The sequence below is a fragment of the Stenotrophomonas sp. ASS1 genome (assembly GCF_004346925.1).
In the GTDB taxonomy this organism is placed as follows: Bacteria; Pseudomonadota; Gammaproteobacteria; order Xanthomonadales; family Xanthomonadaceae; genus Stenotrophomonas; species Stenotrophomonas maltophilia_A.
Window position 1 is genome coordinate 2,593,484 of record NZ_CP031167.1, and the last position, 57,205, is coordinate 2,650,688.

A 57,205-nucleotide genomic window follows, 5' to 3' on the forward strand; every position below is an offset into this window, starting at 1 on the left:
GCTGGATGCCGCAGGCCGTCGTCGCCGGCAGGCTCTGCGCAGCCTCGGTGGTGCACTTGGCATCGGCGCGGTTTCACTGCTGGGCCTGCATGGCCTGCAGGCGCAACGCGGCCTGCAGACGCAGCGCACCGTTGCCGGGCGCACCGGGCACTGGAGGCTGATTGATGGCAGCCAGTTGTGGCTCAACGCCGACAGCGAAGTCACCATCGACATCGACATCGGCAGCGGCCGCCGCGCCCTGCATCTGCTGCGTGGCGAGCTGCTGCTGCAAACCGGCCACCACCCTGCATTCACCGGCCTGCCGCTGACCGTGCATGTGCCGGGAGCACGCCTGCAGCCGATCGGCACCCGCTTCGCGGTCGGTCGTGAGGCGCAGGGCAGCCGCCTGGATGTGTTCGAGGGCGTGGTGCGCTGCCTGCCGATGTTCGGTGTGGCGCTGGATGTGGCTGCCGGAGGCGCGGTGCGGATCGGCCCGATGGGCGGGCTCACAACGGTCGCTGCCGATCCTCTGCGCGGTGACTGGCAGGACGGACGCCTGCAGGTACAGGACACGCCTTTGATCCGCGTCATCGATGAGCTGGCCCGCCACCATCAGGGCTATCTCGGTTGTGATCCGGCGCTCGCCGCATTGAAAGTCACGGCGGTACTGCCACGCCTGGACAGCACCCAGGCGCTGCATCTGCTGGCCCGTGCCCTGCCGATCCGTGTCGAGCAGCGCTGGCCGTGGTGGACCGTCGTGCGTCCGCTTTGAAATCGCGGTTCCCTTTCTGCGCGCTCACCGGGCACTACAAGGGAACCCATTGCGGATGTTGCCGCCCCCATGAAACTGCCCTGCCCCTCCCCTCGCCCCCTGGCCATCGCGCTGTGCCTGGCCATGGCCTCCCCGTGCCTGCTGCCGGCCGCCGCCCATGCACAGGACACTGCGGCCGCCATTCGCTGGCAGATCCCGGCTGGCCCGCTCGACCAGGCCCTGACCGCGTTCGGCCAGCAGTCGGGCCTGTCCATCGCTGCCGATGCGCGTCTGACCCGCGGCCGCCACAGCAGCGGTGTGCAGGCCATGCTCGGTACTGACGCCGCATTGGCGCAGCTGCTGGCCGGCACCGGCCTGGCCTTCCAGCGTGATGCCAGCGGCGTGGTGCTGCAGGCGGCACCTACCGCTGAAGCCGGGGTACGCCAGATCGGCACCCTGCGCGTGGCTGGCCAGGCCGGCGAAGGCGCTTCACCGTGGGGGCTTGCCGATGCCGATGCGGTCTACCGTGACAGCGGCTCCCGCGTGCACCTGGACCATCAGCAACTGGAACGCTTCCGCGGCCAGTCGATCGGCGACGTGCTGGCCGGTGCGGTGGGCGTGCACACCGCTGACGTTCGCAACGGCGGTGCGCTGGACGTCAACATCCGCGGCCTGCAGGGCCAGAACCGGGTGCCGGTGATCATCGACGGCGGCCAGCAGGCCATCGACGTGTACCGCGGCTATGCCGGCGTGCAGCAGCGCAGTTATCTCGACCCGGACCTGATCAGCGCGATCAGCATCGAGAAGGGGCCGAGCCTGGCCGCCAATGCCGCCAGCGCGATCGGCGGCGTGGTCTACATGGAAACGTTGAACGTCGATGACATCCTCGACGATGGCCAGACCTGGGGCCTGCGCGTGCGCGGCGGCGTGGCCGACAACAGCATCGACCGCACCCGCACCTTCAAGCAGATCGCGCGCGGCAGCGACAACCGCAACAGCCTGCGCGACCCGCGCGACTGGAATGGCAGCGTGGCCTTCGCCCAGCGTGGCGAAGACTGGCAGCTGGTCGCGGCCTATGCGCGGCGCCGCCAGGGCAACTTCTTCGCCGGCAGCAACGGTGCGCATCGCTACGACAACCAGCACCTGTCCAGCGGCGGTACCGGCATGTCCAGCCAGGCCGTATCCAAGCTCTTCCATCCGGGCGATGAAGTGCTCAACACGCATACCGACAACGAATCGGCATTGCTGAAATTCACCTGGACGCCCAACCCGGACCAGCGGTTGGAGCTGAGCCACCGCTACTTCAACTCCAGCTTCGGCGAGATCATGCCGTCGGCGATCGGACGCGTGGGCGAGTCCAACGAATGGGTGACCTACGTGGACAAGGCCAACACCATGTTCCAGTTCGAGCCGGGAAAAATGCGGGTCAACGCCACCTCGCTGCGCCACCGCTACCGGCCCGAGGCACATCCGTGGCTGGACCTGAGCAGCACGCTGTGGTTCACCACCGCCACCAGCCGCATGTTCAACAGCAACATCGCCAACACGCCGCTGTTCAAGGACGTGCCCAACGACCAGATGCCCGACACGCTGGGCGAGACCTACGGCCCCGGACTGCAGTCGGACGTGAAGACCCAGCGCTGGGGCGTGGACAGCAGCAACACCACGCGCTTCAGCAATGATCTGGGCGACTGGACGCTGCGCTATGGCGCCTCCTTCCAGCACGAGGACACCGCGCCCAACTCACCGGTGCTGCCGGTGGATTTCAACAACAACCGCTACCTGCGCTCGGGCACGCGCCGCGAGGCCAGCGTCGTCGCCTCGCTGCAATGGCAGCCGTGGGACTGGCTGTCGCTGACTGCCGGCGGCCGCTTCACCGACTACCGCACCCGCGACCGCAACCGCGTGGCCTTCGTCAGTGAATCGCGCGACCTGCGCTACACCTTCGCGCGCCTGAGCAAGGGCGGCCAGCTGCTGCCGGGCTGGTACAAGGAGTGGTACCCGGATGCACAGGGCAACTACACCTACGACTCGCTGCGCGCCACGCCCTATGGCGACAGCACGCTGGGCCAGGCCTACGATTTCGACGGCTTCACTCCTGATCCGCGCGGCGCCAACGGTTTCTATACCAAGCAGATTCCCACCGCCTGGGGCTACAAGCCGGCGATCCGGCGTTCCGGCCACGGCTTCGCTCCGTATGCAGAGGCGCGCTTCAACCTCGACCAGGACATGTTCTTCTACGTGAAGTACGCGCAGGGCTGGAAGATGCCCAGCCTGTTCGAGTCGACGCTGGGCAACAGCACCTCGGCGCCGGTGGCTGACCTGAAGCCGGAGAAGAACCGCTCGTGGGACATCGGCTTCAGCCTGCTCAAGCAGGACCTGTGGCGCGACGGTGACCGCCTGGCGTTCAAGGTGGCCTGGTTCAAGAACGATATCGACAACGCGATCACCCGTCGCTTCGATTCCAGCAACTGGGCGTTCTACGTCGACAACGTCGACAACTACACGGTGTCTGGCTATGAGCTGCAATCCGGTTATGACGCCGGCATCGCCTACCTGGACCTGTCGGCCAGCTACTACCAGCGCGCGCGTACCTGCGATGCGGCCACCGCCAAGCGCCTGCGCGAAGACCCCTATGCGAAGTGGAGCAAGCTGGACACCACTCCGGACTGCGTGGACGGCGGCTTCGGCACCTCGTTCGTCAACGCGCAGAACCCACCGAAGTACTCGATTCACAGCACGCTGGGCTTCCGCCTGTTCGACAAGCGGCTGGATACCGGCATCCGCCGCACCTACAACAGCGGCCCCACCCACGAACTGGACAAGCCCTGGAACACCACCGGCTCGACCGGCCTGCAGAACATCTACCTGCCGACCGCGATCTATGACTTCTACGCACGCTGGCAGTTCACACCGCGCAGCGAAGTGGAGCTGGTGGTCAGCAACCTGCGCAACACCTACTACATGGACACGCTGGCGATGAGCCTGATGCCGGGCCCGGGGCGCACCACGCGGCTGAACTTCACCGCACGCTTCTGAGTGCTTCAGAAACAGCAACGCCCCGGGGAGATCATCCCCGGGGCGCTTGCTTGCGGCCGCTCACGCTCTGGAAGAGGCCAACCGTGGTTCTGGTAGGCGCCAACCTTGGTTGGCGCAACGATGCATCACTTCGCGGTACTCAGCAGCAGCACTGCAATAGTGACCAGCGCAATGCCGACCCAGCCGATCGGACGCAGGCGGTTGCCGAACAACAGGCGGCCGCAGGTAGCGGTACCGATCACGCCGATCGCACCCCACATCGCATAGGCGGTGGCCAGGTCCATGTAACGCACGGCCTGGCCCAGCAGGGCAAAGGCGATCCAGACCATGACGATCGCAGCTACGCCCCAGCGCCAGCGGCGGAAGCCTTCCGACTTGGCCACCATCATGTTGGCGGCGACGTCGATCAAGGCCGAACAGATCACGAAAAACAGGGCCAGGGTATTCATCAGTGCGCCTCCCCGAGGGTGACGCAGACGATGCCGACCACTGCCAGCACCAGGCCGGCCAGCTGCTGCAGCGACAGGCTTTCACCGAAGACGGTGAGGCCGACCACAGTGAGCAGGGTCAGGCCGAGGCCTTCCCATACCGCATAGGCCACGCCCACGGCGATGCGGCGCACCGACTGCGCGAGGAAGAAGTAGGACAGCGCCAGCGCGCCGGCCATGATCAGATAGCCGGTCCAGCCGCCATCGCGAGCGGCATGGGCCATGAACGAGGTGCCGACCACTTCGGCGACGATCGCCACGGTCAGGCAGGCCCAGGCGACCAGCGCGCCACGGGCGGGAACAGTACGGGACATGTGAAGCTCCTTGCAGGGCGGGGACCACGCCGCCTCATCAATGGATCCACGCCGAGCGTGGAGGGTCCGGAACGCCCCGCACACGGGGGCGACGGAAGCCAGTATCATCGCCTTTTACGGTGGTATCAAAATGGATTCCATCGACAGGAGCGATGGATCAATGCCCTACTCCCCTGAATCCCTGCAGGCCTTCGTGGAAGCCGCGGCGCTGGGCTCGTTCTCGGCGGCGGCGCGGCGCCTGCGCAAGACCCAGTCGACGGTCAGCACCGCCATTGCCCACCTGGAAGCCGACCTTGGCGTGAGCCTGTTCGACCGCAGCGGGCGCTACCCGCAGCTGACCGAGGCCGGGCGCCAGGTACTTGGGCACGCGCAGGAAATCCTGGCTGCCGATGCCCGCCTGCAGCAGTTGAGCGTGCGCCTGGCCGCACCGGTCGAACCGCGCCTGACCGTGGCGTTCTCCGACGTCTACCAACTGGACCCGGAACAACGGGTGCTGCAACGCTTCGCCGAGGCGTTCCCGGAGATCGAGCTGGAATGGCTGGATGCCGAGGGCGAGGACGTGCTGGAACTGGTGAGCAACGGACGCGCCACGCTGGGTCTGCTGCCACGGCAGGAGCACTATCCGGACGGACTGGTGGCACGTCCGCTGGCGCACCACAGCGAACTGTCGGTGTATGTGGCGCGCGAGCATCCGCTGGCCAGCGCTGGCCGTCGCGCCGCCGCACAGCTGGCGCGGCATAGACAGGTGCGCTTGAGCGCGGAAGTCGATCAATCCCGCGTGGTCACTGGCCTGGCCTGGACCGCCACCGATTACCTGATGGTGATGGAAATGGCCGAGGACGGCCTCGGCTGGGCCGAACTACCGCGCGCACTGGTACAGCGCTACGACCGCGGGCGGCTGGTGGAACTGCTGCTGCCCGGCTGGCCACGGCGCATCCACAGCGACCTGCTGTGGCGCCGCGACACGCCGCCAGGCCCAGCCGCACTATGGTGGGCCGACGCGTTGGGGTGAACCGAAAAAGGGGACGGAGGGGATTAAGTCGTTTGTGCCACAAACGACTTAATCCCCTCCGTCCCCTTTTTCAGTTGCCGGCCAGCGGCCGGCACTACCGATCAGCGATGGGCCAGCGCGTAATCCAGCGCCGAGCACACTGCGGCCACCTGTGCGTCGTTGCACTGCTGCGGGGTCGCACGCGGGCTGTCCGGGTAGACCTCGGTGGTGGTGGTGTACTTCGCACCCGTAATGCCGGCGCACAGGCCCAGCTTCACCAGCGGGTACTCGATCACGCCATGGGCCACCACCGGCGAACCGATGATCTCGCCCTTGTCGTCGGCCGGCGCGATGTGAGTAACCTTTTCCACTGCGGCGATCACCGCCTGCTGGAAGGCCGCCTGCGGGGCCTCGCTGTCGTCCACCAGATAGAAGCCATCCGGAATCAGGCCCGGCTCGAACGGCTTGCCGTCACGCGCGGCCAGCGCCGGGCGGAACTCGCTCTCGTCGCTGTCGGTGGTTTCGTGCAGGTCGATGTGCAGTACGAACTGGTCCTTGATCGGTGTGATCAGCTCGATCAACGCGGTCGACTCACGGGCCGGGCCATCGGCGCGGAAGTTGCGGTTCGGGTCGATTGCATCGAAGTTCCAGCGGTTGATGCGCTCGAAGCCCCACGGATTCACGCACGGCGCCACCAACAGGTTTGCCTTGCCGGCATAGTCGGCAGCGTGCTTTTCGAGGAACTCCAGCGCGCCCATCACGCCGCTGGTCTCGTAGCCATGCACGCCACCGGTGACCAGCGCGGCCGGCAGCGCCGGGTTCCAGTCGCGGCTGCGCAGGGCGAACAGGGTATAGGTCTCGCCGGCGTAGTCGAGCTGGCCATAGGCCACCTTGTCGAAGCGCGAAGCCAGTGCCTCGATGCGCGGCAGCACTTCCTCGTCATAGCGACGCAGGCGCTGCTGGCGGCCACGCCACGCCTCCCGTTCCGCCGCTCCCCACGGCTGGCCAGGGGTTCCGACGGGGTAGAAAGCGGCTTGGGACATGGCAGATCTCAGCGAGTCAGGAAGCAATCATCCACTTTACCACCGGCCCATCAGCATGAACCGGAGGTGCATTCCATTGGCGAATGGAATCAGCAATAATTCTCATTTACGCCCTTCCACGACCTGCATCGATGCCCATCCACGCCCCGCAAACGGCCCGCCTGCCGCTGGCTGCCGCCCTCGCCCTGTGTCTGCTCCCGGCCACCCGCGCCTTCGCCCAGGACGGCGCCACCACGCTGGACAGCATCCAGGTCTCCGGCAGCTGGCTGGGCACCGGCCTGCACGACAGCGTGAAGAGCTTCGCTGGCGCGCGCACCGTGGTGGACCGTCAGCGCATCGAAGCCAGCGGCGCGGCCAGCATCGGCGATGCCATGCGCCGCATCCCCGGCGTGCAGGTCACCGACAACTCCGGCACCGCCGGCAGTTCGGTCTCGCTGAACATCGGCGTGCGCGGCCTGACCGGGCGCTACTCGCCGCGCTCGACCGTGCTGCTCGATGGCGTGCCGCTGGCAGTGGCGCCGTATGGCCAGCCGCAGCTGTCGTTCGCGCCGACCAGCCTGTCCAACATCGAATCGATCGACGTGGTGCGCGGTGGCGGCGCGGTGCGCTACGGCCCGCAGAACGTGGGCGGCATCATCAACTTCAGCACCCGCGCCATTCCCACCGAGGCCGGCCTGCACGGTGAGGCCGGCGTGCGCTACACCGCCTACGACCACGGCGGCGGAGACAGCACCCAGTACAACGCCTTCCTCGGTGGCACCGGCGACAACGGCCTGGGCGCGGCCCTGCTGTACTCCGGCCAGGATGGCCGCGACTGGCGGCAGGGCAGCGATGACCGTTTCAACGACCTCGCGCTGAAGTTCGCCTATGCCATCGACGAACAGCAGGAACTGCGCGCCAAGCTGTCCTACTACGATGTGCGTTCGCTGACCCCGGGTGGCCTGACCCGCGCCCAGTACGAGGCCGACCCGTTCCAGAACACCCGCCCCACCGATTTCTGGAAAGGCCACCGCACCGGCATCGACCTGGGTTACACCAACACGCTGTCGGCCAACAGCGAGTTCGAGGTACTGGCCTATTACAACGAAAGCAGCCGTGCCAGCTCGCTGATCAACGCCGCCAACACCCAGCTGACCGTGCAGCCGCGCGACTACCGTGTGCTCGGCATCGAGCCGCGCTATACCCAGCGCCTGCACTGGGGCGCCAGCGTGCACGACATCACCGCCGGCTACCGCTTCCTGCGCGAGCGCGGCAACGACCGCAGCTACACCGTCACCCGCCGTACCGGCGTGGCCAGCGCCACCAACCGCTTCGACAATGCCACCGACGCACACGCCTTCTATATCGACGACCGCATCGCCATCGGCCAGTGGCGCATTACCCCGGGCGTGCGCATGGAGTGGATCGACATGGACCGCCGCCAGGCGGGTGGTACGGCAACCTTCAGCAGCCGCAACGACAAGGCCCTGCCCTCGATCAACGTCGCCTACCTGCTGACCCCGCAGCTGACCGTGTTCGGCAACTACACCACCTCGTTCGGGCCGGTGCAGAACATCCAGCTGAACTCACAGACCGCCAGCAACCCGCTGAATCCGGAAATCGCCAAGACCACCGAACTCGGTGCGCGCTGGCAGGACGGTGCACTGCGCGCGGAAGTGACCGTGTTCAAGATGCGCTTCGACAACCAGATCCTGCAGGTGCCGGGCATCACCCCGCCAACCTTCCAGAACATCGGCGCCACCGACCACAAGGGCGTGGAAAGCGCGCTGGAGTACCGCTTCGCCGAAGACAGCGCACTGGCCGGTCTGGAGCTGTACGCCAACTACACCTGGACCAAGGCGATCCAGCAGTCCGGCGACAACCGTGGCCTGGACGTGCCGTTCTACTCGCGCGACACCGACAGCGTCGGCGCACGCTATGCACTGGCCGGCTGGACCTTCAATGTCTCCAGCACCCACCAGAGCGGCCAGTTCTCCGATGCGGCCAACACCTGGGCCGAGAGCGCCGATGCGCGCGTGGGCCGCGTGCCGGGCGTACGCCTGTGGAATGCGCAGGTGGCCTGGCAGGTGCCGGGACTGGGTGACAGCGAGATCGCGCTGGGGGTCAACAACCTGGCCGACAAGCGCTGGTACACCCGCAACGTCGATGGCAACGCCGGCCGCATGGTGGCTGCGCCGCGCACCTTCTACGTGCAGGGCCGCTACCGCTTCTGACGCAGTAACCGCCCGATGCAGTGACTGCGGCGATCACAGTGGCGGCGTATCATGCCGCCACCATGTCACTGCCTGTTTCGCCATCGCGCCTGCATCTGGCCTTCCAGGGCCTGCGCCTGCGCCTGCGCGGCAGTGACCTGTGGTTCATTGCGCTTGCCCTGCTGGTCGGCCTGATCGCCGGCTACCTGACCCTGCTGCAGTCCGGCATCGCACGCTGGCTGCAGGGCACCCTGTACGGGCTGGACGACGGCATGCGCCTGAGTTCCCTGCCCTCGCTGACCTGGACCGCGCTGCTGGTACTGCCACTGGGTGGCCTGCTGGTCGGCCTGGTCAGCCTGGCCGCGACCCGGCTCAAGCGGCCCCTGCTCGATGCGGTGGAAGCCAATGCCCTGCATGGCGGCCGCATGTCGATGCGCGACAACCTCATCGTGCTGACCCAGACCCTGCTGTCCAACGGCTGCGGCGCCTCGGTCGGGCTGGAGGCGTCGTATACGCAGATGGGCGCGGGCAGCGGCTCGCAACTGGGCCGGGTGATGCGCCTGCGCCGCAACGACGTGCGCATCCTGGTCGGCGCCGGTGCCGCCGGCGCCATCGCCGCCGCCTTCGGTGCACCGCTGGCTGGTGCGTTCTACGCCTTCGAGATCGTCATCGGCGCCTACACCCCGGCCGCGCTGGCCCCGGTGGCGGTCGCTGCATTGGCTGGCGCATTCGTCGCCGACCAGGCCGGCATCGAGGCCTACCTGCTGCCCGCCGCCTCGACGATTGATGTCCGCGCCGCCGACTACGCCATCTACGGGCTGCTGGGCTGCTGCTGCGCGATGGTCGGCATCACGGTGATGCGGCTGATCGCCTCGATCGAGGGCACGGTCAAGCGCAGCCCGTTGCCGTTGTGGGGCCGGCCGGTGGTGGGCGGCCTGCTGCTGATACCGCTGGCACTGGCCAGCCCGCAGGTGCTGTCGTCCGGCCATGGCGCCCTGCACCTGGACCTGACCACGCATCTGCCGCTGATCTGGATCGGCGGCCTGCTCACCCTGAAGTGCCTGGCCTCCGGCATCTCGCTCGGGTTCGGTTTCCGTGGCGGCCTGTTCTTCGCCTCGCTGTTCATGGGCACCCTGGTCGGCGCCCTGTTCGCCGGCCTGCTCGCCATGGCCACCGGCGTGCCGGTGATCGACGCCACCTCGGCCGCACTGGCCGGGATGGCAGCGCTGGCCGCCGCCGTGGTCGGTGCGCCAATGACCATGGCCATGCTGGTGCTGGAAGGCACCCACGACTTCCTGCTGACCAGCGTGGTGATGAGCGCGGTGCTGGTCTCCAGCACGCTGGTGCGGCAGTGGTTCGGCTATTCGTTCTCGACCTGGCGCATGCACCTGCGCGGCGAGACCATCAAGAGCGCCCGCGACGTCGGCTGGGTACAGAACCTCAACGCCGGCCGGTTGATGCGCAAGGGCGTGGCCACCGCCCCGGCCGACCTCGATGCCGCCGCCTTCCGCCAGCGCTTCCCGCTGGGCTCGGGCAGCCGCGTGATCCTGATCGACAGCGAAGGCCATTACGCCGGGATCGTGCAGATCCCGCGCGTCTACGGCGACGGCGTGAAGCCGGAGACCGCGATCGGCGAGCTGGCCGAGAACCGTGACGTTTCGCTGTCGCCGGCCGCAGACGTGGTCAGCGTGATGCAACGCTTCGACCAGACCCAGGCCGACGAACTGGCCGTGGTCGCCGCCGACGGCCAGGTGCTGGGCGTGGTCTCCGAAGCCTTCGTACGCAAGCGCTACGCCGAGGAACTGGACAAGCGCCAGCGCGAACTGATGGGCGAGCGCGTCGAGGACGCCGACTGACCCCGCAAAAAGGGGACGGAGGGGATTAAGTCGTTTCTGGCCCCCTCGAAATCCACGTATGGCGTGGATCTACTGTCACCTCGACCGGGTAGACTCCGGCCATGCGCTTCATTGAAACCTTCCAGGCCGGCCCCTTCGCCGACACCGTGGTCAGCCTGCTGGCCGCCTTCGTGCTCGGCACGCTGATCGGCGCCGAGCGCCAGTACCGGCAACGCACCGCCGGCCTGCGCACCAACGTGCTGGTGGCGGTCGGCGCCGCCGCCTTCGTCGACCTGGGCATGCGCATCGCCGGCAGTGCCGAGGCGGTGCGGGTGATCTCCTACGTGGTCTCCGGGGTCGGCTTCCTCGGCGCCGGCGTGATCATGAAGGAAGGCATGAACGTGCGCGGCCTGAACACCGCCGCCACCCTGTGGTGCTCGGCGGCGGTCGGCAGCTGTACCGGCGCGGACATGCTGGCCGAAGGCGTGCTGCTGACGGTATTGATCATCGCCGGCAACACCCTGCTGCGGCCGCTGGTGAATGCGATCAACCGCATCCCGATCAACGAGGCCGCCACCGAAGCGACCTACGAAGTGCGCCTGAGCGTGGATGCCGAAGCCGTGCCGCGCGTGCGCGAGCGCCTGGTCGATGCGCTGGAGGCCGCGCAGTATCCGGTCGGCGACGTACAGGTGGTCGAGCATGCCGACGCGCCCACCGATGTGATCGCCGTGCTGGTCAGTACCGCCGTCAGTGCCGACGAGCTGGACGTGGTGCTGGCACGGATGGAACACGTGCCGGGCGTGCTGCATGCCACCTGGGAAGTCAGCACCCGCGACTGATTCATCCACGCAGGGCGTGGACCTACCGAGGTCGCGGCGCAGCAGATCCACGCCATGCGTGGATGCTCGTCTCTCATCCACCCGCCATGCGCTGCTGTGCCCGCAGCAACTTGCGGAATGAACCGCACTGCCGCGCGTCCTGCGCTTCCGGGCAGGCCGCCGCACGTTGTAGATGGCGGCGTACCCGCTGCAGCTGGGTGATCTGCTGCTGCAGCACCTCGGCCTGCGCCAGCAGGGCTTCGCGATCCAGCGTAATGCATCCGCGCTGAGGCGGCAGCGACAACCCGATCTGCTGCAGCGACAACCCCGCCGCCTGGCCGAGGCCGATCAGCGCCAGCCGCTCCAGCACCTGTTCGTCGTACTGCCGGCGCAGGCCACGACGGCCCAGCGACTGCAACAACCCGAGCTGCTCGTAGTAACGCAGGGTCGAGGCCGGCACGCCGCTGCGCTTCACCACCTCGCCGATATCCAGTTCACGCATGGGCTTGACCTCAAGTCGCCTTCAAGCATCAACCTATGGGCAACTTCCCGGCAGGACAAGGCCATGGCCAGTACATCCCCCGTTGATCAGCATGCGCTCTGGAATGGCCCTGGCGGCCAGATCTGGGTCGCCCAGCAGGCCATCCTCGACGGCCTGTTCCAGCCCATGGCCGACCTGCTGGTGGCCGAACTTCCGGATACCGTCACGCAACTGCTCGACATCGGCTGCGGTACCGGGGCCAGCCTGCTGGCCGCGGCCGCTGCGCGCCCGGCGACACACAGCACCGGCCTGGACATCTCCGCGCCGATGCTGGCACTGGCCCGCCAGCGCGCCGAGGCGGCCGGACTGGACGCGGACTTCATCGTGGCCGATGCGCAGCAGCATCCGCTGCCCTCCGCGCACTTCGACTGGATCCAGTCGCGGCTGGGTGTGATGTTCTTCGAAGATACCGAGGCCGCCTTCGCCAACCTGCATCGTGCTGCAACTCCAGGCGCTGGGCTGCGTTTCATCGCCTGGCGCAGTGCCGACGAGAACCCGTTCATGACCACGGCCGAACGCGCGATCGGCGATGCACTTGAGCTTCCGCCGCGGGTGCCAGGAGCACCCGGCCAATTTGCCTTTGCCGATGGCCAGCGCGTGCAGCGCCTGTTGCAGGCCGCCGGCTGGAAGGATGTGGAGTTGGTCGCGGTAGACCTGCCCTGCTCGATCGCCCGCGATGAACTGCCGACCTATGTCGGCCAGCTGGGCCCGTTGGGCTTGGCGCTGCGGAACCTGCCCGAAGACCGCGCCACCTCGCTCCGGATCAAGGCTGTGGCGGCATTCACCCCGTTCATCGAGGGCGACCGCGTGCGTGTGGATGCGGCCTGCTGGCTGGTCCGCGCCCGCGCCTGATACAAAAAAGGGGACGGAGGGGATTAAGTCGTTTCCGGCACAGCCGGGGCGAGAACGACTTAATCCCCTCCGTCCCCTTTTTCTACTACAGCGCCTCGCCGGCGTCCGCCAGGCGCGATTCAATCAGCGCATACCACTGCTGCAGCACGTCGATCAGCATGTCCAGCTCGGCGTCGGTGCGCTGCGCGCGCCCACTGCGCAGGCAGGCCTGGGCTTCCTGCAGCTGGGCCAGGAAGCCGGCCACGGTGTCTGCCTGCAGTATCAATCCCGGCAGTCGCCGCCCGGGAATGCGCACCACCGCATGATTGCCGAGCTGGCCGTACACACTCAGTGTGGTTTCCGTCTTCATGGAAAGAGGCAGGAATTGGGCGTTCATCGCGTGCACCATGGAAAACCTGAGCCGCCGGCAGGCGTGGACAACGGGGGAGACGTGGCCACGTCCTGCCGGCGGTCAGGGGGGACTCGGGATGCCGGGGACTTGCCCCGGCGCAGGATTCTCAGCGTGGCTGCGCCACACCCGCGATCTGCACGCGCCGGTTCGGCGCCAGGCAGGCGATCAGCTCGCGACGGTTGCGCTGCTCGCACTGCACGATCGGCTCGGCCGCGCCGCGTCCTTCGGCACTGATGCTGGCTGCAGGCACGCCGCCCTGCACAAGCGCGCTGCGCACGGCCTCGGCACGTCGCTGCGACAGGGCCTGGTTGTAGCTGGCACTGCCGATACGGTCGGTATACCCGGTCACCCGGATTGACTGCACCTGACTGGCCTCGCGCACCTGCGCCAGTACGCCCTGCACGGCCTGCTGGCCTTCGGCACTGAGCACCGCGCTGTCGAAACCGAACAGCGCATCGGCGGACAGGCGCAACGGCTGCTCCGGCAACGGCGCCGGTGCAGGCGGGGCCGGCGGCCGCGGCGGGTCCAGCACCGCCGCACATGATTCAGGCTTCCAGTAGCCGCCCTGGGCAATGCCCTTGCTGTCGAAGCGGACCTGGAACTGGCAGGTGAAGTATTCGGCCCCCTGTGCGGTGCGGAAGTTGAACAGGTAGTTCCACTCGCGCACGCCCCACATGCCTTCATTGAAATGCGGCGTGCCCAGCAGCGTGTACAGCTGGCGCTTGCTCATGCCCGGCGCGAAACGGCGCAGGTCGGCGACGTCGGGATAGATGCCTTCCTTCAACGAGGCCTTCGAGGCCTCCGGGAACTGCACGGCGGTGGTTTCGGCAGGACCTTCGGCGGCCGGCGCATGGCTGCGGCAGGCGGCCAGCAGGCCCATTCCCAGGACCAGGCCCAGCACTGCGGCCATCTGGCCGGTGCGGGCGATGCGATGCTGTTTCATGTCATTCCCCCTTTGGACGTTTCCGCGATGCCGGGCCGCGCGTGCGGCCCGGCGGCGGGGATCACCACTGGATGCCTGCACCGACGGCCACACCGGCCTCGCCACGGCTGTTGGTGGAGCCGCTGAACTTGTAGATCCAGCGCCCTCCTTCGGAGACACCGGAGATACCAACCGCCACGCCCGACTCGCCGTTGTAGCTGCCGGCGGCGACCGAGGCCATGCTGCGGCCCGCTTCGCTGGGCTGCGGCAGTGCTGCGGTGGCCATTGCCGAGGCGATGCCGGCCGAGGCGCGGTTGTCGGTCTTGCGCAGGTCGCGCTCGAAGCCACCCATGCGCTCGTCGGTGTATGCCTTCGACCAGTCCAGGGTCTGCGCCATGCCCGACTTCAGCTGGTCGACGTTGACTGCGTCGGTACCGGCGGTGCCGGCGGCGACGTTACGCACCGTGGTCGGGCCGCTGTTGGTGCTGCCCAGCGTGACACTGTTGTAGTTGGTCGCGCCGTTCACCGTGGTGTCGTAACGGATCGTACCCTGCTGCGAAGCCTGCAGCTGGCGCACGTTGACCGCATCGGTGGCCTGCGAACCGTCGGCCACGTTGACCACCTGGCGTTCGGCACCGGCGGCACCGACCGAGACCGTGTTGGCCCGGTTCGCCACCGAACCCGCACCCAGCGCCACCGAGTTGTCGGCCTGCGCCTGCGAACCATTGCCCAGCGCGGTCGAGTTGGCACCGGCGGCGGTAGAGCCTGCGCCACCGGCGGCCGAGTTGGCACCGCTGGCAGACGGATCGGCCAGGTTGTTGGTGTTGTTGGCGCGGAAGCTGCCGGCCACGTTGGTGATGTTCTGGATCTTCTGGTCGGTGTACTTCTTCGACTCGTCGATGGCGTAGTTCACGCCGTTCTTCAGCTGGCCGACGTTGGTCGCGTCGTACGTATCAGAGCCATCGGCAACATGGGTGATCTTGCGCTCGCCGCCGGTGCTGCCGACCGAAACTTCACCGGCCGAGTTGCTGGCGCCGGTCTGGCCGTACGCGCCGGTGTAGCCACTCTGTGCACCGACGCTGGCGACAGAACCGGCACCCAGGGCGACGCTGTTGCCGGCACTGGCGCTGGCACCGTTGCCGACCGCCACGCTGTTGGCACCGGCCGCACTGGCCTGCGGGCCGACCGCTACCGCTTCCGCACCCGCCGCCGTAGCGGCCGCTGCCGTCGAGTTCACCGCCAGGTAGGCACTGCCACCGCCGCCGTTGGTGATGCGCTGGTTGAGGACCTTCAGCGAGCCGTCCACCGCAGTGAAGGCGGCGGTGACATTGTTGTAGTCGCCGCTGGTGAAGGTGCCATCGGTGGCGATGCTGGAGATGCTGAACTTCGGCGCAGTCCACACGTTGGTGGTGCCGTTGTACGCGGTGGTGCCACCGAAGTAGTTGGCAATGGTGCTGTTCGTGCTGAACAGCTGGTCGCCGGTGATGGCATCGCTGCTGCCAGCCAGGATGCTGCCGGCGGCGACGTTGGTGATCTTCACCGCACCAGTGCCGGTGCCCTTGAGCGTCACGCTGTTGAGTACGTTGCCAGCGCCATCGACGTCGTACTTCACCGCAAGCTTGTCGACCTCGCCGGTCTGGTCGGCAACGTTGGCCAGCGAATTGCTGACCGCATCGAAGGCGGTACCGACGTCGTTGTAGCTGCCCTTGGTCACGGTGCCGTTGGCGGCGACGTTGTTGATCGAGTAGGTCGGTGCGGTCAGCACGCCGCTGGCGTTGACCGCCGCGCCACCACCGAGGTGGGTGGCCACGGCCTGGTTGGCCGCAAACAGCTGGGCACCGTTGATGGCCTCGCTGCTGGTGGCACTGACCTGGCCCGGGCCGAGGTTGCGCAGCGTGGTGGCGGTGCCGCTCTGGCCCAGCGTGGCACTGGCGTAGTTGACGCTGCCGTCGCCGTTGAGGTCATAGCGCAGGGCACCCTGCTCCGACGCCTGCAGCTGGCCGACGTTGACCGCATCGGTGGCGGCGGTACCCGCGGCCATGTTGGTGACCTGGCGTTCGGCACCGGCCGCACCGATGGACACGCTGTTGGCACGGTCGGCCAGGCTGCCGGCACCCACCGCGATGCTGTTCGCGGCGGTGGCGCGGGCGTTGGTACCGACCGCGATCGAGTCGGCGCCGCTGGCCAGTGCCTCGGTACCGGTCGAGTTCACCCGCAGGTACTTGGTGCCACCGTTGCGGATGTCGGTGATCTGCGTGTTGAGGTTGACCAGCGAACCATCGACCGCGGCGAAGGCATCGGTGGCGTTCTCATACAGACCCTTGGCGATCGCACCGCCGGTGGAGATGGTGCTGATCTCGAACAGTGGTGCGGTGAATGCACCGCTGGCCGGATCGAAGGCTGCGCGACCGCCGAAGAAGCTGGCGATGGCCGCATTGGTCGCCGCCAACTGGCCGCCATTGACCGCTTCCAGGCTGCCGGCGGTGACCGCACCGCCGGCCAGGTTGCCGATGGTGGTAGTGCCGGTGCCCGCACCGAGCGTGACGCGGCGATAGTTCGGATTGCCGGCACCGTCCAGATCGTAGGTCACCGCAGCGGCCGCCACATCATCGATCAGGCTGATCGCGCCCTTCAGCTGGGCTACGTTGACCGCATCGGTGTTGACGCTACCGGCAGCCACGTTGGTGATCTGGCGCTCACCGCCACCGGCGGTACCCACCGACACTTCACCGGCCGAGACCTGTGGCGCAGTGAGGCCATAGGCGCTGTAGCTGGCCTGGGCGCCGCGCAGCGCGGCCGAGCGGTAGCCCAGTGCGACCGAGTTGGCCTGGTTCGACGTCGCCTCGGCACCGAGCAGGGTCTGCCCGTTGGCCGTGCCCACCGCACTGTCGCCGACGATCACCGAATGGCCCATGCGTGCGGCGTAGTCCGCGGTCGGCACACCGGTCGGGTTGCTCGGATCATTGGTGCCGGCGCCCGGGAAGGCGACGTTGGCATCGACCTTCGGCAGCTCGTGGCGGGCATTGGCACCGATCACCACTTCCTTCGAACCGTTGGCAAAGGCGCCGTCACCCATCAGCACCTGGTAGTCCTGCGCTGCGTTGACGGCCCAGCAGGAAATGTCGGCCAGGGCGATGTCCAGGCACTTGGCCGCCCATGCCGGCGAATCCTTCGGCAGCAGCAGCCCGAGCAGGCCGCCCGGATTGCCGTTGTTGATGTTGTAGATGTAGCTGTCGGAGGTGACACCGCCGATCAGGGTCAGGTGCGAGCTGCCGCCGGTGACGGCGCCGCCCAGGCCATTGAGGGTGCTGCCGACCGGCGACAGGTTGACCACCGGCAGGCCCAGCACATTGACCGTCGAGTAGGTCTGCATCACGTTGGCGTTGCTGAGCTTGAGGTTGCCGTTGCTCAGGTAGCCGTTGCCGCCAAACAGGCTGGTGGTGGTCGGGCCAATCAGCTGCCCGACGTTGCCAACCAGGCCGCCGGTGCCGATGATCAGGCCCGCGTTCGGATCGGCCGGAGCCGGCGCCTTCGGGCTGGTCGGCGGAATCGCCGAGGGCTTGGTCAGGCCGAGGCCGCTCAGCGTGCCACCGACCAGGCCACCCACGGCACTGCCGAGATTGCCGATGGTGCCATTGAGGTTGCCGTTGAGCAGGTTACCGACGGCGCCGCCGACATTGCCGAGCGTATCGCCCAGCAGGCCACCGAGGCCGCCGGTGCTGCCACCTGTAGCGCCATTGAGTACACCGCCGACGGTGCTGCCCACCGCACCCACTGTATTGTTGAGCGTGCCGCCCACGGCGCCACCAACTGCACCCACCGTGCCAGCCGCACCATTGAGTGCGCCGCCGACGGTGCTGCCGACCGAACCGACCGTGCCGTTGAGCGCACCACCCACAGTTCCGCCGACTGCACCAACCGTGCCAACCGCACCGTTGAGTGCCCCGCCGACGGTGCTGCCGACCGAGCCGACCGTGCCGTTGAGTGCACCACCCACAGTGCCGCCGACTGCACCAACCGTGCCAACGGCGCCATTGAGCGTGCTGCCCACTGCTCCGCCCACCGCACCAACCGTGTTGCCGACGGTGCCATCAAGCACGCCACCCACGGCGCCACCTGCCGCGCCGACAACGCCGCCCACCAGGCCACCCACGCCCAGTGCGCTGTTCTGCGCTGCCACAGTCGCTTGGCCGGCCAGCTTCAGATTGCGGTCGGCCACGACTTCCTGGCCATCGGGCGCCTGCACGCGCACTTTGCCGGCAACACCGGTATCGAAAGCTGCGGTGATCGCACGATCATGGGTCTCGCCCGGCAGCTCCTCCTTTGCCGGCAACGTGACCGCTGCCGTCGCCTTGACCTGCCCCTGACCGTCGATCTGGTGGCCCGCCAGCTTCAGCTGCGAATCCACCTTGCCGTCAACGGACGCCTTGAGGCCGGACAGCGAGCCAGCGGATGCGCCAGCAACAGCGGCAGCCGCCTTGGCACCGGTATCGATCGAGGCCACCTGGGCACCGGCGATGCCAACCCTGGCCTTCGCCTGCGCATCCGCAGCCACACCGAGCGGCGCATGCGCGGACGGCGCAACGTTGGCCGCCAGTGAGGCATCCATCTTCGCCACATTGGACGCTGCGTGCCCCAGCCCGACATTGGCGCGAACATCGGCGGCCAGTGCAGGAACCGCGACCTGCTTCGGCGCGGCGTTCGCCGCCAGCTTCACCTGTACGGTAGCCGGCAGCACGTCGCGCACGATCGGCAGCGAGGTCGTACTCAGCTGCAGGCCCACACGCGCGTCTGCGCTGATCGCCGGACTGCTCTGCGCCTGGCGCGATGCCGCGGCCAGCGCGACTTCTGCGTCGACCTTGACCGGCATCGGCTGCGCGTACTTCGCGGCCAGTGCCTGCAGATCACGCAGCGACTGATTGGATTCGGATGCTCCTGCATGCCCGCTGGCCAGCGCACACAGCAGGGCCAGGGCCAGTGCGGTCGGCATCAGCAGGACACTGCGCGGATCGCGAGCGGCGCTGCCGCCGCTATCGCCGGTGGCCAGTTCCGAGGCCACAACCAGAGCATTGAGCTGGCGGTTCCATACACGCCGGTAGATGCGGTTCATGAGCATTTCCCCCGTAGGCGAACAACTGGAATGTCAGTGGACTTGCCGTTAGGCAGGTGACTGACATTTCAGCGTTTGCAACGGCGGCTGCGCACTTCATTCCGGCACGGCAATCGCGCATTCCGGCAAATCCACGGTCGGAATCGGCAGCCAGTTATGCAGAAGCGGCAACCATATCGGCAAGCGGATATGCAATTCCGGCAGGAACCGCCGGGAAACCCTTATGGGGCCTGGATCAGGCGGGCTGGCCGATCTGCGCGGGTGCGCGCATCAGCGTGTCACGCGGCAGTTCACCGAAGACCTTGCGGTAGTTGTCGGCGAAACGCGAAAGGTCCCACAGGCCACAACTGAGGGCGATGGCCTTGACCGAACGGCGGCTGGAATCGGCCATCGACAGGCTGCGGCAGGCTGCGCACAGGCGCAGCATCGACAGGTAACGATTGGGCGACGTACCGAACAGGTCCTCGAACGCGTAGCGCAGCCCACGCTCACTGACACCGGCAGCGTCGCAGATCTCATTCATGTAGATATTGCGGCGCAGGTTGAGGCGCATGAAGTTTTCCGCCCGCTGTGCGATCAGATAATGCGTGCGCCGCGCACGGCTGCAACCCGGGCGTTCGGCGGAACCCGCACCCAGCAGTGCCTGCACGTGTTCGTGCAGCAGCCGCTCAGTTTCCTCCGGCTGCAGGCCCGTGCCCTGGCCCAGCTGCAGGTGCAGCTGCTGGTAATGCTGTGCCAGCGGGGCGGCCTCGCTGGCGAGATTGAACAGTGAAAGCGCCTGTCCGGCCGGCGGCGTGCTGCGCAGGCTCAGTTCGGTCAGCTTGCGTTGCACCCGTGCCACCGGCACCAGCATCAGGGTCATGTGCGTGCCCGGGCTCAGGGTGAACTCGCTGATGCCCTCGGGCATCACGGTCAGCGCCATCCCAGGGGCAAGCGGTACGCCATGGCACCAGCTCAGGGTTTCATCGGTCGCATGCAGATACCCCAGCATCGCCCAGTCCGGCGGCAGCATGAAACGTCCACGGCAATGGAATCCACAGCTGATGCTGCAGAACAACGCCTCCTCGTGCACGCGTGACGCGAAGGCCGCCCGCGGCCCATTGCCATCGAGCAGAAGCAGTTCGACATCACATACACGAAGCACGCCGCTCAGCGTCGCCAGGTCGATCGACCGCAGGCCGCTGTCGTCGCTGTCTCCTACCCCACCATCGACCATGACAGTGTCGTCCCCCCGATTATCCGCCGTGCGGTACGGCCCCCACTGCCTGACAGGGCGCGCACCTCTCATGGAATCTCTTCCATCACCGGGATGCGCGCCGCCAAGGTGCGCACCCCAAAAGAAACGCGAGTACTTGAATGCGAGTATGCCCGATAATTCAACGGGGTAAACATCTGCACCGCGTTGAATAAGATGGATACAGAGGTGAAAATCAGATTGTCGCGTTTGGCACAGTTTTCGCATGCGACCTGAAGCCTGCCTCACATTATCTGCACGTCGATGAATCGTTGTGCGGACGAACGGATTTCCGTCACAGAACCCGGCCTGAAAATTAAGGAGCAATGGGATTCTGCCGAATTTGCATATAGGTTCCGGTTGCAGCCGGCCGCCATTCAGGCAAAGTCGATAACACGGTGATCCGGTCTTTGATAATGACCGCACCCAGGGGGACAGCATGACCATGCACGTATCGCTCGACACGTCGACCACCGGCCCCGCGCCGCGCGGTCGCGGTTGCGCGAACGGCGTCCCGCCTGGAAACGATCACCCTGCTTGAGCACAGCGGGTCCATCCCGCCGTGCCTCCTCCGCCAGGACGTGCGGAGGTCCACGGACGATCCCGGCGGAGCCGGGCCACCGCCCAACAGGTGTCCTGTAGCAGACAGGTAGAGGGAGACAAACGTCATGAACGCATCGATCCGCAAGTTCCTGAAGGAAGAAGATGGCGTCACCGCACTCGAGTACGGCCTGCTGGCGGCTGTGATTGCGGGTGTCCTGATCGCACTGGGCAGCACGCAGATCAAGGATTTCTTCGAAACGCTCTTTGAGAATCTCACCAAGCTTGCCGACAAGGCATCGGGCAACACGCCGGCCTGAGCCGCGTCCCAGGCTGATCAGGGACAGCAACTGCTGAGCGTCCACTGACGGACAATGGAGGGTGCGATGACACTGCTGGGATTGCTGGCCATCGGTGTGTGCCTGCGGATCGCGATCAGCGATCTGTACGCCCGTCGGGTGCCCAACGCCTGGCTGCTGTCCGCATGCGCGATCACCGTTGTCGTGCTCATCGCCGGACAGTTCAACGCGCCGCGCCTGCCGTGGGCTTCCCACGTTGCCGGCGCGGCGCTCGGCCTGGTCGCATTGCTGCCTTTCCACGCAGTGCGCTGGATGGGCGCCGGCGATGTCAAATTCTTTTCGGTACTGGGATTGATGCTGGGCTGGCAGGCACTGCTGCCGATCTGGATCGCGGCCAGCCTGGCAGCGGGCGCACATGCCGCACTGGTGCTGGTATCGCGCCGGTTGGGCCCAGTACTGCCCATCGGCCTTCAAGCCCATATGCATCGGGCAAGTTCGCAATGGCATTCGCACCCGGCGCTGCGCGGGATGCAGAGCGCCCGCCAGGGACGCCAAGGCATTCCCTACGCCGCCTACCTGGCGGTATCCGCCATCGCCTGGGTCCTGATCAGCACGTACGGAGGCGTGGCATGAACATCCACAACCGACGCCGGCAACGTGGCGCGGCCAGCATCGAGTTCGCGCTGATGTTGATGCTGGGCCTGCTGCCGCTGCTGCTGTTCACGTTCTCCGGCGTAATGATCATGGCGGCCCAGCAGACGTTGGCAACCGCCTCGGCCGAGGGTGCACGTGCATCGCTGCGCTATGGCAGCGCCAACGAACGCCGTACTGCCGCCTGCGTTGCAGCGCGTAGTTCGATGCAGTGGCTGCTGAACTTCTCGGGTCAGCCGGTCGACTGCAGCAATGGCGGAAACAACGCCATTCTGGTCTCCGCGCAGGCCCCCTGCGCCGGACTGGCCAGCGCCCAGTGCATGACCGTGACGGTCAGCTACGACTACGCAAGCCATCCCTTCCTGCCAGGCACGGCCACGCTTTACAAGTGGGTGATGCGGGCTCCCATCCGCAGCGTCGCGGTCGCTCAGCTCGACCTCGGCAGCGGCAACTGACGTTCGGTACAGGAGACGGTTCCATGCTCAAGTTGACCCGCATTGCTGCCGTCGCCCTGATCGGGCTGGCCGTGCTGCTGGCGGTGATCGCCTTGATGATCGGGCGCAAGCCGGCCGCACCGGCCACGGTTGCCCCGATGACGCAGAGCGAAGCCCAGGCGATCACCGTGGTGGAAGCGGTGGCGCGACTGCCGGCTGGCGAACCGATCTCTGCCAACGGACTGCGTCTCGCACAGCGCAGCGCCCCGGTTTCCGGTGCCGCCACCAGCATTTCCGCCGTGGTCGGAAAGGTGCCGGTGCAGGACATCGCCGAAGGCACGGCGATCAGCAGCAACGCACTCGCGCAGGGATTCTCGCTGCAGCTGCGCCCCGGGGAACGCGCACTGGCGGTCCCGGTCGACGAGCTGGTGGGGGCCGGCAACCGCATCCTGCCCGGTGATTTCGTCGACGTGTTCCTCAACTTGCGCACTGCCCAATCCAACCCCAGCGGCCCGGCCGACGCAGCGCAGACGCGCCTGCTGCTGTCGCGCCTGCGCGTGCTCAGCTATGGCCAGCAGGACATCGCCCCGGCCAACCATGACGCTGTTGCCAGCAACGAGGCTGATGGCCGCAACGATCCGCGCGCCGCCGACATCACCGGAAGCAGCAGCACCCAGAGCACGGGCAGCGGGACCGCCCAGCCGGCACGCAGCGCGGTATTGGCGGTGTCGGTGGCCGATGCCAACCGGCTGCTGCTGGGTGCACAGCAGGGCAAGCTGTTCCTCGCCCTGCGCAACCCTGCCGATTCCGGCCAGCCCGATCTGGCGCTGTTCCCGCAGGCACGCGGGGTGATTGATCCCCTGCGTGGCCTGGATGCGGAACAGCAGCTTGCGCTGCAGCGGCCAGAGAATCACGCCTTCGCCGGCATCGACGGCGATGCATTGGCCGGCCGCAGCAACGCGCCCGCGCGCAGCACCCAGGATGCCCCGGCACGCGCACCCGCACCACGGCGCAGCGCCCCACGCGCATCGGGCATCGAAATCATCCGAGGTGACAGCTCCGCCCCCCGTGGTTCCCTTTGACCTGCATCGAGCGCATCCATGACCGAACGTCGCCGCAGTCCACGCCCTTCCCCCCGCCAGCGCTGGCTGGCCCTGCTGCTGGTGCTGCTGGCACCGGCGACAAGCGTGGCCGCCGACGACCTGGTGCTGCAGGCGCGTGAGCAGCGCCCCTGGACCCTGCCGGGTGATCTGGAGCGGGTCGCCATTGCCGATCCGGGCGTGGCCGATATCGTGATGCTGCGCGGCCAACGCCAGGCCCTGCTGGTCGGCAAGGCGCCGGGCACCACCACGCTCCTGCTCTGGCACCGCAAGCAGACCGAACCACAGCGCCTGCAGGTGCGGGTACAAAGTGCGGTGCAGGGTGCGGCCGATGCCGGCGCGAACGGGCTGGTATTCACCCAGCAGGACAATCAGGGCCTGCTGCAGGGAAGCACCGAGAGCGTGCTGTCGCACATGCAGGAGCAGAAGACTGCCGCCATGGCCCTGGGCAAGGATGGCCTGCTTGCCGACGCATCCACGGTGAGCAGCGGCGGCGTGGTCCAGGTCGAGGTCAAGGTGGTCGAGTTCAACAAGACCGCACTGAAGCAGATCGGCATCAGCTTCCAGAACCGCAATGGCAACTTCGCCTACGGCTTCGCCCGCCCGGGCGGCCAGCTGCCGGGCAATACCGGCATCCTGCCCGGCATGAAGGAAGGCAACTCCGGCAACGAAGCCGAATCGCCCATTTCTTCGGCCTTCCGCCTGGTGTTCGGCTCGACCAAGGGCCTGTGGAATGCCGACATCGACCTGCTGCAGAGCAATGGCATGGCGCGTGTGCTGGCCGAACCGACACTGGTCGCGCTGTCCGGGCAGAGCGCCAGTTTCCTGGCCGGCGGCGAGCTGCCGATCCTGGAACCGCAGGGGCTGGGCACCACAACCATCACCTACAAGCCCTTCGGCATCGGCCTGACCGTGACACCGACGGTACTGGCACCGAACCGCATCGCCCTGAAAGTCGCACCGGAAGCCAGCGACCTGGACTACAGCAACGCCATCGCGCTCAACGGCGTACAGATTCCCTCGATCACCACCCGCCGCGCCGATACCACGGTCGAACTGGGCGATGGCGAGAGCTTCGTGATCGGTGGCCTGGTCAGTTCCAACGTGGTTTCCAGCGTCGGCAAGATCCCGCTGCTGGGTGACCTGCCGATCATCGGCTCGTTCTTCCGCAACTTCGACTACAAGCGCCAGGACAAGGAACTGGTGATCATCGTCACGCCACGCCTGGTGAAGCCGTTGGCACGCAACACCGAGCTGCCGCTGCCCGGCGACCGCGAGGCCAAGCCGCACATGCCCGAATGGGGCGCCTGGCTGCTGGGTCCTATCAGCCAGGACCCGGTGCCCGGCTTCTCACGCTGATTCCATGATGCCTGCGATACCACGCCCATGCCCTACGCCACTGCCCAGCCGCTGCATCCGCAAGGACCGCCGATGAACCTGGTCCTGTACGGAATGGATCGCGAACTGCTGCCCCGGCTGGCGGCGAAACTGCCGCCAACCACCACCCTGCACTGGCAGGACAGCAGCACGCCGACCTCCGCCCAGGACCTGCAACGCGGGCCGCAGAGCCTTGTGCTGCTCGACTTCCGCCCGGAACATGCGGCCGCCTCCAGCGTGCTGGCGCAGCAACTGCAGCAGACCGAGCCGGATCTGGCATTGGTTGCCGTCGGTGCCACCAGTGCCGGCCAGGTGGAAGGCGTTGTCATCGCATTGCGGGCGGGCCTGCGTGATGTGCTGGACCTGGACAGCGACAACGTCGGCATCGAGGCCGCGCTGCGTCGCGCCCTGTCACCACGACCGGCCGCCGCCGCGCAGCAGGCGCACAAGGCCCGTCTGATCGTCCTGCTGGGCGTGCGCGCCGGGGTCGGCACCAGTACGCTGGCCGCGCATCTTTCGGTGCTGGCACAGCAGACCCGTGCACTGGCACAGGGCGAGGCACTGCAGCAGGATGGCCTGCTGATGGAGCTGGCCCAGCCTTCGGGCGACCTCGCCCTGTACCTCAACCTGGACAGCCGCTTCCACTACGAAGACGCGCTGCGCAACGCCAGTCGCATCGACGCCACCCTCGCCCGTACGGCCATGGCCCGTCACGATTCCGGACTGGTTCTGCTGGACCGCGCCAGCGGCAGCGATGCGGTACCGCCGTCCGATCCGGGTGCGCTGCTGCAGCGCCTGCGCACCGTGTTCGCCAGCGTGCTGTGTGATGCCGGTGGCTGCCCGCTGCGTCAGCTGCCGCCGCTGCTGCTGGACCAGGCCGACGAGATCTGGCTGGTCACCGATGCCTCCATTGCCACACTGGTGTCGCTCGACCAGGCACTGAAGCATCTTGCCGGCCAGCGCGAACGCGAGAAGCGCCTGCAGCTGGTGATCAACCGCCACGATGACAGCAGCGGCATGGGCCCGGAGCAGATCGCGCGCCGCTTCGAGGTTCCCCTGCTGGCCACGCTTCCCGAACGACCGCGCGTGCGCCTGGCTGCCAGCCAGGGCCACCTGCTGCTGCAGGATGCGCCGCGCGACCCCTACCTGCGTGCCCTCGCCCCGCTGGTTTCGCGCCTGGATCCGGCTGCCTGCCCGGTCCAGGCGCAGGGCCTGCGGGAAAGACTCTCCCTTGCCCTGGGTGGATCGCAATGGAAGACAAGGTAACCCCGTTCCCGCATGCCGTTGCCCGGCCGGTGCTGCCCGAAAGCTCGCCCGGCCATCAGCCGTTCGCGCAGACCGAGCAGTACCAGAAGGTGCTGTCGGCCGCGCATGAGCACCTGCTCAACAGCATCGAGGACGAGCGCATCGACATCGATTCCTGGGCCCCCGACACCATCGCCCGCTGGGTGCAGGTGCAGACGGTGAGCTTCATCCAGGAATGGCGCATCCCGATCAACGAAGAGGAGATGCAGGTGGTTGCCGACGGCCTGGTCAAGGAGCTGACCGGTTTCGGCCCGCTGGACGACCTGCTGCACGACCCGTCCATCGAAGACATCCTGATCAACGGTTTCAAGGATGTGCACGTGTCCCAGGGCGGCCAGCTCAAGCGGGCCACCCAGCGCTTCACCGATGACACGCATCTGCTGCGCATCCTGCGCCGCATCCTCGCCCCGCTTGGGCGCCGCCTGGATGACTCCAATCCGATGGTCGATGCGCGCCTGCCCAACGGCGGCCGTCTCAACGCGATCATCTCGCCACTGGCGGTGGATGGACCGATGGTGTCCATCCGCAAGTTCCGCAAGGACCCGTTCACCCCCGATGAACTGCTGGCCAAGGGCACCTTCGATGCGCCGATGCAGGCCTTGCTGAAGGCGATGGTACTGGGTCGCTGCAACATCCTGGTGTCCGGCGGCACCAGCTCGGGCAAGACCTCGCTGCTGAACGCCCTGGCCAGCTACGTCCCCGCGAACGAGCGCGTGATCACCGTCGAAGACACCGCCGAGCTCTCGCTCAACCACCCGCATGTAGTTCGCCTGGAAAGCCGTATCGGCGGCGCCGAAGGGCACGGTGCGGTCAGCATCCGCGATCTGGTCCGCAACAGCCTGCGCATGCGCCCCGACCGCATCGTCGTCGGCGAGGTGCGCGGTGCCGAGGTGCTGGAAATGCTGCAGGCGATGAACACCGGCCACGACGGCTCGATGGCCACCATCCACGCCAATTCGCCCCGCGACTGCCTGTACCGGATCGAGATGCTGGCCGGTTTTGCCGGCTTCCAGGGCAGCGAGGACAGCCTGCGCCGGCAGATCGCCAGTGCCATCGACTTCATCGTGCAGATCTCCCGCCTGGGCAGCGGGCGCCGCGTGCTGGTCTCGATCACCGAGATTACCGGTGTCAGCGACAACCTGATCACCACCCAGGAAATGTTCCGCCACGAGCTGCAGATCGACGGCAACGGCAAAGAGATCGATCGCTGGGTCGGGCTGGGCTTCCATCCGCACTCGCACAAGCTGGAGCCGTTCCGCCAGCAGCTGCGCGAATCGCTCTACGGAGACTTCTGAGCATGGGAACCGGCGCGCTGCTGGGCATGCTGAGCATCATCGCGGTGCTGCTGGCGCTGGCAGCCTGGCTGTGGGGCACGGCCAGCAGCCGTGAGCAGCGCCAGGTTTCAATGCGGCACGCCGAGCAGCAGCTTTCGCGCGGAAGCGCCACGGGCGGAGCACCCGCCGGGCCGTCCGTCACCGCTGCCAACGACCCGGCGCGGCCCGCCAGCGCCGGGCGCCGCGTGCTGCCGCTGGATGGCCTGCTGCAGCGCGCAGGGCTGCAGACCGGCTGGAAAATTCCCATCATGCTGCTGGTACCGGGGCTGATACTGTCGGTGGTGGCGATGCTGCGGCTGGGCACCGCTTGGATGTTTCCGCTGACCCTGCTGCTGTACCTGCTTGGCTGCTGGCTGTGGGTGATGCGGCGGACCACGAAGCTGCGTGCGCAACTGCTGCATCAGCTGCCGGACTTCCTCGACAACCTGGTGCGGCTGACCGCACTGGGCAACAGCCTGCAGGCAGCGTTCCAGGTTGCGTCGATGCAGACCAGCGCGCCGTTGCGCGGGCTGCTGGACACCACGGTGCGCTTTGCACGCAGCGGCATGGAGCTGGACCGTGCACTCGCACAGGCCTCGCATCCCTATCGCATGGATGTGCTGAAGGTGTTGTCGGTGGTGATCGGTGTCAGCGTGCGCATCGGCGGGCGCTCCGACCAGATCCTGCAGCGCATGGGCGATTTCATGCGCGATCTGGAACAGGCCCAGCAGGAGCTTGCAGCGACCACCTCGGAGACGCGGATGTCAGCGTGGGTGCTGGGCCTGTTGCCACCGGCCTGCGCGGTATTGATGGCGATCACCAGCCCGGACTTCTTCCAGCCGGTGCTGCACGCTCCGCTCGGCCACAAGATCCTGCTGCTTGCACTGGGCATGGAACTTGTCGGTGGCTTCCTGCTGTATCGCCTGGCCAAGTCGCTATGAACCCCCTTCGCCCCGCCGGAGACAACCGATGAGCGCCAGCGCCTGGTTCGCCCTCTCCCTGCTCGTGCTGGCCGCCGGTATCGCCCTGCTCGGTATCGGCGGCTGGGTACGCAGCCATCGTGAGCAACGTACAACGGCCACCTTGAAGACTGCCCTGCAGCCGCGCGAGGCGTCCCGTGACACCGAGCCTGCGCGGCACGATTCGCTGGGCTGGCTGGAACGCTTCGGCCGTGCCCTCAGCGGCGGCCGGCTGGAAACGGCGTTGCTGGCCAATGAAGACCGGCTGCTGTTGGATCTGGCCGGGTGGAACACCCGCCGCGGTACGGCCATCTACCTCGGCCTGCGCCTGCTGCTGGCCGTGCTGGTGCTGGTACTGGCGCTGACATTCAGCAGCGTCACCGGGCTGGCCAGGATCATGGTGATCATCGGCGCCCTCGCCGCCGGCCTGCTCCTGCCCAAGTTCGTTCTCTCCTCCTGGGTGAAACGGCGCCGACGAGCGGTCGACAACGAGCTGCCGCTGCTGATCGACCTGCTGCGTCTGCTGCAGGGCGTGGGCTTCAGCATGGACCAGAGCCTGCAGACGCTCGGCGACAAGCTGCGCGATGCATTGCCGGTCCTCGGCGGCGAGCTGCAGGAGGCCAACATCGCCTATACCCACGGCCGCACCCGCGCACAATCCCTGCGCCGGCTGAGCGAGGTCTATGCCGACGATGACCTGACCAGCCTGATGCAGCTGATCCTGCAGGTGCACGCCCATGGCGGCGCGGTGCAGGAGCCCCTGCGGCAGTTCAGCATCCGCCTGCGCGAACAGCGTCGCAACACGCTGAAGGAAAAGGTCGGCAAGCTCTCGGTGAAGATGACCGTGGTGATGATGCTGACCCTGCTGCCAGCGTTGATGCTGGTCCTTGCCGGTCCGGCGCTGGTCGCGCTGGCCACCACCATGTCCAAGATGGGGTCCCCCTGATGCCTGCCCTGCGCACTTCCTGCCTGATTGTTGCCCTGGCTGCCGTTGCCGGCGCCAGCGGCTGTGCATCGACCACGCCGAAGTACCTGCGCGCGCCCAGCCTGGCCGCGCCCGAACCGGCACCGCAGGACAGCCGCAATGCCTACCTGGAGCTGATCGAGCGCATGCAGCAGCAAGGCGCATGGTATGCCTCGCTCGCCCACGTCGACGCCTTCCGCCAGCGCTACGGCGATCCGCCGGCGTTGCGCCTGCTGCAGGCCGACGCGCTGCGCGAGACCGGCCAGGCCGATGCCGCGGTCACCCTGTACCGCGATCTTTCCAGTGGCCCCCAGGCCGCCGCGGCCGCCCATGGCCTGGGCCTGATTGCCGCGCGCCGCGACGACGACGCCGGCAGTGAGCAGGCGTTGGCGCGGGCGACCGAACTGCAGCCATTGAATACAAGTTATCTCGGCGACCTGGGCTATGCGCGGCTGCGCGCCGGGCAGTTCGAGCGCGCGCGCGAACCCCTGGCCAAGGCGCTGGAGCTGTCGCCGGGCAATGCCAAGGCCACCGCCAACCTCGCCCTCTGGGCGGTACTGCGGGGCGACACCGCCACTGCCGAACGCCTCGCCCAGCAAGCGAACCTCAACGACGAGACCCGGCTCAGCATCCAGCAGCAGGCGGCGCAGATCCGTGCCCGCCTGCAGCAGCGCCAGGCCGCAGCGGCAGCCGCCGCAGTCGTGCCGGCCGCTGCCCGTGCTCTCGCCAGCGATGCCGCCGGCAACCCGCCCGGCGCCACGCGACTGGCGGCGGAACCGCGCCGCGCCAGCCGCGATGAACGCGATCCGCAGCGCCTGCCGCCCTCGATGCTGGAACGCTTCAGCGCCTCCGACCACCCGAACGGGAACACACCATGACCGCGACGCCCCTGACCCGACGCCTGCTGCCCGTTCTGATCTGCCTGCTGCCAGCCGCCGCCGTGCAGGCGCAGCAACAGCCGCTGACCGGGCAGATGCTTGGCGGCAGCACGCCGGCTGCGTCGGCTTCGCAGCCGCTGCAGTCCGAGTCACTGCCCACCGTGGACCTGGCGGCCCCGCCAGCACCGGTGCCTCAGGCGGCGCCTGCAGCAGTGGCCAACACCGACGGCAGCACTGCAGCCCCGCGGCCCGGCCGCAGCCAGATCGGCGATACCACGCGCAATCTGTTCCGCCTGCAGGCATCGGGGCAACAGGCCGGACAGCACCTGCCGATCCTCGGCGACCAGGCGACGCTGAGCTACGCCCGCTACATGAAGAGTTTCGAACACGAGATCCCGGACTTCTTTGAAGCCGATGTCGCCAAGTCCAAGGGATCATCCTCATCCGGACGCTGAGGTAGGCCATGAAACGCCCACGCCAGTTCAGTTTCAGCCGCCCACGGGGCGGCATGTCGATCACCATGATGCTGGTCATGCTGGCGCTGCTGGCGATGCTGGGCCTGATCGAGATCGGTTACCTGTTCTGGGCCAAGCGCGATGCACAGAAGGTCGCTGATCTGGCTGCACTGGCCGGAGCGCAGCGACTGGAACTGTGCACCTCGGACAACAGCGACAACAGTGCTGCGCGGCAGAGCGCACTCACCCAGAACACCTTCGCAGGAAGCCTGGAAATCCGCTGCGGAAACTGGAACGTGACCCGCGCCACCGAAGGGCACTTCAGCCCGGTCGTCGATGCAGCGAATCAACGCAATGCTGTCCGTGTCATCACCCGCCGCGCGGTGCTTCCCTTCTTCGGGCAGAACAGCAGCCTGCCGACCGTGACCGCCCAGGCGGTAGCGCGCCGTGCAGAACCGACGGCGGTTTTCAGTGTCGGCTCGCAACTGCTGCGCATCAATGGCAACACGCCACTGGGAAATGTCCTGAAACTGGTGGGTGCCGACCTCGACAAGACCACCCTGCTCGGCTACGACGGCCTTGCACAGGCGCATATCACCCCGAACGGACTGCTGCAGGCACTGGGCATTCCGATCGACGTCAACATGGGCGTGGCGGAGTTCAACAATCTGCTGGCCGGCCGCAAGGTCAAGCTGGGCAAGATCCTTCAGGCGACCGTTGACCTGCTCACCCAGCAGGGCGTTGCCCACGTGGACCTGAGTGCACTGGAGAATGCCCTGGTGGTGAAGGGCATCGACCTCAAGCAGCTGGAGGTGAAACTCGGCACCGATGACAGCGGTGGCGGCCTGTTCGCACGCGTGGTCGCGCCGGATGGAACGATTTCCAGCGCGCTGCAGGCCGATGTCAATGTGCTGGACCTGATCGGCACCAGCATCAGCATCGCCAATGGCGGCCGTGCGGTCTCGGTCGATGAACTCAACCTGCTGGGCCTGGTCAATGCCAAAGCCGCTGTGGTGGAACCGCCTTCCATCGCCATCGGTGGCATTGGCTCGCGCGCTTACAACGCGCAGATCCGTGTCTTCCTCGACATCGACACCAACAACATTCCGGTTGCAGGCGGCGTGCTTTCACTGCTGGGCATCCGCCTGAAGCTGCCGGTCCATGCGGACGTGACCAATGCAATGGCGACCCTGACCAGCCTGCAATGTGGCAGCACGCCTCCCACGGCGACGATCAAGGTCGAGTCTTCCGTGCTGCGCGCCTGCGTCGGCAAGGTGGCCGACAGCGAGCGGTTCTCCAAGCAGAATGTCTGTGGCGACACCCTGCAGAAGGAACAGATGCTCACACTGCTCGGCGCGCCGTTGATCAATGACAGCATCAAGGTCAATACGCTGACCGACACGCAAAGCCTCACCCTCCCCGCCGGCGCGACCGGTTCAACCCAGGTCAACTCCCTGGAGGTGGGCACCGCGGTGTCCGAGCTGGTCAGCGAACTGCTGCGCGTACTGTCCGGCGTGCTCGATCCGCGCGACGATGGCATGAGCCAGGGCTCGACCGCAGCGCAGTTGGCCGATCGCTACCTGAAAGCAGCCAACGTTGGTCGCAAGCGATACGATGTTGACGCAACCATCAAGCTGCTGGAATTCGGAGACAGCACGCAGGGATTGAAGCCACTTGGAAACTGGGACATCACCAAGGGGGTACCTACCAGCTGTGTGCTGGTGACCTGCATGGTCGACGGCAAGGTCTGGCAAGGATTCCGCAACGCAGTGACCGGGGTTGGCTCGGGGCTCCTCGATGGCGTACTGGGAGCGCTTGTGGGTGGGCTGCTGGTCAAGCAGTGCAACAGCCTGATTGGCGCGCTGGATGACACCACCTACAACAACTGCATGAAGTACAACCTGACTTCCTACCTGCAGACCGCCGATGCCGGCTTCCTGGACCAGTTCGCCGGCGACGGCGTCACCGCCCCCGGCAATGGCCCGGTCAGTTGTTCGGGCCTGCTGTGCTTGCTGCTGAAGCCCGCCCTGGACGTCCTGAAGCCGCTGCTCAACAGCGTCGGCTCCCTGCTGCGCTCGCTGCTGGCGCAGGTGCTGGGCCTGGAACTGGGCCGTACGGATGTGCATGTCCAGTCCATCCAGTGCACGCCCGCACAGCTGGTCTACTGACCCGTGACGGGCGCCCTTGGCGGCGCCCGCGCACATGCTAGACTCCCGGCGGGGAACCACCTTCATCTCAACCCACACTCATCCGTGGATGGTCTAGACATGCGAGAAACTTCAGGGGGCGCGGTCTTCGCCCGGCACGCGCGCGGCGCGGCACTGCTGGCCGTGGCCATGATGCTGGTGGCACCGGCGGCGATGGCTGCCCGTGGCGACCGCGAGGCAGCCGCAGAGCCGGCCGCACGTACCGCACCGGTGGTGCGCAACACCGTTGACGAGCTCAAGCAGCTGATGGATGCCCGCCAGCTGACCGAGCTGCGCACCACCTACAACGGCAACTACGGCGCCAGCCTGCTGTTCAATGCCAACACCCTGACCTACTACGTCGCCCTGTTCCAGGAGAAGAACTTCTGGCGGGTGATCAAGACCGATGCCGTCGACAACGCCGAGCGTGTCTACCGCACCTTCGCGCAGCAGTCAGAGCAGCTGGCCCAGGTCTACATCGACACCACCCGACTGGAAGCCGGCAAGCGCTATACCGAGCGCCTGGTGGCCTACAACGAGGAGCGCCTGCGCACCCTGCAGCAGGAAATGGAACAGCAGCAGGCACAGTCGGCCCAGGTCAGCGCTGCCCTGCAGCAGGCCCAGCAGCAGGCGGTCAGCCTGAGCAGCGACGTGCAGAGCACCAACAGCCAGCTGGATTCCCTGCAGCGCCGCATCCAGATCCTGCAGGCCGAACAGGGCAACCCGGAGCTGAGCCTGCCCAAGCCGGACAGCGTGCCCTCGCCGGCACCGGCGGCCGCCAGCGACGGTCGCTGAGGTCCAGCGCCTGGCGTGCCGTCCAACGGCGCCTACGGGCGCCGTTGTCGTTTCCGGCACCATTCCATTTCAACGGCACGCCTCATGCACGGCATCGTCCAGTTGCCGGCGCTGCACGAAGTCCATGCGCTTGCCATTGGCCAGCACCTTCCCACGATGCTGCCGCGCGCGCTCACAGGCGGCGGGATCCGCGCTGATCGGTATCACTGCAGCCCGCGCACGCCGCTGCTGCACCACACGCGGACGCCTTGAAGCTGGGCTCGCTGCCTTGGCCGCGCTCGCACCTGTTGAGGGCGGCTCCGCCGGCACCTCCCAGCGCCATTCCGCGCGCCCCTGGCACGGCGTCTGCTGGTAGACCGGATGCGGCCCGTCCACACATTTGTAGACGTTGGTCTGAGCATGCGCGCCCGTGGCCAGCAGCAGGTACAACAGCGGGCTCCAACACGCGTTCGACATTACAGGCTCCTCGTCAGGGCTGCCGCCATCCTCGATGCCGGCACGGCTTCGTGCCAGAGCGATACACGTCACATCCGGCGTAATCCAGCACAGCCGTGCAAGTCGTCGGTCTGGCGCTGCGCTGTACTGCCGAAGGCACCGGCATCCACGCCAGCGCCTTCCCTCCCTTCCGCCAAGGAAACCACAATGAGCAACTTCGTCACCGTCGCCGACGGCGCCCGCATCTTCTACAAGGATTGGGGTACCGGCCAGCCGATCGTGTTCGCCCACGGCTGGCCGCTGTCCTCCGATGCCTGGGACCCGCAGATGCTGTTCATGGGCCAGAACGGCTTCCGCGTGATCGCTCACGACCGTCGCAGCCACGGCCGCTCCAGCCAGACCTGGGACGGCAACAACATGGACACCTACGCCGACGACCTGGCCGCCGTGCTCGAGGCGCTGGACCTGAAGGACGCGATCCTGGTCGGCCACTCCACCGGTGGCGGCGAAGTGGCCCATTACATCGGGCGCCACGGCAGCAAGCGCGTGGCCAAGGTGGTGCTGGTCGGCGCCGTGCCGCCGCTGATGCTGAAGACCGATGCCAACCCGGCCGGTACCCCGCTGGAGGTCTTCGACGGCATCCGCAAGGGCACCGGCGGTGACCGCTCGCAGTTCTTCAAGGACCTGACCACGCCGTTCTTCGGCGCCAACCGCGACGGCAACAGCGTTACCCAGGGCATGCGTGATTCGTTCTGGCTGCAGGGCATGCTCGGTGGCGTCAAGGGCCAGTACGACTGCGTGCACGAATTCTCGGAAGTGGATTACACCGAAGACCTGAAGAAGATCGACGTGCCAGCGCTGGTGGTGCATGGTGATGACGACCAGATCGTGCCATTCGATGCTTCGGCCAAGCTGTCCTCGCAGATCATCAAGGACGCCGAGTTGAAGGTGTACGCCGGTGCGCCGCACGGCCTGACCGTCACCCACGCCGACCGGTTCAACGCCGACCTGCTGGCGTTCGCACGCGGGTGAGGCACTGCGGCGGCGCCACCCAGCGCCGCCGCCCCTGTGGTAGAGCCGGCCGCTGGCCGGCTGCGCAGGATCGGGATGGATTGATCGCGCAAAAAGGGGACGGAGGGGATTAGGTCGTTTGTGCACAAACGACTTAATCCCCTCCGTCCCCTTTTTTGTCAGATATCGCTGTGGTGGTGCGGGACCCCGGTCTTCGGCAGCGGGTCATGCCCGCCCACGAAGTGGCGTACCACCGGTGCACGCTCACCGCGATGCAGCCCGCGCAGCACTTCCTGGATCGCCTTGTCATCGGCGGTGATGCGCTCGTGCTGGCGCAGGTGCTCCAGCCACGACGGGGTCACGAAATACTCCAGGTGGATGCCCGGACTGGCCACATCCTCGACCACGCCCCAGACCACCGCGCCATCGCGGCGGCGGATCGTGCCCAGTGCGCGCATCTGCGCCTGGAATGCGGCGCGATCAGCATCGTCAATGCGGTACTCGATGGTCACCAGCACCGGGCCGCGATCGTTGGATACCGGCACCGACAGTTCCGGTGCAGGCCAGTGCCCGGCCGGACGCAGGTTCAGATCCTCGGTGCCAGCGATGCGCACGCGCCACACCAGCAATCCGCCGATCACCGCGCCGGCAGCCGCCACCAGCAACGCCAGCTCCGGCGAGGTGCGCTGCGCCAGTGCACCCCAGCTCAGGCCACCAGCCGCCATGCCAGCGGAAAACACCATGATGTACAGCGCCAGTGCACGCGCCCGTACCCACGCTGGCACTGCGGTCTGTGCGGCAATCTGCAGCGACGACAGCACGGTGATCCAGGCAAAGCCATTGATCAGCATCACCAAGGGCAGCACGTACCAGCTGCGGGTCAGCGCCAGCCCGACCAGGCTGAGCGCCAGCGACAGCGTGGCCAGCAGCACCAGCAGGTCGCGATCCATCTGCGCGCGCAGCTTCGGCAGCAACAACGCACCACCCACGGCACCGATCCCGATGCAGCCGAGCAGCATGCCGTACTGCCCCGCCCCACCCTGCATCTGGCCGCGTACCACCACCGGCAGCAGTGCATTCATTGCTGCAGCAAAGAAGAAGAAGCCGACCGACTTGATCAACACCGCCTGCAGGCGCCCGGCGCGGCTGGCATAGCGCAGGCCCGCCTTCAGGCCGGCACCGAAGCCTTCCGGCGGCAGGCTGGACTGTTTCGGGTCGCGCTTCCAGCCCCACACCACGAACAGCATCGCGGCGAAGGTGATGGCGTTGAAGCCGAATGCCCAGACCGCACCGAGCTGGGCGACGATCACACCACCGATGGCCGGGCCGATCGAGCGCGCGATGTTGATGCCGATCGAGTTCAGCGCCACCGCCGAGGCCAGCATCGGCTGCGGCACCAGTTCGGATACGATCGCGGCCTGTGCCGGCATCGCCATCGCCGCACCGCAGCCCATGCAGAAGGTCAGCAGCACCAGCAGCTGCGGGGTCAGCATGTCCAACGCAGTCAGGGCCGCCATCACCGCGGCGACCAGCAGCATCCAGCCCTGGGTGGCCAGCAGGTACTTGCGGCGGTCGACGATGTCGGCCAGGGTGCCGGCGGCCAGCGCCAGCAGCACGATCGGCACCGTGGTGGCCGACTGCACCAGCGCCACCATCAGTGGTGAGCCAGTGCGCTCGGCCATTACCCAGGCGGCGGCCACATCGTTGACCCAGGTGCCGATGTTGCTGGCCAGGATCGCCAGCCAGATCGAGCGGAACATCCGGATCTTCAGCGGGGACCAGGCACCTGCGGCCTGTGCGGGGGGGTGCGACGCGGTTGCGTTCACCATTGCCATGCTCCAACGATCGAGGCGAACAGCGTGTCCTGGCCTCCGGCCTGCTTCAGTGCAGGACCGGCATCGACCCAGGCCAGCTGCAGCTGCCATTGCCAGTGTTCGCTGGCCTGCCAGCGTGTTTCGGATTTGTATTGATTGCCGATGCGGCGCGCGCCACCGGCGCTGCCTGGCAACGCCACCAGCGGTGCCGGCGTGGTGTAGACCGCATCGGCACGACGATGCTTCCAGGCCATCTGTACGCCCAGTTCCGTCGTCACCGCGTCGTGCAGGCGCAGGGTCAGGGTCGGCTGGAGGTCCATCAGGTTGGCCGGGGCCAGCAGGCTGGCCTCGCTGAAGTAGGCCGATTTCGGGAACAAGGCGTTGAAGGTTCCCAGGCGGCCGTCATGCAGGTTGCCATCGCCACTGGCGATGTCTGCCTTCAACCCCAGCCGCGGCTGCAGCGGCAGGTTCGTCCAGCGCCACCCCGTATCGGTCGCCAGCGTCCAGGCGCGGATATCGAGGGTGCCGGCGGTCGTCCGAAGCTCACCGCCCTGCGCCACCAGCTCGCTGTTCCAGTCCAGTGCACCGGCCTGGCCGAACCAGCGCGCGCCCAGGGTCTGCCGACGTTCGGTACCGCTGCCTGCGGCGAAGCGCGCGCCTTCGCGGCGGTAGTCCAGCAGATACAGATCCCACTGTCCCGCGCCCTGTCCCCGCACCGTGGTGGCATAGGCACCCCACAGGTGGGCACCGTGCTCGCCGCGATCATCAAAGGCACCCGGTCGGTTTTCCACTGGCCGCAATGCCATCAGATCAAGCGTACCCAGGCGGCCTTTCCAACCCACACGCGCACCGTCGAACGCCAGGCGGATGTTCGGCCCGTCGCGCACTGACAGCAGCCGTGAACTGCCATAGCCGGCTTCCTGCCGGCCGAGTTGCAGGTGGAAGCCATCGCGCTGCCAGCGCCAGTACGCCTGCTGCACATCCAGCGCGCTGCGGTCGGTGCGACCCGGGCCGCCAGCCTTGCCACTCTCACCATGCACACCCAGCTGCAGCTTCGCCTGCCAGGTATCTTCCACATAGGTGGCCGATGCCAAGGCACGCAGCAGGCCATAGGCATCCTCGCTGCCGCCAATGCCGAACCGGGTCGGGTCGTAGTACAGCCCACGCACACGCAGCGACGCATCCCATTGCAGTTGGCCGTCACCGGCGTCGCTGCAGCGGCCCCCCTCGCAGGCCAGCGCCAGCGATGGCACGGCCAGCAGTGCCAGGCTCAGAATGCGAAGCACGAGCATCCCATCGCGCCCCAGAACGCGGTCAGGTCATCGGTGGGCGCCGCGTGCCGTGCAGCATGACCATGAGCACCGTGAGTGCTGCAGGCTACGCCGTGATGGTGACGATGGGCGGCGGCCAACCCGGTGGCGGTACCGCCGACGTGGTAGCCGCCGAACCGGTTGACCGGCGACCAGTTGGGCATGGCCGGCGGCAGCTGCGGCGCAAGCCCTGCATAGTCGGCGTCGGCATGCACGATGCGGCCGCCGACCACGGTCAACACGCTGGTGATGTCGGCGATCTGCGCATCATCCACGCGGAAGAAATCGGCCGAGAGCAGGATGAAATCGGCCAACTGGCCGACCTTCAACGTACCCTTCACTGCTTCGTCGCCGGAGAACCAGGCACTGCCCTGGGTCCACAGGCGCAGTGCCTGCTCACGTTCGAGCAGGTTCTCATCGCCATACAGGGCCAGCCCGCCGACGGTGCGCCCGGTCACCAGCCAAGACAGCGCCACCCAGGGGTTGTAGCTGGCCACACGGGTGGCATCGGTTCCAGCACCGACCGGCACGCCTTCGGCCAGCATGCGCTTGACCGGCGGCGTATGCCGCGCCGCCTGCACGCCGTAGCGCTCGACGAAGGCTTCGCCCTGATAGGCCATGCGATGCTGCACGGCGATGCCGCCACCCAGCGCACGGATGCGCTCGATGTTGCGCGGGGTGATGGTTTCGGCGTGATCGATGAACCAGTGCAGGCCATCGAACGGCACCTCGCGGTTGACCTGTTCGTACACATCGAGGATGCGGGTGATGCTCTCGTCGTACGTCGCATGGATGCGGAACGGCCAACGCTTCTCGACCAGCAGCTTCACCACATCGTGCAGTTCCGGCTCCAGCTCCGGCGGCAGTTCCGGGCGCGGCTCGTTGAACAACTCGAAGTCGGCCGCCGAGAACACCAGCATCTCGCCGGCACCGTTGTGGCGCAGCAGGTCATCACCCTGCCGCGGCCGCAGCATCTCGCTCCAGCCGCGGAAGTCATCCACTTCCTTGCCCTTGTTCTGGGTGAACAGGTTGTAGGCGATGCGCACCGTCAGCTGGTCATCGCGGTGCAGCTGCTCGATGACTTGGTAGTCCTCGGGGTAGTTCTGGAAACCACCGCCGGCGTCGATCACCGAGGTGATGCCGAGACGGTTCAACTCACGCATGAAATGACGGGTGGAATTGGCCTGGTACTCGATCGGCAGGCGCGGCCCCTTGGCCAGCGTCGCGTACAGGATCAGCGCATTCGGCTTGGCCAGCAGCAGCCCGGTCGGGTTGCCCAGCGAGTCACGCACGATCTGGCCGCCCGGCGGATCCGGGGTGTCCTTGGTATAGCCGCAGGCGCGCAACGCGGCACGGTTGAGCAGCGCCCGGTCGTACAGGTGCAGCAGGAACACCGGCGTGTCCGGCGCGATGTCGTTGAGCTCCTGCAGCGTGGGCAGGCGCTTCTCGTTGAACTGGGTGGCGGTGAAGCCACCGACCACGCGCACCCACTGCGGTGCAGGCGTGCGGTCGACCTGCGCCTTCAGCATGTCCAAGGCATCGCCCAGCGAACGCAGGCCGTCCCAGCGCAGTTCCAGGTTGTAGTTCAGGCCACCACGTATCAGGTGGGTATGGCTGTCGTTGAGGCCGGGCAGCAGGCGCCGGCCCTGGGCGTCGATCAGGGTCGCTTCATTGCCCCAGCCACGCATGATCTCCTCGTCGCTGCCGACGGCAACGATGCGCCCTTCCTGCACGGCCAGCGCCTGTGCATGCGGCTGCTGCGGGTCGAGGGTGGTGATGCGGGCATTGCGGATGACCAGCGTGCTCATGCGGCGCTCCTTGGAAGTGGAATCGAGTGCGGCACCGGCACGGCCGGCCAGGCCCAGCGCCACCGCGGCGCTGCCGGCCAGCACCACGTTGCGGCGGCCGTGATCGAGTGGATCGTGACTCATGCGAGATCTCCCGGAAGGCGTTGGCCGTCCAGTGCCCAGGCGCCGGGCCCGGTCAGCGCGAGGGCCAGCAGTACCGTGGTCCACATCAACGGGTACTCACTGCCGCCGCGCATCCAGAACCAGCCCTTGGGCAGGGCCAACAGAACGGTGAAGCCGATGAAGGCCGCCGCTGCAAGCGCGGCGACGCGGGTCTGCCAGCCCAGCAGCACGGCCAGCCCTGACAGCACCTGCAGCAGGGCCAGCAGCAGCGGCAGCGGTGCCACCGCTGGCAGGCCGAAGCCGCGCAGTTCGGTGGCGAAGCCGGCCAGCCCAGGACCGCCGAACCAACCGAACAGCTTGCCGAGCGCGTGTGGCAGCAGGAATCCCCCGGCTGCCGCGCGCAGCATCAGCAGGGCCAGGTCGAGGCCATGGCCAGCCAGCATGCTCAGTGCCTGCCTTCCTGCGCGCCGAACATGCGCTTGGCGTACTGGATGCCGATGCCATAGCCGCCGGCATGGTCGCGGGCGATGCCGGTGGTCAGCTCGTAGGTCTCGCCACGCGCCCAGTCACGCTGCAGCTCCAGCAGGTACTGCACGCTGGTCATCGGCACCGCACCGGCCTGCACCATGCGGGTGATCGCACGCTCGTGGGCTTCTTCGCTGACATCGCCGCAGGCATCGGTAATCACATACACCTCGAAGCCCTGTGCCAGCGCCGACAGCGCCGGTCCCACGATGCAGACGCTGGTCCACAGGCCGGCAACAACCAGGCGACGCTTGCCGATGCGGTTGATCTCGTCGATCACCGGCTGGTCTTCCCAGGTGTTCATCGAGGTGCGGTCGAACACCGTCTGGCCCGGGAAGATCTCCGGCAGTTCCGGGAACATCGGGCCGGAGAACGACGCTTCGGCGACGGTGGTCAGCAGCACCGGCACGTTGAAGCCCTTGGCGCCCTTGCTGATCAACGACACGTTGTTGCGCAGCGCGGAGATATCGATGGTGTGGGTGGCGAATGCCATCTGCGACTGGAAGTCGATCAGCACCAGGGCATGGTCGGTGGGCGACAACAGGGCCGGGGCGGGCGTGGCGGTGGCAAGGCTCATGGTTGGACTCCGTTGGAAACACGATCAGGGGGAAGCAACAGGGCCGCATCGCCGGCCAGGTACTGGCCGGGGCTGCAGCCGGTCTCGGCGCGGAAGCTGCGGACGAAATGGCTCTGGTCGAAGAAGCCCAGCTGCTGCGCCAGGCAGGACATCGGCAGCTGCGCGACCGGCAACAACTGGCGCGCACGTTCGATGCGGCGACGGCGCACGTAGCGCAGCGGGCTTGCACCGGTACCGGTCCGGAACAGGCGCACCAGATGGAAGCGGCTGACGCAGGCGGCTGCGGCCAGCTCGGTCACCCGCAGCGGCTGCGACAGGTGCTCATCGACATAGCGCAGGGCGCGCTGCAATGCGGCGGCCTGCTGCGGTGCCAGCGCCACGGCGGGCGGATCGGGCGAAAAGACGGTGGCCATGCGGGACGCCGCGAGGGGGTGCCCCATGGTGCGTGGCCGCCGCACGATGCCCTACCCCCGTCGGTCGAGGCCAGCACCTACCCGAATGGGGGAGGCCGACGCCCGAGCAGGCGACGACCGAACAACCGCGCATCCAGTGAATAGGCGCCAGGGCCCAACATCAACAGCGCCAAGGGCAGCACCACCTGTGACCACGGCGCCTGCTGCGCGAACAGGCCCACGGCCGCCATCAGCACGGCCAGTGGCGTCAACACACCCAGCGTGAGCATCGGCACTGCCAGCAGGCACAGCGCCGACCACCCGCCCGCATGCGTGCCGGGCGTGCACAGTGCCGCGGACAGGCACAGCCGCAACCACAGCAGGCCGATGCCCGGCCCGCGGTCGGGGAACATCACGAACAGGCGCTGCATGGCCGGGCTCCACAGGGCATGCCGGGGTGATAACCGACCGCGGCGGCCGCCGCCTACCCCGTTCGGGTCACCCCGGACTGCCCCGCACCTGCCAGAATGCGCGCCATGCGTGGCCGCCCCTTCCCGTTCCTGCGTCGCCTGCCGACGCTGCTGACGTGCCTGCTGCTGTGGACCGCCCTGCCCGCTCTTGCCGTGCAGCGCCCGCCGGTGAGCGGCGGGCTGCCCGGTTACGAGCACACCGCGTGGCGGGTCGGCCAGGGTGCACCCGGCGATATCTGGGACATCACCCAGGACCGCGACGGCCTGCTGTGGCTGGCCACCGGCTCGGGCCTGTACCGCTTTGATGGCCGTCGCTTCGAACGGCAGGCAGCGCCCGTCGGCAGCCAGTTCCCGTCCACCAACATGGTCACGCTGGCGCATGCCGCCGACGGTGCCCTGTGGATCGGCTACTTCCAGGCCGGCATCAGCCGGCTCGCACAGGGGCGGCTGCACAACTACGGCCGCGAGCAGGGGGTGCCGGTCGGCGTGGTCCCACGCTTCAGCCAGGATCACCAGGGCCAGCTGTGGGCGGCGATCAATGGCGGGCTGCGCCACTTTGATGGACAGCGCTGGCAGCCACTGCCGGCCGCAGCCGGCCTGCCCGAGCGCCGTGTGCAGTGGGTGCTGCACGACAGCCGGGGCAGGTTCTGGGTACTGGCCGACCTGAAGATCTGGATGCGTGCGACCGGCCAGACCACGTTCGAGGACACCGGCATCGCGGTCTCGCAGATGGCAACGCTGGCCGAAAGCCCGCAGGGTGAAGTGTGGTTGGCCGACCGGGTGCGCGGCACCTCACCCCTGGCCAACGCGCAGGGCCTGTTGGCGGCCAGCGAACGTGAAGCGCGGCGTCTTCCGGAACTGGTTGCTGCACGCCTGCAGTTCACTGCCGATGGCGCGTTATGGGCCACGATGAGCCCGCACGGCGGCGTCGCCCGCATCACCTTCGACGGCAGCCGCGCCGTGCGCATGGAGCGTTTCGATTCGCCGCACGGGCTGACCGCCACCTCCGCGGTGCCGATCATCGTCGATCGCGAAGGCAATCTCTGGGTCGGCACCAACCTCGGCCTCAACCGCTTCCGCGCACGCAGCGTGCACACCCTGGCAGTGGGCCCGAGTGATCCCTACCGCTCGCTGGTGCGGGCCAGCGATGGCCGCGTGTATGGCTATGGCGAAGACCTCAAACCCTACGATCTGCGGCGCACTCTGCTGGATGGCAGTGCCCCGCAGCTGCAGGCCGCCGCGCGCCAGGCACCCACGCCGATCTGGCAGTTCGACTGGGTCAATCTTGCGCACACGGTCGCCGGCCACACCTCGTTGATCCCGCTGCCGGCCCCGTTCACCGGGCAACCGCTGCACGCCCTGCTGTTCCCCGACGACACGCAGGCCTGGGTATGCACGGGTGAACGCGGCGTCCTGCACTACCTGCATGGCCAATGGCAGCGCGAGGTCCGCCTGCCCGAGCAGGCCTGCTCATCGCTGGCGCTGGATGCCCATGGCCAGCTGCTGCTCGGCTATGCCGACGGCCGCCTGCGCCGGATGAGCGCGGGCCACATCGAGAGCTTCGATGCCAGCCAGGGCCTTTCGGTCGGGCCGATCACCGCAATGCTGCATCACCAGGACCTGCTGCTGGTCGCCGGCGAAGCCGGTCTGGCTGCGCGCGTTGGCAACGGTCGTTTCGTTCCGGTGCGAACCGACATGGCCGGCGTGCTGGAAGGCATCACCGGCATGGTGGCCGATCCGAACGGACACCTCTGGTTCAATGGCAGCCGTGGCCTGGTCCGGCTGGGGAGCGATCAGCTGCGACGGGCGCTGCGCACCGGGCAGCCGGTGACGCCACGCCTGTTAGATGCGGTCGACGGCATGCCGGGCATCGCCCTGCAGAGCGGACCGATCGCCACCGCCACGCTGGCCGATGACGGACTGCTGTGGCTGGCCACCAACCAGGGCCTGGCCTGGCTGGATACCACGCGCTCGCACATCAACACCATGGCGCCCAGCGTGCGCATCGGCGAAGTGCTGTACGGCAGCGCACACGAGCCGCTGCGTGACGGCCTGCGCCTGCCGGCCGGCACCAGCCAGCTGCAGATCGACTACGTCGCGCTGTCGCTGGCACGTCCGGAGCGCAACCGCTACCGCTATCGCCTGTCCGGCGTCGACGATGGGTGGCAGGATGCCGGCAGCAGCACGCGGGCGTACTACACCAACCTCGCCCCGGGCAATTACCGGTTCGAGGTGGAAGCCGCCAACGAAGACGGCATCTGGAGCACTGCACCGGCCAGTCGCAGCTTCCGCATCGCCCCCACTTTCATGCAGACGGTGTGGTTCAAGCTGCTGTGTGCGGCCGCGATCCTCGCACTGCTGGTGATGGCGGTGCGCATCCGCAGCGGGCAGCTGGCCGCGCTGTTCCGCGCGCGCCTGCAGGAACGCAATGGCGAACGCGAACGCATCGCACGCGACCTGCACGACACCCTGCTGCAGGGCAGCCAGGGCCTGATCCTGCGCCTGCACGCGATCAGCCAGTCGCCGCAGACCCCGGAGCAGGTACGCGGCCAGCTGGAATCGGCGATGCAACTGGCCGAGCGCAACCTGGCCGAGGGCCGCGAGCGGGTCAATGCCCTGCGTGAGGGACCGTTCGCTGGCCGCGACCTCGCTTCGGCACTGGCCGATGTGCACGCCGAGTACGCCGGGCATGGCACCAACCCACTGCGCCTGACCGTGGAAGGTGCAACGCCACCGCTGCAGGCCGACGCGGCCGAAGAAGTGTTCCTGATCGGGCGTGAGGCGATCCGCAATGCGTTGCGTCACGCCAACGCCAGCGCCATCGAAGTGGAGCTGTCCTACGGCACGCGGTGCTTCTTGCTGCACGTGCGCGACGATGGCGTCGGCATCGCCGACGACAATGCCGGCCATGGTCATTGGGGCCTGCAGGGCATGCGTGAGCGCGCGCAGCGCCTCGGTGCGGAACTACAGCTGTGGACCCGCGCCGGACTGGGAACCGAAGTCGCGCTGGCGGTTCCCGCCCGGCGCCTGTATCACCGCCGCCCATCGCGCTGGCGCTGGCCCTGGAGTAAAGCAAACCATGACTGAGTCCCCTGCCCTGATCGGCGTGCTGGTGGTCGACGACCACCCGCTGCTGCGTGACGGCCTGGCGGCGCTGCTGGGCGCACAACCCGATCTGCGCCTGCTCGGCGAAGCCGCCGATGGCGAGGAAGCCATCGCCTGCTACCAGCGGCTGCAGCCCGACGTGGTGCTGATGGACCTGCAGATGCCACGGCTGGATGGCGTCGAAGCGATCGTGCGGATCCGCGCGATGGACCCGCGCGCGCGCATCATCGTGCTGACCACCTACCGTGGTGACGTACGCGCGGTCCGCGCGCTGCAGGCCGGCGCCAGCGCCTATCTGCTGAAGGACATGCTGCGCCATGAGCTGGTCGATACGATCCGCATGGTCGCTGGCGGCCGTCGCGCACCGATTCCCCCGGCGGTGGCGGCCAGCATCGCCGCGCATGTGGTGGAAGACCGGTTGTCGCCGCGCGAAACCGAGGTACTGAGGCATGTGGCCGGGGGCCTGTCGAACAAGCGCATCGGCGAGCGCATGCAGATTTCCGAGCAGACGGTGAAGGCGCACATGAAGAGCCTGATGGACAAGCTGGGCGTGGGTGATCGCACGCATGCGGTGACCCAGGCGCTGCGGCGCGGGATCATCAGCCTGGACGACAGCGGTCACGATTAGGGGGTTGTTCGGCAGGGCTTGCAGCCCTGCACCCGCGGTAGTGCCGGCCGCTGGCCGGCAACCTCAGGAGCAACAACAGCAACAGCGGGCTTTCCATGGGATGGCGGGGTGGGTCCGGTTGCGGGGGGCGCTGCAAGTCCCCCTCCGGGGCCCGGCCCAGCCGCTGGCGGCTGTGCGTTCGGGCGCTTGCGAAGCAATGCTTCGCAAGCAAAGCGCCCTCACCCATGTAAGCTCGGTCGCCGCTTGCTCGTGTGCGCTGTCCTGCGTACACGGCAAGACCGGGGTTGGGCGTCCTGCCCAACCCGTCGGGCGCATGCGCCCGACCCATGCGGCTCACGCCCCCGCAACCGGACCCACCCCGCCTTCGACAGTTGGCCGCGATCTGTCGGAACGGCGTATTGCCCTGGTGGGTGTCGACCTTGGTCGACACAGTAGATCCACGCCATGCGTGGATGACTCATTCGATATCTGACAGATATTTCGACCAAGGTCGACACCTACCAACAGCCACCGGAAACTGTCAGAGGTGGGGCGGTGTCGGAGTGCGGGGTGTCAGCCGCATGGATGCGGCTGCCAAGCCTACAAGGACGTACTTGCGGCGTCCCCGCACTCCGACACCGCCCCACCACCCCACAGGAAACCCGCCGTTGCTGTTGCTGTTGCTGTTGCTGTTGCTCCAGCTTCCAGCAGGTGCAGGGCTGCAAGCCCTGCCGAACACCATCCTTACCTCAAACGCAGCAGCAAGCTGCCACCCGCGCACACCACCGCCAGCCAGGCCACGCCGTTCCAACCCCACTGCGCCAGCGCCAGGCTGCCCAGCGCACCACCGGCGGCCATGCCGATGAACATGCCCGTGAACAGCAACGCATTGAGCCGGCTGCGTGCCGGCGGCACCAGTCCGTAGACCAACGTCTGGTGCGCCACCAGCGCCGACTGGAAGCCGAAGTCGAACAGCAGCGCGCTCACCACCAGCAGCGGTAGCAGCGCAGCGGCCGGCAGCCACGACTCGGTCAACAGCAGGCCAAAGCCCAGCAGCGCTACCGCGATCGCCAGCCGCGCCACGGCGTGGCAACCCAAGCGATCGGCGAATCGACCCGCAAACGGCGCGGCCAATGCGCCGGCCGCACCGGCAATGCCGAATGCACCCGCTGCGGCACTACCCAGCCCCAACCGTGCATGCAGCATCAGCGCGAGGGTTGACCAGAACGCGCTGAAGCCCACCGCCAGCAGCGACTGGCTGGCCACCGCACGGCGCAGCTGTGGCTGCTCCCGCCACAACGCCAGCAACGAACCCAACAACGCCGGATAGCGCAGTGTGCTGGTCGGTGCGAAGCGCGGCAGCGCACGCGCCATCACCGCTCCCATCGCCGCCACTGATACCGCGGCCAGCACGAACTGCGTGCGCCAACCCCACGCTTCGGCCACTACGCCACTGACCACCCGTGACAACAGGATGCCGAGCAGCAGGCCGGTCATCACCCGGCCGACGATCTGGCCGCGCTGCACATCCGGCGCCAGCACCGCTGCAGCCGGCACGATGTCCTGCGCCAGCGTGGCCATCAGCCCGACCAGCAGGCTGGCCATCAGCAGGCCCGGCAGGTGGCCAGCCATCGCAGCAGCGCCCAATGCCAACGCCAGCAACGCGGACTTCCACAGGATCAGGTTGCGGCGGTCGAAGCGGTCGCCCAACGGCGCCAGCAGCAGGATGCCAAGTGCATAGCCGAGCTGGGTCAAGGTCGGTACCAGGCCGGCGGCGCGCTCACCCGCGCCGAGGTCCCGGGCGATCAGCCCCAGCATCGGCTGGCTGTAATAGAGCGAAGCGACCGAAAAGCCAGCGCCGGCCGCCATTGCCAGCACCAGCGGGGTGGAGGGTGCGGTCGTGGGTGCCGCAGCGACGGACAGCGAGCGGGTAGACATGGGAGAGTCCGGTGGGGGAAGTGGACGTATCCTGCCGGTATTCGCGAGGCGTCTGTAGTAGGCTTCCGCACATACACTTCATACGCCACACGCATGAATGACCTCGCCACTGGCGCCGATCGCCTGGATCTGCTGCGCACCTTCCTGCGCATCGTCGATGCCGGCAGCCTGTCTGCTGCGGCCGTGCAGCTGGGCACCACCCAGCCGACGGTCAGCCGTCGCCTTCAGGCCCTGGAGCGACAGCTCGGCCTGCGCCTGTTGCAGCGCTCCACACATGGCCTGCAGCTGACCGAGGATGGCCTGCGCTGCCAGCGCCATGCGCAACGCGTGGTCGACGAATGGGAATCGCTGCAGGCCGAACTGCACGGCGAACCGGAAACGCTGCGCGGACGCCTGCGGGTGATGGTGCCGCACGCCTTCGGCCAGGCGCAGCTGCTGCCGACCATGCTCGCGTTCCTCGCCCAGCACCCACAGCTGAGCCTGGAGTGGATCCTGGAAGATCGCCGCCCGGATTTCATCGCGGAAGGCATCGACTGCGCGGTGCGGGTGGGCCCCGTCGACGAACCGCGCATGGTCGCACTACCGCTCGCCGAAGTGCCGCGCATCGTCGTGGCAGCGCCCTCGTTGGTGGACGCCACAGCAGTCAGTACGCCGGAACAGGCGCAGACACTGCCGTGGATCTCGCTGGTCACCTACTACCGCGAACGCCTGCTGCTGCATGACGCACAGGGCCGCGCGCATACGCTGTCGATCAGCCCGCGCCTGCTCAGCGACAACCTGTTCGTGGTGCAGCAGGCCGCATGTGCGGGGCTGGGCGCAGCGGTGGTCTCGGCCTGGCTGGTGGCCGACGATCTCGCACAAGGGCGGCTGGTGCAGCTGCTGCCGGACTGGCAGGCGCCGGCACTGCCGGTACACGTGGTGTTTCCCGCCGCGCGCCAGCAGCCGCCGCGGCTGCGCGCCTTCATCGATGCGATGAAGGCCGCGCTGCCGCAATTGCATGGAATGCGGCCGGCGCCGCGTTAGGTCATCGGCCGCATCATCCACGCATGGCGTGGATCTACTGATGGTACGGGTAGATCCACGCCATGCGTGGATTCTGCCCCGCCCCGCAATCAGTTGGCCTTGGCCGCCTCGGCATTCCACGCTGCGACCCTGGCCTTGGTGTCGGCCAGCATCTTGTCCAGCGCGGCGCGGTCATACACGTTGCCGCGCAGGATCACGCTGTCGATCTTTTCGGTGGCAGCAATGTCCTGCAGTGGGTTGGCGGTCAGCAGTACCAGATCGGCGGCCTTGCCCTGTGCGACACCACCGTAGCGGTCCATCTGGCCGAACCAGGCCGGGCCGGAACGGGTTGCGGCCGACAGCGCCTGCGGTGCGCTCAGGCCTTCCTTCACGAACAGCTGCAATTCCTGGTGCAGGGCGATGCCCGGGAAGTTGAACGAGTTGAGGAAGCCCGCATCGGTGCCCGCAATGATCGTCACACCGGCTTCCTGCAGCATCGGCAGCACCGCGGCCACCTGGTGGTACTGCGCGTGGCGCGCTTCGATCTGTGCCGGCGTGGCCTTCGCCGCGCGGTCCACGCGCCACTGGTAGGTCGCGCGCAGGCCCGGGCCGATGTAGGCCAGGTACGGATCGTTGGCGTGGTCATCCTGGTCAAGGAAATCGAGGATGCGGCCACCGTTGAGGGTCGGGGTCACAAATACGCCACGCTTGGCGAAATCACGGTAGGCGTGCATCGCCGTGTCACGGTCGAAGCTGGCGTCGAGGCGGCGGTTGGCTTCGGCGCGGTCGATGCGGCCGGCACCGAAGTCGGCGGCGATCTGCGCTTCGTCCTTGCTGCCTGCCTTGAATGCGTAGTCCAGATGCTCGATCGAGGCCAGGCCTGCATCGACCGCCTGTTCCACGGTCAGCGCCATCGGAATGTGACCCGAGGCCTTGAACCCGGCCTTGCGCGCAGCACTGGCCGAGTACAGGAACAGCTCCGGCTTCAGCGTGCTGTCGGTGATCTTCACGAAATCAACCTTGTCGTGCTGCAGGCGGGCGATCGCCTTGTCGGCGTCGGCCTCGCTGCCCACTTCGATCGTACCCTTCCAGACCGGCTTGATGCCTTCGATCTTCGCGCCCGAACTGAGCAGGCGCGGACCAAACAGCGTGCCCTTGGCGATCTCGCCGCGCCACTGCAGCACCTGCTCGGGCAGGTCACCGGAACAGTCGCGCACGGTGGTGATGCCGTGCGCGATATATAGCGGCAGCAGCGCCTTGTTCTCTTCGATCAGCGCCGGGCCACCACCGAAGTGCACGTGCATGTCCCACAGCCCCGGAATCAGGTACTTGCCCTTGGCATCGATCTGGCGGGCCGCGCTCCACTGGCTGCGCAGCTGCGCGTCCGGGCCGACGGCGACGATGTCCTCGCCACGGATCACCACGCTCTGCCCCGCCAGGGTGCTGGCGTGCTCGACATTGACCACGGTGGCATTGCGGATCAGCAGGTCGGCGCGCTCGGCAGCAGACGCCGACAGCGGCGCCACCGCAAGGAGGATGGCAAGGGACAACGGACGGGAACGGAACATGGACAGCATCCTGATGGGCACGCCCAGCGTGCGGGTGGAAGGGGTTTGCATTCAGCGCACCGCGCCGTGCTGGCGCAGCAGGGTTTCAATTCCGGTATAGCCGCGCTGGCGCGCGTGCGCCAGCGGCGTTACGCCGTCGCCGTCGGCCAGCTCAGGGTCGGCACCTGCCTCCAGCAGCAGCTGCACGATCTGTACATGGCGCGCACCACCGTCACCCAGCAGGATTGCTTCCAGCAGCGCGGTCCAGTGCAGGCGGTTGACATGGTCCACCTCAACACCGGCGCGCAGCAGCGTGCGCACCGTTGCTACGTGGCCGCGCTCAGCGGCAGGAATCAGTGCGGTGCCGCCATAGCGGTTGGTGCTGCGCAGATCGGCGCCATGCGCCAGGGTCACCGCCAGGATCTCGTCCAGTCCACGCGCGCCGGCGTACAGGTAGGCGCTGTCCTGCATGGCGTCCTTGGCATTGACGTCGGCGCCGGCTTCGATCAGTTCACGCGCGGCGTCTACATTGTTGCCATGCGTGGCCAGCAGCAGCGCGGTACGGCCCTGGCCATCACGCGCCTCCAGCGTGGCGCCATCCTCGATCGCCTGTCGCACCGCATCGGCATCGCCACGGCTGGCAGCATCGCGCAGGCGGCCATCGACGTCGGCTTTGGACGTTGCGGTGCAGGCCGGGGAGACCATGGCCAGCAGGAACAACAGCAGCACGCGCGCGAACGGCGCAGGCCAGCCAGGGGAACGATGGACGCGCATGACGGTGTCTCCTCATGACCGTCGCCACGGAACGCCGTGCGACGGTAGCAACAGCCGGGCATTGCCGGCCCCTGCCCTGCATGGTAGAAGTCGGCATTGGTATCCAGAAGTGAAATGTTCAAATGCAAGACAGTGCCAAATCGAATAGAACCCTGTTCGAACTGGACCTGCTGCGGGCGCTGGTGATGGTGGCCGACTGCGGCAGCTTCACCACGGCGGCCACGCGCCTGCATTCGACCCAGTCCACGGTCAGTCAGAAGGTGCGCCGGCTGGAGGAACTGGCCGGGCATCGCCTGCTCGAACGCGGCCACCGCGACGTACACCCCACCGATGCCGGCCACACCCTGCTCGGCTACGCGCGGCGCATGCTCGACCTGAACGAGGAAATGGCACAGGCGCTGGCCGGCGCCACCGTGGAAACCGCGGTGCGCATCGGTGTGCCCGAGGACTTCGTCAACGCGCAGACCACACGCATGCTGGCCGCTTTCAGCCGTCGCCACCCGCAGGTGAAGCTGGAGATCAGCAGCGGCCTCAGCCGTGACCTCGCGCAGGGCTTCGACCACGGCGAGCTGGACCTGGTGCTGGTCAAGCAACGCCGCAACAGCCGCCAGGCGGTGCATTGCCGGCGCGAGCCGATGCACTGGATCGACAGCCTGCGCAGCAGCTGCCTGCAGCTGGACCCGCTGCCGCTGGTGACCTTCCCGCCACGCGGGCTGTACCGCGACGAGATGATCCACGCCGTGGAAGCGCTGGGCCTGCGCTGGCGCATCGCCTTCACCAGTTCGTCGCTGAGTGGCATCCAGGGTGCGGTGGCCGATGGCATCGGCATCAGCCTGCTGCCGCGCCGCGCGGTCACCCGCGAACACCGCATCATCGATGGCGAGCGCGAGCTGCCGGTGATCGACAACTACGAGATCGGCCTGCTGCATCGCTCCGATGCCGATGATGCCGTGCGAGCGCTGGCCAGCGAACTGTGGCGCCAGGTGCAGCGCGAACCGGACTGAGCACGGTAGATCCACGCCATGCGTGGATGCCTTTCGCGCATCAAGCATCGAAACTTGGCCAATCCGGCCGCACGGCGGGCAACATCGCCTCGTAGAGTGCCCGTTGTTTCCGTGCCCCACGGCGCCTCGCCATGTCCGACGAAATCCCCACCCGCTTCGATCCCCTGCCCGCTGCACTGCAGACGCATCTGCAGCACCAGCGCTTGCTGATCGCTGCGCGCGTGGCCGCCGGCTTTCCGACGTTGCCGGTGCAGTGGCCGCTGGCGGCCACCACGCTGCAGCGCGTGGTCGATGCCGAGCTGATCGACCGCGACGACTGCGATGGCTGGGAAGCACTGGGCGTGGCGTTCGGTGACACCCTGGCCCAGCGCGTGCCGGGCCTGGCCTGGATGCAGGTCACCGATGCCTGGGGCATCGACGCGGTGCTGCGCTATGCCGACAGCAGCCTGCAGATCGGCGCCAGCACGCTGCTGCTCAAGCGCATCGAGCAGGGCGAGCTCATCGACATCGCCCATCTGCTGGCGTGGCTTGAGGAATTTGTCGCCACCCGCGCCGACGATTACGCCTGAAAAGCTGCCGAGCATGGCTCGGCGCAACCGGAACTGGCGTGGCGTCGTGGGTAGATCCACGCCATGCGTGGATGGAACCACCTCGCGGCCACATTCATCCACGCATGGCCCGGATCTACAGCCAACGGCCATCAACTACCACGCGTCGCTCCACCGGCACCCCGGCCACAGCGGCCGGGCCGTGGTCGGCACGCACCGCCACGAAAGTGGCCGGATGCCCTTCCACAAGACCGTACTGCGGCAGCCCGATCACCTGCGCGGCATGGGTGGTCACCATGTCCAGCGCCAGCATCAGGTCGGCATCGGTATGGAAGCCGGAGCGGTAGCCCAGCAGCATCGCGCGTTGCAACAGGTCGCCGTTGCCATACGGCCACCAGCAGTCGCGGATGTTGTCGTTCCCGGCGAACACGCGCACACCAGCGTCATGCAACGCGCGCAGCGGCGGGAACGGATGATCGCCCGGCGCGTTGCTCATGATCGCTACGCTGGCCGTGGCCAGCGCCTCGCCCACCTGCAGCGCGCGCGCCAGCGGCACTTCGCCCAGCGAATAGGCATGGCTGACCGCCACCCGACCCTGCAGGCCAGCGGCCCGGGTGCGCGCGGCGATACGCAGCAGCTGGGCCAGGCCGGTTTCGCCAGGCTCATGCAGGTGGATGTCCAGCTGCACGCCATAGCGCTCGGCCAGGCCGAACAACAGTGCCAGCTGGCCCTCGGCATCGCCATCGAGCGTGGTCGGATCGATGCCGCCCAGCACGTCCACACCCGCTGCAAGGGCCTGCTCAAGCACCGCTGCGGTACCCGCGCAGGACATCACCCCGGCCTGCGGGAACGCCACCAGCTGGATGCGCATGATGCCGGCGCAGCGCAGCGCGGCCTCGCGCACCGCTTCCAGGTGGCCCAGGCCGGTGCTGCCATCGATATCAACATGACAGCGCATCGCCACTGTGCCGAAGCCGCTGCATTGGCGGATCAGCGCCTCGGCGCGATCGACCATCGGCGCCGCAGCCGCCACTGCCGCCTTTTCCACCGCCAGCCGCTCACGCAGGCTGTTCACCGGCTGATGCGGGTGCCAACGGTCGCCGACGAAGCTCTTGTCCAAGTGGATGTGGCCATCCACCAACCCCGGCAGCACCGCAAAGCCCTGCAGATCGACGCTTTCCGCCCCTTCAGCCGGGCCGGTATGGCCGTTGAGCCCGCTGATGCGGCCATCACGGATATGGAAATGCAGTGGCGCGCCGTCGCGGTCGACACCACCGTGGATGAACTGCAGGGTCATCGGGAATTCCCGGAAAGCCAAGACTGGCGCCATCCTGCGCCTCGATAGCGCCATCGGCCAACGAAATATCTGGATGGCACGCATTCACCAGAACGATGATTCCCCCTGCGACAACCGGTCGCAGCCACGCCGTGCACACCCCTGAACGGGTAACATGGGCGCCTGTTTCCGCTGTGATGCCGCATGGGCCCGTCCGACCGCCACGATCGTCTCCGCCGCTGGCAGGCCGCGTCCCTGCTTGCCGCCGCTCCGATCGCCAGCCTGTCCGCCACTGATGCTGCGGCCGCTGCGCCGCTGCAGTCGCCGCCGGGCCAGCAGCGGATCGCCCCGGCTGCGCTGGTCGAGCGCCTGCACCAGCGCGTGCTGTCCGGGCAGAGCGCCACCGCCACGCTGGAACACTGGTGCGCCGAGCACGGCCTGGCCGAACAGGCGCGGGTGCGCGCCGTGCGCATACACGGCCAGGACAAGCCTGCCCCCGCCGACGTGCTGCAGGCGCTGGGCGTGAAGCCGGGTACCGACCTGCGCTATCGCCGCGTGCAGCTGGTCTGCGGCAGCCGCGTGCTGTCCGAGGCCGACAACTGGTACCTGCCTGGTCACCTCAGCCCGGCCATGAACCAGGTGCTGGACAGCACCGACGAACCGTTCGGTCGCGTGGTCGGCCCGCTCGGCTTCCAGCGCCAGACCCTGGCTGACCAGACGTTCTGGCCGCCGCGGGGCGAAGGCGATCACGGCGTGATCCTGGAAGTGCGTGCCCTGCTGCGCGACCGCCAGCAGCAGCCTTTCAGCTACGTCATCGAGTCGTACCTGCAGCAGACGCTTCCGTAACGCGCCGCGGCGCCGGGCATCCGCCGGCTACGGGCCCGTGATGGCGTTGGCTGCAGGATCCACCGGGAACACGAAGCGCCCACCACGCTGGTCCCTGCCCCATGTCATCGGCGCCGTGGTCAGACTGTAGACCGGGGCCGCCTTGTCCGTGCCGATCGCCTCGGACCAGGCACTGAAATCCTCATCGGTACGGCTTCGGATCTCGCCAACACACAGGCTGTAGCCACAGGCGAAAGACACCAGCGTGCCGTCGCTGCCGATGAGCCGGGTCGCGGCCGTCCTGTAGAGCCGGGTCAGGTCCTGCACTTCCGGGTGGCCAGCCGCATCGCGCTCGAACTGGCTGATCGCCTGCGCGAAAGCCTTGTCGGAACCCAGCAGCGCCTCGCTCTTCTGCACGGACACCGCACCCTCGCTCAGCAGCATCCGCTCGCCCTCGAGGAAGTGCCCCTCCGGTTGCGCGAGCCCAGCGGCCGCCGTCGTGGCACTCGATGCCGTTGCCGCGCGCGATGGCCCAGCGTGCTCCGCTGGCTGCGCGTGAGACTGCGCAGGCGCGGCATTGGCCACCTCCGCGGCATCCTCCACGCTGGCCGCCTGCCTGCCACTGCAACCTGCAATGGCCACCACTGCAATCACACTCCACACCCTGAATCCGTGCGCATCCTCCTCCGGGTAGCGCCACAGCATGCCACGCGCGCAGCGGCAACACGGGTGCACTGCACAAAGAAAAGCCCAGCAATGCTGGGCCTTTCGTTCGCCTGCGGAATCAGCGGAACCGGTAGTCCAGTTGCACCCAGTACTGGCGGCCATATGGGTCGTAGTTGCCAACCGGATAGAACGGCCAGCCGCCTCCGTTCTTGTCCGCCGGCGGGCGGCTGTCACGCAGGTTGTTGACGATCACACCCACCGACAGGTTCTCGCCGAACTGGCGGAACACGCTGGCGTTGTAGGTCATGTACGGCGCGATGCGGCCACTGCCATCGGTCTTCGGCAGCGAGCCGAAGCGGTTGCCGTACAGCGTGGTGGTCCAGTCACCCTGGTTCCAGGTGATGCTGCCGTTGGCTTTGCTGCGCCACTGGTAGTCATCCAGCGAATTGCGGATGTCACGCTCCGGATCATCGGAGAACTGTCGGTATTTGTGCTCCAGCACCACGGTGTAGGCCAGGCGCGTGGTGAAGCGGCCATAGCGGCCGGCATCGAAACGCCAGTTGCCCTTCAGGTCCAGGCCGCGAACCGATTCGGAGGCCGCGTTGATCGGATTGATCAGCACGCGGGTCACTTGGTCCGGCTGCACCGTGGCATTGGACGGATTGCGGATCACCCGCGACAGCGCGTCCTGGCACAGCGGCGAACCGATATCGCGCGCTTCGCCGCCCAGCGTCCGGCCCAGGCGGCAATCGGCCTCATCACGCAGGATGCGGCTGGTATCGAGGCTGGTCACTTCGTTGTCGATGCGGATGTCGTAGTAGTCAGCGCTGAAATCCAGGCCGGACAGCGGCGACCAGACCACGCCGAAGCCATATGACTTGGCCGATTCCGGCTGCAACTGCGCATTGGCGCGGTTGCTGTAATCAATCGACAGGCCGTTGTAGTCGCAGTTGTCGTACGACTGGCCCGCAGTGCGGCAGCGCCAATAATCGGTCATGCCCGGATTGTAGCCGCGGGTTTCGGTGGCAAACACGTAGTTCATGTCCGGCGCACGGAAGCTGGTCGCCGCCGTACCACGGATCAGCAGGCTCTCGATCGGCCGGAACTCGACGCCGAAACTCCAGGTGGCCTTGCCGATGTGCTCGCCACCGGCACGGTACTGGTCATAGCGACCGGCCAGGGTGGTGGTCAGCGACTGCAGCAGCGGCAATTGCAGCTCCACACCTGCAGCGTAGCGGTCACGCTCGCCACCGGCACCGATGCCGGCGCTGGTGTTCCAGAACTCGCCGCTGCCCAGGCGCGGGTCCGGTCGGTTGCGATAGCCCTGGCTGCCGGCCTCGACCACCGCTGCCAACGCCGCATCGCCCCCAGGCAGCGCGAACAGGCGGCCGTTGACGCTGGCGCTGAAGGTCTGCAGCCATGCCGCGTTACGGCTTTCCTGGTAGTCGGACAGCCCCTCGTATTCGTTCGGGGTCAACGGCTGGAACAGGCGCGCCGGATCCGGCGCATAGACCTCAACGCCGTTGCGCACACCCAGCTTCGGGCCGAGCAGGTATTCGTTGATGCCGGCCAGCAGCACCGGGCGGCGGGTACGGTTCTCGTATCGCGAGCGGCTGTAGACCGCCTCATAGTCCCAGCCGCTGTCACCGATCTGGCCACGTGCGCCGACGTTGAACGACCACGAGTTTTCCAGGAAGCGGTTGGCATTGCGCG

The 57,205-nt window shown here is 67.4% G+C and carries 49 protein-coding genes (2 of these 49 cut by a window edge); 27 read left to right on the forward strand and 22 right to left on the reverse strand.

Features of this window, described 5'->3' with window-relative positions:
- Positions 1–751, forward strand: partial view of a FecR family protein gene (locus MG068_RS12115; protein WP_132810313.1) — the 3' portion only. Its footprint begins 200 nt before the window's first position; the window shows 751 of its 951 coding nt (coding positions 201–951); the start codon falls outside the window, past its left edge; it ends in the stop codon at positions 749–751.
- A gap of 69 nt (positions 752–820) precedes the next feature.
- On the forward strand, positions 821–3,769 hold the full coding sequence (locus MG068_RS12120; RefSeq protein ID WP_132810314.1) for a TonB-dependent receptor: 2,949 nt from the start codon (positions 821–823) through the stop codon (positions 3,767–3,769).
- 125 nt (positions 3,770–3,894) lie between these two features.
- Here the strand turns inward: MG068_RS12120 and MG068_RS12125 are convergent, their stop codons facing one another.
- Positions 3,895–4,218, reverse strand: a complete 324-nt coding sequence (locus MG068_RS12125) for a DMT family transporter (protein ID WP_032128064.1) — start codon at positions 4,216–4,218, stop codon at positions 3,895–3,897.
- On the reverse strand, positions 4,218–4,571 hold the full coding sequence (locus MG068_RS12130; RefSeq protein WP_010485170.1) for an SMR family transporter: 354 nt from the start codon (positions 4,569–4,571) through the stop codon (positions 4,218–4,220). Before MG068_RS12130 ends, MG068_RS12125 begins: the two co-directional genes overlap by 1 nt.
- A gap of 160 nt (positions 4,572–4,731) precedes the next feature.
- Between MG068_RS12130 and MG068_RS12135 the strand changes: the two genes are divergently transcribed.
- A complete protein-coding gene (locus MG068_RS12135) occupies positions 4,732–5,583 on the forward strand; it encodes a LysR family transcriptional regulator (protein ID WP_132810315.1) in 852 nt (283 codons plus the stop codon).
- A 101-nt stretch (positions 5,584–5,684) separates the two neighbouring features.
- On the opposite strand, the gene MG068_RS12140 is transcribed toward MG068_RS12135, so the two are convergent.
- Complete coding sequence (locus MG068_RS12140) at positions 5,685–6,605, reverse strand: M14 family metallopeptidase (protein ID WP_132810316.1); 921 nt, start codon at positions 6,603–6,605, stop codon at positions 5,685–5,687.
- Positions 6,606–6,736: 131 nt separating this feature from the next.
- On the opposite strand from MG068_RS12140, the gene MG068_RS12145 reads away from it, so the two are divergent.
- The 3 genes from MG068_RS12145 to MG068_RS12155 all read left to right on the forward strand — a co-directional run bounded on the left by MG068_RS12145 (position 6,737) and on the right by MG068_RS12155 (position 11,471).
- On the forward strand, positions 6,737–8,818 hold the full coding sequence (locus MG068_RS12145) for a TonB-dependent receptor family protein (RefSeq protein ID WP_132810317.1): 2,082 nt from the start codon (positions 6,737–6,739) through the stop codon (positions 8,816–8,818).
- A 62-nt stretch (positions 8,819–8,880) separates the two neighbouring features.
- A complete protein-coding gene (locus MG068_RS12150; protein WP_240792073.1) occupies positions 8,881–10,653 on the forward strand; it encodes a chloride channel protein in 1,773 nt (590 codons plus the stop codon).
- 101 nt (positions 10,654–10,754) lie between these two features.
- Complete coding sequence (locus MG068_RS12155) at positions 10,755–11,471, forward strand: MgtC/SapB family protein (RefSeq protein WP_005409984.1); 717 nt, start codon at positions 10,755–10,757, stop codon at positions 11,469–11,471.
- Between the two features lie 73 nt (positions 11,472–11,544).
- Here the strand turns inward: MG068_RS12155 and MG068_RS12160 are convergent, their stop codons facing one another.
- Positions 11,545–11,952, reverse strand: a complete 408-nt coding sequence (locus MG068_RS12160; protein ID WP_132810319.1) for a MerR family transcriptional regulator — start codon at positions 11,950–11,952, stop codon at positions 11,545–11,547.
- Between the two features lie 63 nt (positions 11,953–12,015).
- Here MG068_RS12160 and MG068_RS12165 point away from each other — a divergent pair, with 63 nt between their 5' ends.
- Positions 12,016–12,843 (forward strand): class I SAM-dependent methyltransferase, encoded by an 828-nt coding sequence (locus MG068_RS12165; protein ID WP_132810320.1) that lies wholly within the window; start codon positions 12,016–12,018, stop codon positions 12,841–12,843.
- An 85-nt stretch (positions 12,844–12,928) separates the two neighbouring features.
- On the opposite strand, the gene MG068_RS12170 is transcribed toward MG068_RS12165, so the two are convergent.
- The 4 genes from MG068_RS12170 to MG068_RS12185 form a co-directional block, all read right to left on the reverse strand.
- Positions 12,929–13,219, reverse strand: coding sequence for a DUF6959 family protein (locus MG068_RS12170; protein ID WP_019659952.1), 291 nt, complete (start codon positions 13,217–13,219; stop codon positions 12,929–12,931).
- Positions 13,220–13,340: 121 nt separating this feature from the next.
- Complete coding sequence (locus tag MG068_RS12175) at positions 13,341–14,177, reverse strand: OmpA family protein (RefSeq protein ID WP_012511335.1); 837 nt, start codon at positions 14,175–14,177, stop codon at positions 13,341–13,343.
- A gap of 61 nt (positions 14,178–14,238) precedes the next feature.
- Positions 14,239–19,266 carry a YadA-like family protein gene (locus tag MG068_RS12180; RefSeq protein WP_132810321.1) on the reverse strand — a complete coding sequence of 1,676 codons (5,028 nt, stop codon included), beginning with the start codon at positions 19,264–19,266 and terminating at the stop codon, positions 14,239–14,241.
- A 235-nt stretch (positions 19,267–19,501) separates the two neighbouring features.
- The gene (locus tag MG068_RS12185) at positions 19,502–20,482 is read right to left on the reverse strand and encodes an AraC family transcriptional regulator (RefSeq protein WP_032128070.1); all 981 of its coding nucleotides are present in this window, start codon (positions 20,480–20,482) and stop codon (positions 19,502–19,504) included.
- Between the two features lie 686 nt (positions 20,483–21,168).
- On the opposite strand from MG068_RS12185, the gene MG068_RS12190 reads away from it, so the two are divergent.
- The 13 genes from MG068_RS12190 (at position 21,169) to MG068_RS12250 (ending at position 33,756) form a co-directional block, all read left to right on the forward strand.
- Positions 21,169–21,360, forward strand: a complete 192-nt coding sequence (locus tag MG068_RS12190) for a Flp family type IVb pilin (RefSeq protein WP_019337868.1) — start codon at positions 21,169–21,171, stop codon at positions 21,358–21,360.
- A gap of 66 nt (positions 21,361–21,426) precedes the next feature.
- A complete protein-coding gene (locus MG068_RS12195; protein WP_032128071.1) occupies positions 21,427–21,972 on the forward strand; it encodes an A24 family peptidase in 546 nt (181 codons plus the stop codon).
- Positions 21,969–22,445 (forward strand): TadE/TadG family type IV pilus assembly protein, encoded by a 477-nt coding sequence (locus tag MG068_RS12200; RefSeq protein ID WP_049398481.1) that lies wholly within the window; start codon positions 21,969–21,971, stop codon positions 22,443–22,445. Before MG068_RS12195 ends, MG068_RS12200 begins: the two co-directional genes overlap by 4 nt.
- 23 nt (positions 22,446–22,468) lie before the next feature.
- Positions 22,469–23,506 (forward strand): Flp pilus assembly protein CpaB, encoded by a 1,038-nt coding sequence (gene cpaB / locus MG068_RS12205; RefSeq protein WP_132810322.1) that lies wholly within the window; start codon positions 22,469–22,471, stop codon positions 23,504–23,506.
- 18 nt (positions 23,507–23,524) lie between these two features.
- On the forward strand, positions 23,525–24,883 hold the full coding sequence (locus MG068_RS12210; protein WP_132810323.1) for a type II and III secretion system protein family protein: 1,359 nt from the start codon (positions 23,525–23,527) through the stop codon (positions 24,881–24,883).
- Positions 24,884–24,910: 27 nt separating this feature from the next.
- Positions 24,911–26,167 (forward strand): CpaE/TadZ family protein, encoded by a 1,257-nt coding sequence (locus MG068_RS12215; RefSeq protein ID WP_071229090.1) that lies wholly within the window; start codon positions 24,911–24,913, stop codon positions 26,165–26,167.
- Positions 26,152–27,501 (forward strand): TadA family conjugal transfer-associated ATPase, encoded by a 1,350-nt coding sequence (locus MG068_RS12220; RefSeq protein WP_032128076.1) that lies wholly within the window; start codon positions 26,152–26,154, stop codon positions 27,499–27,501. The genes MG068_RS12215 and MG068_RS12220 overlap by 16 nt, the downstream gene beginning before the upstream one ends.
- A 2-nt stretch (positions 27,502–27,503) precedes the next feature.
- Positions 27,504–28,460 (forward strand): type II secretion system F family protein, encoded by a 957-nt coding sequence (locus MG068_RS12225; RefSeq protein ID WP_107432187.1) that lies wholly within the window; start codon positions 27,504–27,506, stop codon positions 28,458–28,460.
- A 28-nt stretch (positions 28,461–28,488) separates the two neighbouring features.
- Positions 28,489–29,424, forward strand: a complete 936-nt coding sequence (locus MG068_RS12230) for a type II secretion system F family protein (RefSeq protein WP_071229091.1) — start codon at positions 28,489–28,491, stop codon at positions 29,422–29,424.
- Positions 29,424–30,320, forward strand: coding sequence for a tetratricopeptide repeat protein (locus MG068_RS12235; RefSeq protein WP_132810324.1), 897 nt, complete (start codon positions 29,424–29,426; stop codon positions 30,318–30,320). Before MG068_RS12230 ends, MG068_RS12235 begins: the two co-directional genes overlap by 1 nt.
- Positions 30,317–30,775, forward strand: a complete 459-nt coding sequence (locus MG068_RS12240) for a DUF3613 domain-containing protein (RefSeq protein WP_032128080.1) — start codon at positions 30,317–30,319, stop codon at positions 30,773–30,775. The genes MG068_RS12235 and MG068_RS12240 overlap by 4 nt, the downstream gene beginning before the upstream one ends.
- Positions 30,776–30,783: 8 nt before the next feature.
- On the forward strand, positions 30,784–32,943 hold the full coding sequence (locus MG068_RS12245) for a TadG family pilus assembly protein (RefSeq protein ID WP_132810325.1): 2,160 nt from the start codon (positions 30,784–30,786) through the stop codon (positions 32,941–32,943).
- Between the two features lie 99 nt (positions 32,944–33,042).
- Positions 33,043–33,756 (forward strand): DUF2968 domain-containing protein, encoded by a 714-nt coding sequence (locus tag MG068_RS12250; RefSeq protein ID WP_043402505.1) that lies wholly within the window; start codon positions 33,043–33,045, stop codon positions 33,754–33,756.
- 69 nt (positions 33,757–33,825) lie between these two features.
- On the opposite strand, the gene MG068_RS12255 is transcribed toward MG068_RS12250, so the two are convergent.
- The gene (locus MG068_RS12255) at positions 33,826–34,212 is read right to left on the reverse strand and encodes a hypothetical protein (protein WP_132810326.1); all 387 of its coding nucleotides are present in this window, start codon (positions 34,210–34,212) and stop codon (positions 33,826–33,828) included.
- Between the two features lie 186 nt (positions 34,213–34,398).
- Here MG068_RS12255 and MG068_RS12260 point away from each other — a divergent pair, with 186 nt between their 5' ends.
- Entirely contained in the window at positions 34,399–35,223 is an 825-nt protein-coding gene (locus MG068_RS12260; protein WP_049423090.1) for an alpha/beta fold hydrolase, read from the forward strand.
- 158 nt (positions 35,224–35,381) lie between these two features.
- On the opposite strand, the gene MG068_RS12265 is transcribed toward MG068_RS12260, so the two are convergent.
- From MG068_RS12265 to MG068_RS12295, 7 genes are all read right to left on the reverse strand, one after another.
- Positions 35,382–37,031, reverse strand: a complete 1,650-nt coding sequence (locus MG068_RS12265) for an MFS transporter (RefSeq protein ID WP_132810327.1) — start codon at positions 37,029–37,031, stop codon at positions 35,382–35,384.
- A complete protein-coding gene (locus tag MG068_RS12270) occupies positions 37,025–38,308 on the reverse strand; it encodes an alginate export family protein (protein WP_132810328.1) in 1,284 nt (427 codons plus the stop codon). Before MG068_RS12270 ends, MG068_RS12265 begins: the two co-directional genes overlap by 7 nt.
- On the reverse strand, positions 38,287–40,134 hold the full coding sequence (locus tag MG068_RS12275) for an amidohydrolase (protein WP_206138717.1): 1,848 nt from the start codon (positions 40,132–40,134) through the stop codon (positions 38,287–38,289). The genes MG068_RS12270 and MG068_RS12275 overlap by 22 nt, the downstream gene beginning before the upstream one ends.
- A 119-nt stretch (positions 40,135–40,253) precedes the next feature.
- Positions 40,254–40,679 carry a DoxX family protein gene (locus MG068_RS12280; RefSeq protein WP_032128088.1) on the reverse strand — a complete coding sequence of 142 codons (426 nt, stop codon included), beginning with the start codon at positions 40,677–40,679 and terminating at the stop codon, positions 40,254–40,256.
- A 2-nt stretch (positions 40,680–40,681) separates the two neighbouring features.
- On the reverse strand, positions 40,682–41,338 hold the full coding sequence (locus MG068_RS12285) for a hydrolase (protein ID WP_049398466.1): 657 nt from the start codon (positions 41,336–41,338) through the stop codon (positions 40,682–40,684).
- Positions 41,335–41,778 (reverse strand): helix-turn-helix transcriptional regulator, encoded by a 444-nt coding sequence (locus MG068_RS12290; RefSeq protein ID WP_053091059.1) that lies wholly within the window; start codon positions 41,776–41,778, stop codon positions 41,335–41,337. The genes MG068_RS12285 and MG068_RS12290 overlap by 4 nt, the downstream gene beginning before the upstream one ends.
- Positions 41,779–41,828: 50 nt before the next feature.
- Positions 41,829–42,161 carry a hypothetical protein gene (locus MG068_RS12295; protein ID WP_032128091.1) on the reverse strand — a complete coding sequence of 111 codons (333 nt, stop codon included), beginning with the start codon at positions 42,159–42,161 and terminating at the stop codon, positions 41,829–41,831.
- A gap of 96 nt (positions 42,162–42,257) precedes the next feature.
- On the opposite strand from MG068_RS12295, the gene MG068_RS12300 reads away from it, so the two are divergent.
- Together MG068_RS12300 and MG068_RS12305 are read left to right on the forward strand one after the other, a co-directional pair.
- The gene (locus MG068_RS12300; RefSeq protein ID WP_132810330.1) at positions 42,258–45,287 is read left to right on the forward strand and encodes a sensor histidine kinase; all 3,030 of its coding nucleotides are present in this window, start codon (positions 42,258–42,260) and stop codon (positions 45,285–45,287) included.
- Positions 45,280–45,933 (forward strand): response regulator, encoded by a 654-nt coding sequence (locus MG068_RS12305; RefSeq protein WP_107432195.1) that lies wholly within the window; start codon positions 45,280–45,282, stop codon positions 45,931–45,933. Before MG068_RS12300 ends, MG068_RS12305 begins: the two co-directional genes overlap by 8 nt.
- 723 nt (positions 45,934–46,656) lie before the next feature.
- On the opposite strand, the gene MG068_RS12315 is transcribed toward MG068_RS12305, so the two are convergent.
- Positions 46,657–47,850: an MFS transporter gene (locus MG068_RS12315; protein WP_132810331.1), complete on the reverse strand. Its 1,194-nt coding sequence runs from the start codon at positions 47,848–47,850 to the stop codon at positions 46,657–46,659.
- Between the two features lie 93 nt (positions 47,851–47,943).
- Here MG068_RS12315 and MG068_RS12320 point away from each other — a divergent pair, with 93 nt between their 5' ends.
- Positions 47,944–48,873 carry a LysR family transcriptional regulator gene (locus MG068_RS12320; protein WP_049463083.1) on the forward strand — a complete coding sequence of 310 codons (930 nt, stop codon included), beginning with the start codon at positions 47,944–47,946 and terminating at the stop codon, positions 48,871–48,873.
- 89 nt (positions 48,874–48,962) lie between these two features.
- Here MG068_RS12320 and MG068_RS12325 read toward each other — a convergent pair whose 3' ends face one another.
- Positions 48,963–50,420: an amidohydrolase family protein gene (locus tag MG068_RS12325; protein ID WP_132810332.1), complete on the reverse strand. Its 1,458-nt coding sequence runs from the start codon at positions 50,418–50,420 to the stop codon at positions 48,963–48,965.
- Between the two features lie 51 nt (positions 50,421–50,471).
- Positions 50,472–51,173, reverse strand: coding sequence for an ankyrin repeat domain-containing protein (locus tag MG068_RS12330; protein WP_132810333.1), 702 nt, complete (start codon positions 51,171–51,173; stop codon positions 50,472–50,474).
- Positions 51,174–51,295: 122 nt separating this feature from the next.
- Here MG068_RS12330 and MG068_RS12335 point away from each other — a divergent pair, with 122 nt between their 5' ends.
- Positions 51,296–52,177 carry a LysR substrate-binding domain-containing protein gene (locus MG068_RS12335; RefSeq protein WP_071229107.1) on the forward strand — a complete coding sequence of 294 codons (882 nt, stop codon included), beginning with the start codon at positions 51,296–51,298 and terminating at the stop codon, positions 52,175–52,177.
- Positions 52,178–52,308: 131 nt separating this feature from the next.
- Positions 52,309–52,746 carry a DUF3806 domain-containing protein gene (locus MG068_RS12340; RefSeq protein ID WP_132810334.1) on the forward strand — a complete coding sequence of 146 codons (438 nt, stop codon included), beginning with the start codon at positions 52,309–52,311 and terminating at the stop codon, positions 52,744–52,746.
- 115 nt (positions 52,747–52,861) lie between these two features.
- Here the strand turns inward: MG068_RS12340 and MG068_RS12345 are convergent, their stop codons facing one another.
- Positions 52,862–54,022, reverse strand: a complete 1,161-nt coding sequence (locus tag MG068_RS12345; RefSeq protein ID WP_132810335.1) for an amidohydrolase family protein — start codon at positions 54,020–54,022, stop codon at positions 52,862–52,864.
- Positions 54,023–54,205: 183 nt separating this feature from the next.
- Here MG068_RS12345 and MG068_RS12350 point away from each other — a divergent pair, with 183 nt between their 5' ends.
- On the forward strand, positions 54,206–54,847 hold the full coding sequence (locus MG068_RS12350; RefSeq protein WP_071229110.1) for a hypothetical protein: 642 nt from the start codon (positions 54,206–54,208) through the stop codon (positions 54,845–54,847).
- A gap of 27 nt (positions 54,848–54,874) precedes the next feature.
- Here the strand turns inward: MG068_RS12350 and MG068_RS12355 are convergent, their stop codons facing one another.
- Together MG068_RS12355 and MG068_RS12360 are read right to left on the reverse strand one after the other, a co-directional pair.
- A complete protein-coding gene (locus MG068_RS12355; protein ID WP_132810336.1) occupies positions 54,875–55,531 on the reverse strand; it encodes a hypothetical protein in 657 nt (218 codons plus the stop codon).
- A gap of 79 nt (positions 55,532–55,610) precedes the next feature.
- Positions 55,611–57,205, reverse strand: partial view of a TonB-dependent receptor plug domain-containing protein gene (locus MG068_RS12360; protein WP_132810337.1) — the 3' portion only. Its footprint extends 1,132 nt past the window's final position; 1,595 of the gene's 2,727 nt are visible here — the last part of the coding sequence; its start codon lies beyond the right edge, outside the window; its stop codon occupies positions 55,611–55,613.

Excerpts from the sequence above, each read along its gene's own strand:
- MG068_RS12340 (WP_132810334.1), top strand. The coding sequence starts at position 52,309 with ATGTCCGACGAAATCCCCACCCGCTTCGATCCCCTGCCCGCTGCACTG.
- MG068_RS12265 (WP_132810327.1), bottom strand. The coding sequence starts at position 37,031 with ATGGTGAACGCAACCGCGTCGCACCCCCCCGCACAGGCCGCAGGTGCC.
- MG068_RS12330 (WP_132810333.1), bottom strand. The coding sequence starts at position 51,173 with ATGCGCGTCCATCGTTCCCCTGGCTGGCCTGCGCCGTTCGCGCGCGTG.
- MG068_RS12145 (WP_132810317.1), top strand. The coding sequence starts at position 6,737 with ATGCCCATCCACGCCCCGCAAACGGCCCGCCTGCCGCTGGCTGCCGCC.
- MG068_RS12135 (WP_132810315.1), top strand. The coding sequence starts at position 4,732 with ATGCCCTACTCCCCTGAATCCCTGCAGGCCTTCGTGGAAGCCGCGGCG.
- MG068_RS12270 (WP_132810328.1), bottom strand. The coding sequence starts at position 38,308 with ATGCTCGTGCTTCGCATTCTGAGCCTGGCACTGCTGGCCGTGCCATCG.
- MG068_RS12315 (WP_132810331.1), bottom strand. The coding sequence starts at position 47,850 with ATGTCTACCCGCTCGCTGTCCGTCGCTGCGGCACCCACGACCGCACCC.
- MG068_RS12240 (WP_032128080.1), top strand. The coding sequence starts at position 30,317 with ATGACCGCGACGCCCCTGACCCGACGCCTGCTGCCCGTTCTGATCTGC.
- MG068_RS12345 (WP_132810335.1), bottom strand. The coding sequence starts at position 54,022 with ATGACCCTGCAGTTCATCCACGGTGGTGTCGACCGCGACGGCGCGCCA.
- MG068_RS12300 (WP_132810330.1), top strand. The coding sequence starts at position 42,258 with ATGCGCGCCATGCGTGGCCGCCCCTTCCCGTTCCTGCGTCGCCTGCCG.
- MG068_RS12230 (WP_071229091.1), top strand. The coding sequence starts at position 28,489 with ATGAGCGCCAGCGCCTGGTTCGCCCTCTCCCTGCTCGTGCTGGCCGCC.
- MG068_RS12210 (WP_132810323.1), top strand. The coding sequence starts at position 23,525 with ATGACCGAACGTCGCCGCAGTCCACGCCCTTCCCCCCGCCAGCGCTGG.
- MG068_RS12170 (WP_019659952.1), bottom strand. The coding sequence starts at position 13,219 with ATGAACGCCCAATTCCTGCCTCTTTCCATGAAGACGGAAACCACACTG.
- MG068_RS12320 (WP_049463083.1), top strand. The coding sequence starts at position 47,944 with ATGAATGACCTCGCCACTGGCGCCGATCGCCTGGATCTGCTGCGCACC.
- MG068_RS12305 (WP_107432195.1), top strand. The coding sequence starts at position 45,280 with ATGACTGAGTCCCCTGCCCTGATCGGCGTGCTGGTGGTCGACGACCAC.
- MG068_RS12185 (WP_032128070.1), bottom strand. The coding sequence starts at position 20,482 with ATGGTCGATGGTGGGGTAGGAGACAGCGACGACAGCGGCCTGCGGTCG.
- MG068_RS12195 (WP_032128071.1), top strand. The coding sequence starts at position 21,427 with ATGACACTGCTGGGATTGCTGGCCATCGGTGTGTGCCTGCGGATCGCG.
- MG068_RS12260 (WP_049423090.1), top strand. The coding sequence starts at position 34,399 with ATGAGCAACTTCGTCACCGTCGCCGACGGCGCCCGCATCTTCTACAAG.
- MG068_RS12355 (WP_132810336.1), bottom strand. The coding sequence starts at position 55,531 with ATGCTGTGGCGCTACCCGGAGGAGGATGCGCACGGATTCAGGGTGTGG.
- MG068_RS12275 (WP_206138717.1), bottom strand. The coding sequence starts at position 40,134 with ATGAGCACGCTGGTCATCCGCAATGCCCGCATCACCACCCTCGACCCG.
- MG068_RS12325 (WP_132810332.1), bottom strand. The coding sequence starts at position 50,420 with ATGTTCCGTTCCCGTCCGTTGTCCCTTGCCATCCTCCTTGCGGTGGCG.
- MG068_RS12190 (WP_019337868.1), top strand. The coding sequence starts at position 21,169 with ATGAACGCATCGATCCGCAAGTTCCTGAAGGAAGAAGATGGCGTCACC.
- MG068_RS12140 (WP_132810316.1), bottom strand. The coding sequence starts at position 6,605 with ATGTCCCAAGCCGCTTTCTACCCCGTCGGAACCCCTGGCCAGCCGTGG.
- MG068_RS12225 (WP_107432187.1), top strand. The coding sequence starts at position 27,504 with ATGGGAACCGGCGCGCTGCTGGGCATGCTGAGCATCATCGCGGTGCTG.
- MG068_RS12215 (WP_071229090.1), top strand. The coding sequence starts at position 24,911 with ATGCCCTACGCCACTGCCCAGCCGCTGCATCCGCAAGGACCGCCGATG.
- MG068_RS12235 (WP_132810324.1), top strand. The coding sequence starts at position 29,424 with ATGCCTGCCCTGCGCACTTCCTGCCTGATTGTTGCCCTGGCTGCCGTT.
- MG068_RS12220 (WP_032128076.1), top strand. The coding sequence starts at position 26,152 with ATGGAAGACAAGGTAACCCCGTTCCCGCATGCCGTTGCCCGGCCGGTG.
- MG068_RS12255 (WP_132810326.1), bottom strand. The coding sequence starts at position 34,212 with ATGTCGAACGCGTGTTGGAGCCCGCTGTTGTACCTGCTGCTGGCCACG.
- MG068_RS12150 (WP_240792073.1), top strand. The coding sequence starts at position 8,881 with ATGTCACTGCCTGTTTCGCCATCGCGCCTGCATCTGGCCTTCCAGGGC.
- MG068_RS12120 (WP_132810314.1), top strand. The coding sequence starts at position 821 with ATGAAACTGCCCTGCCCCTCCCCTCGCCCCCTGGCCATCGCGCTGTGC.
- MG068_RS12245 (WP_132810325.1), top strand. The coding sequence starts at position 30,784 with ATGAAACGCCCACGCCAGTTCAGTTTCAGCCGCCCACGGGGCGGCATG.
- MG068_RS12130 (WP_010485170.1), bottom strand. The coding sequence starts at position 4,571 with ATGTCCCGTACTGTTCCCGCCCGTGGCGCGCTGGTCGCCTGGGCCTGC.
- MG068_RS12155 (WP_005409984.1), top strand. The coding sequence starts at position 10,755 with ATGCGCTTCATTGAAACCTTCCAGGCCGGCCCCTTCGCCGACACCGTG.
- MG068_RS12165 (WP_132810320.1), top strand. The coding sequence starts at position 12,016 with ATGGCCAGTACATCCCCCGTTGATCAGCATGCGCTCTGGAATGGCCCT.
- MG068_RS12295 (WP_032128091.1), bottom strand. The coding sequence starts at position 42,161 with ATGCAGCGCCTGTTCGTGATGTTCCCCGACCGCGGGCCGGGCATCGGC.
- MG068_RS12285 (WP_049398466.1), bottom strand. The coding sequence starts at position 41,338 with ATGAGCCTTGCCACCGCCACGCCCGCCCCGGCCCTGTTGTCGCCCACC.
- cpaB (WP_132810322.1), top strand. The coding sequence starts at position 22,469 with ATGCTCAAGTTGACCCGCATTGCTGCCGTCGCCCTGATCGGGCTGGCC.
- MG068_RS12125 (WP_032128064.1), bottom strand. The coding sequence starts at position 4,218 with ATGAATACCCTGGCCCTGTTTTTCGTGATCTGTTCGGCCTTGATCGAC.
- MG068_RS12335 (WP_071229107.1), top strand. The coding sequence starts at position 51,296 with ATGCAAGACAGTGCCAAATCGAATAGAACCCTGTTCGAACTGGACCTG.
- MG068_RS12250 (WP_043402505.1), top strand. The coding sequence starts at position 33,043 with ATGCGAGAAACTTCAGGGGGCGCGGTCTTCGCCCGGCACGCGCGCGGC.
- MG068_RS12290 (WP_053091059.1), bottom strand. The coding sequence starts at position 41,778 with ATGGGGCACCCCCTCGCGGCGTCCCGCATGGCCACCGTCTTTTCGCCC.
- MG068_RS12160 (WP_132810319.1), bottom strand. The coding sequence starts at position 11,952 with ATGCGTGAACTGGATATCGGCGAGGTGGTGAAGCGCAGCGGCGTGCCG.
- MG068_RS12280 (WP_032128088.1), bottom strand. The coding sequence starts at position 40,679 with ATGCTGGCTGGCCATGGCCTCGACCTGGCCCTGCTGATGCTGCGCGCG.
- MG068_RS12200 (WP_049398481.1), top strand. The coding sequence starts at position 21,969 with ATGAACATCCACAACCGACGCCGGCAACGTGGCGCGGCCAGCATCGAG.
- MG068_RS12175 (WP_012511335.1), bottom strand. The coding sequence starts at position 14,177 with ATGAAACAGCATCGCATCGCCCGCACCGGCCAGATGGCCGCAGTGCTG.
- MG068_RS12180 (WP_132810321.1), bottom strand. The coding sequence starts at position 19,266 with ATGAACCGCATCTACCGGCGTGTATGGAACCGCCAGCTCAATGCTCTG.
- MG068_RS12350 (WP_071229110.1), top strand. The coding sequence starts at position 54,206 with ATGGGCCCGTCCGACCGCCACGATCGTCTCCGCCGCTGGCAGGCCGCG.